Raw genomic sequence first — 52,786 nt, 5'->3', positions numbered from 1 at the left:
TTCCCATAACACCTCCATGATTGAAGGTGTTGCGACGACCGGTTGAATCCGCCCAATACGTCAGCATCCGGTACACCGAACGACTGGGCGAGGCTGGCATTGAGCCGTCGGTGGGCAGCAAAGGCGACTCCTATGACAACGCTCTGGCCGAGACGATCAACGGCCTCTACAAGGCCGAGTTGATCCATCGCCGTGCACCGTGGAAGACCAAGGAGGAGGTGGAGTTCGCAACGCTCGAATGGGTGTCCTGGTTCAACCACCATCGCCTGCTCGAACCCATCGGGTACATCCCGCCTGCAGAAGCTGAGGCAAACTATTACCGGCAACTCGCCAGTCAGGCCGCCACGGCGGCGGCATGACTTAAACCAACCGGCCTCCACGAAAGCCGGGGCGATTCACTTTGGCCATGCCGGTGCTCTTATAGCGAACGACGAGCAACTCGATACCGGCCGCTGATGAGAAGGCTGCGCAAGCCAGATGTGCCATCGCACCCTACCCCGGCACCGCTTGCAGGTCCTTGGCCTTAGTGGCCGCGCCGATCATGATGAAGAGTGGGTAATCCGCAACTCGTCGACTGGCTTGAAGTCCTCGACAACCTGGCCATGGCCATTCTTGTCTTCAGAATTGACATCCACTAGATGTCAAAGCCGTTCGCTCGATCACCGTCGGGTAGCATTTGAAACTACATCAACATCAGGGATGTCATCGGGTGGCCGACTTCGGCGGCCTGCGCGTAGCGGCACGGTTATCGACCGGCTGGGCGGCGCTTCATTGGCGCTGTTGGAATTGATTACTGGCTGCTTCAGGCTGTCTTGCATGCTCCTGGCCAGTACCCGCGCAACCACGTCGGAAGTGCCGCCTGCCGCCATCGGGACCACGAGCGTTATCGGACCCGCGGGGTAAGCATGCAACAGGCGACCAATCACGTCTGGATCAACCGTGGCACGGCGGTACCGTGCCGAATTGCATTTGTACTGATGGATTCCGCAGAACCGTGATGGAAGCGGTGATCACCTACAGGCATCGCAAGGACGACACTGCCATCTGATGTAGCGCTCTTCTCTCCGACAGACTCGCAGCCGTCGACAGCGCGGTACTCGGCCCCAAGCCCTGTAGTACGAAACGCGACGATCACTACGAAGAACTACAGGAGACCCATTGAAACGAATCGCGATATCAGTGTCCATGCTGACAGGTTGCCTGCCTGCACTTTCTCAATCATCCGTCACCATTTTCGGCATCGTTGACCTGAATATCACGCACGCGAAGGCCGGTGATGCCACGACTACTCAGATGGACCAGGGCGGCAAGCTACCCAGCCGACTGGGTTTTCGAGGCACGGAAGACCTCGGCGGCGGCCTCGCGGCGAGCTTCTGGCTGGAGTCCGCGTTGGTCCCCGATACCGGAGGCATTTCCGGCGCGTACTTCGGCCGCCGTTCGACCCTTAGCTTGTCCAGCACAAATTGGGGCGAGATAAGACTCGGGCGCGACTATGTACCGACGTTCTGGAACATTTCCAACTTCACGCCGTTTGGCACGGTCGGTGTAGCAGGATCCAGCAACATCATTCTGGGGTGGCCTTCTGGATATGCCAATGCAACGACTGCAGTGCGGGCGAGTAATTCAATCGCCTATCACCTGCCGCAGACTGCCTCCGGCATCTATGGCCAAGCCACCTATGCGTTCGGCGAGGGGGTTGACGGCGCGCGCCATACTGGGGCTCGCATCGGTTGGGCCTCAGGTCCGGTGAACGTCGCCGTCGCCTATGGCAGCACGTCGACACAAGGAGCCAAATACAAGACTTGGGCAGCTGGTGGAACCTATGTGCTGAATCCCGTCAAGCTCTTCGTCAATTATCACAAGCAACAACGCTTGGGCGACAGTCAGGCGAATATCACTCTGGGCGTCTCTGTCGCGGCAGGCGCCGGCCAGTTGCTGGCGTCCGTTGCTCAGTCGAATCGCAGCGGCACCAGCGTGTCGAACGACGATGCACGGCAGTACGGGATCGGCTACGTGTACCCACTCAGCAAGCGCACGGACATCTATGGCACCTACTCGATGATCAAGAACGAAGGGGCTGCCGGCTTCGCGACCGCAGGTTCGCCAGGCGGGGTTGCCGGCCGGTCCTCCAGCGGCCTGCAAATGGGCATCACTCACCGCTTCTAGACCCCCACAAGCGATTGCTTGGCACCCATCCCGTACATGGTCGGAACAGCCAACTGCCCAAATCGCTGAGCTTCGAAAAACTCGACAGTTCCCCCGGCACAGCAAAGCCGCCTTATCTCAACGATAGATCGGCGCCTCAAATCGACTGAAGATCTCGACCAGCGACCCATGGATTGGCGTTCCTCAACACGCGAGAGCTTCACTTCATCGGCGAGAACTTTGTGGGCGTCAGGATCACTGACTCCTGAGCCTGCAAAGCGTCGGAGGTGTTCTTGCTTGGATCTGTCCATTCGGGATCGGCCCACAGCGCAGCCCGACGGTCGGCTCGATCTTGATAGTCCTTGTAGGCCCAGATCTGAACCAACTGATTGAGCTTCCCGGTGTCGGGGGTGAAAGCGCCGACCAAGTTTCCTAAATGCTTCAATAACAGTGGCAACCGCTGGGCTTCGAACACAGGGAGCCACGAGCCGAGCTTTCCTGGATGCGCGGTGTAGGTGCGAATTTCGTAGATCATTCTTGACTCCTCAAACAGTGGCTTCAGAAGGGAAAACGCTGATTGCAGGCGGGCTTTCGCAACCGCTTGGTTCGTACGGCCAATCCAAAACCCCGGACAGCGCGCCCCCGAGTTCGCTCATGGCATGGTCCACGTTGCCGGCTGCCGTGAAGTGCCGCCACGCAACGAAGCCATCGGGCCGGACGAGCAAGGCGCCCGCCTCTTCGATTTCTCGTAGAGCGTGCCAACTGCAATAAGAGTCCTGCGCTCCTGGCGTACCGATCACCACAGTTCTCAAAAATGGAAGGTCGAGTTTTTCCGCAGCCTCCGCCCAGACTTGGCCCGCCAATCCGGTGACCAAGGAAAATTTACCCTTGCCGACAAGATCAAGCGTCGACACCCGCCGACCGTCCCGTCCGACCAACCAGGTGTGAGGCAGCTTGGCACCCGGTCTGGTGGTGGCTTGCAGAAACAACTGCGGATCCTTATTCCAAACCTCCAGTGGGACGTCGACTTCCGTGCGGACAGCCTTGGAAACATAGCGCTGATTCAACTCAACACCTTGGGCATTGAATTCATAGCTTTTTCCTTTCAGGCCTTCAGCCATCGCCGCACGCCGAGCTACGCCCTCGGCTCCTGGTTCGGCAAGCTTCCGCAATCCAGCCGCGACGGGGTCCGAGGCGCTTGTGTCTCGAAAGCACCTGTTCAGCGGACCATAGTCAAGGCGGGATTGGTTCGCGCGCGCGACGATCTGGGCACCGACTGGTGCGCGCTCAACCGAATACGAGTCAAGAAGGCGCTCACCGGCATACCCTTTGATGACGAAGGCCAGTTTCCAGGCGAGATTGAAGGCGTCTTGAATGCAGGTGTTTGAGCCGAGGCCGCTGGTTGGGGGATGCCGATGCACGGCGTCACCTCCGCAGAAAACTCGGCCAGACGAATAGGTTGGAGCGTATGCCTGGTTGACATACCAGATCGATTTATTCGTTACTTCGAACTCAAGGTCGGGGTCACCAACCATCACGCGGATCTTTCGTCGAATCTCAGCATCGGACAGATCAGGCTCGCCATTGCTGACGTCGAGCCCCCACCCTGCTATCCACTCAGTCCAAGGCTCAACAGCTCGCAATAGCCCCATGCCGATCTCACCGAAAGCGGCATCCGAAGTGATGATCCAGTAGAGCACGCTCGGTCGGTGCGCCACGTGTCGAGTCAGGTCTGCCTTGAAGCTGATATAGGCTGTTGCGGCTCTCGCCAGATGCCCCTCTAGCTTCAAGCCAGCGTCCTCCATGACCTTGGAGCGAGCGCCGTCAGCCCCCACCAGGTAGCGGGCCCTGACGGTGTACGTTCGACCTTCCAGACGATCGCGCAATTCGACGGTTACCCCCGTGCCGTCCTGCTGGTGACCCAAGTACTCCGTATTAAAGGAAAACACCGCGCCACGCGCAGATGCGTTTTTCACCAGCAACGGTTCCATCTTGCTTTGCGTCAGATCAAGCAACGCGCAGGGGCTTCCTTGAAGATAGTCGCTCTTCCGATCGTCTCCTGTGCCCCACGTCCTTAGCCGAGCGATCTCTGGCCCCGCGAGACTCGTTGTGAACAGCATGTCTCCCATCCACTCCCAGGGAGTGCCATCGCGTCGAGCCTCCTGCTCCATCCCAAGATCTCGAAGAACCTCCATTGCACGTTGGTTGGTTATGTGCGCCCGAGGTGTATTTGCCGTCCAGTTGTACCGATTGACCACATGCACGCGTATGCCGTATGTGGCCAACGCAAGTGCAGTAGTGGCTCCCATGGGACCGCTGCCTACGACCAGAACATCGGTCTGGAATTCTTCCCGCATCATTTCGTTCTCCAAATTTCTCTTTACTGACTGATTCGATCGCAAATGCCGCCTTGCTGACATGTTCTGGTTGATCGTCGGCGAGTCCCAAGAGGAATATCTCGCCGAGTACTCTGACTACTCGCTCTTCACATCGCCGCTCAGTCGACGGAGATCTGATTGGCCGTGATCGCCGCGCCCCATCGCGCGGATTCAGCCTTCATGAAAGCGCCGAATTTTTCGGAGCTCATCGGGATGATGTCGTACCCCTGATCTTTGAAACGGGCAGCGACCTTCGGCGCTGCCAGCGCATCGACGAAATCCTTGTTGAGTCGCAGGATCGTCTCTTTCGGCAGGCCGTTGCGTGCGACGATGCCGAACCAGACATCCATGGCCAACTCGGGCGCATTCACTTCGGCCACGGTGGGCACGTTTGGTAAAAACTCCGATCGTTTCTGCGACGTGATGGCAAGGGCTTTCAGCCGACCATCCTTGACATGCTGAAGGCCCGCAGGAAGACCATCGAAGAGCATCGAAACCTGTCCCCCGAGGAGATCTTGCATGGCGGGACCCGAGCCTTTGTAGGGGACATGCTGCATGTCGATTTGAGATTGGCGTTGCAGCATCGCGCCTAGAAGATGCCCGGCGGTCCCAGGACCTTGCGACGCGTAGGTGAGCCCTTTTGTCTTGCTCTGCGCGAGCAAGTCCTTGAGCGAGTTTGCTGGATTGGTGGCGGAGACGTAGAGAACCATCGGAAACGAAAGCAGCGACGTCACTGGCTGGAACTCAGCGATTGGATCGTATGAGAGCTTCTTGTAGAACGTCGTATTGCTGCCGAGCATTGCCCAGTCTCCAATCAACAAGCTCACTGCGTCACCGCGGACCTGCTTGGCAGCGGACGCAGCCAGTTGCCCGCCGGCGCCTGGCTTGTTCTCCACGATCACCGGTTGTCCCTCACGCTCACCAACCACCTCTCCCAAAACTCGAGCCATGACATCAGTTGGCCCTCCCGCTGCGAAAGGCACGTAGATCGTGATGACTCCATTCTTGGACGCGACCTGCGAGATCGCCGATCCGCAAATCATGGCACCCGTGGCCAGTGCGACAAAGTTACGACGGTTCATTTATGTCTCTCTTGATTTATTGATTACGGTCGTCAAGGCGTCTGACTCATCGCCTCATATAAGAACTGCGTCCAGGATTCGTATGGCATGCGGTCATTGCTGTCGTTTCGGGAGGGTGTGGTTCCCGGATAGAACGTGAACTGGCGCACGGATCCCGTCGTCAGCAGCCTTCAGCCGCATCCGCAAGGCCTCTTTGCGCCCTTCTGGCGGAAGCCAGGAACGCTCGTGCCCCCAAATGCTGGGACCTTCCACCAGCTCGCGGGTTTCCCAGGTTTCGTCGTCGAGATTGAGGCCTCCCCAGCCGTACTCCAATAAGAACTTGGACGGGGTGTTCAGGTAGAAAGATGTGATGAGGTCGTTCGAATGCCTGCCGAGCGTCACCGAAAGCAGGCCCGGCTCCAATAGCGCACGGTCGTAGCCTTGACCCACATCGTCCAGCTGAAAGAGTTCCAGCATCAGATGGTGAACGCCGTTGACCCCGGTGCCGACCATCGCAAAGCTGTGGTGTCGAGCGTTGACATGAAAGAAGTGCACCGGGAATGGATGCACCACCCAATCGGAAAGACGGAACTGCAGAACGTCCCTGTAGAACACAAGCATCGGCTCGAGGTCACTGACGGTGAGGGCGATATGGCCCAAGCCCAAGTTGCCAGTTACGAATCCAGAGATCGATCGTCCAGGGACAAAGGGCGTCGAAGCTGAAAGGGCTCCCCAATAGGCCTCCAGTCGATTTCCGCACGGGTCCGCAAAACTGATCAGTTCCGTCACACCGCGCAGATGCTTCAGTTCGCTGGTCTCGAATTGCCATGAGACGCCTGCTTGCTCAAGTGCCACACAGAGTCTGGTGAGCGCCTCGGCGTCCTCGACCTCCCATCCAAGGAACGCCACTCCGCCTTCGCTGCCGGGCACAACTGTCAGCCGCTGAACACGCTCGTCCATTCGAAAGGTTGCGTACTCGTCACAGCAAGCAGTAACCTGAAGGCCAAGGAGTTTCGTCCCCATTTTCAGCCAATCGCTCGGACGTGGAGCTCGAACGCCCACATACCCCAGCGCAGTGATTGGTGACATTTCAGTTGACCCTTTCATTCACGCTGCAGCCTTGACTGCAGGGGCGCCAAACGCCGCATTCCAAGTTGGCGAGAGGACAATTTCGTTGATGCAGGCTCTGGCTGGCGCGTCGACGACGAACGCGACCGCGGCAGCGACATCCTCGGGCTGGAGCATTCGATCCAGTACCGGTTGCGGGACTGGGGGATCACGCCTTGCCATGGCGGGTGTGGCAACCTCTCCCGGCGAGATCGCGCATGCACGGATGCCGTTCATGTATTCCGACATGTTGAGGCTCGCTGTCAGCGCCACGATCGCCGTTTTCGCCGACGTATACGCCGGACCAGGCTTGGCGCTCGCAAACTTTCCGGCCCACGACGCGATGTTGATAATCTGACCTCCTCCGTGCTTTCGCATCCCAGGCAGAACTGCATCGATGCAGTAGTAGACGCCGCTCAGGTTCACTTGAATCAACCTGTCGAAGTCCGCGATCGACACAACGCCCCAGGCCCGACTTCCAACGTTGAGTCCTGCATTGGCGACCAAAACGTCGATGCGCCCATGGATAGAGAGGATTTGCTCTGCAGCTTTGCAGATCTCTTCGTGTTGAGTGACATCGGCTACCACGGCCTCTGCAATGCCACCGGCTTCCCGTATTTCAGCCGCCAGGGCTTCCAACGCGGGACGTCCACGTGCCGACAGAATGACGGTGTGACCTTGAAGCGCCAGCGCCTTGGCAACCGTGGCGCCAATGCCGCTGGAGGCTCCGGTGATCCAGCACACCTTACGAGTTGCGGTCATGGACATCCCTCAGTGCACGATGACGACATTGGTAAATCCACCGCCGCGCTGCTCCACGGCGGTAATAGCCTCGTTTACCTGTTCGAGTGTGAACACCTCGTGTTCGAAGACGGCAAGATTCAAAGTGCCTGCGTCCGCCATCGCGGCCATGTCTTCACCTTCGGCGGGGGTGAACCAATTCGACCCGATCAGCGATTTTTGTAGGCACATCAGCGGAAACGGGTCCAGGGGAATCTTGTCGGAGACCCCACTCACATTGACTGCCTTTCCACCGCGTCTCAGCGCATTGAAGGAGTCGACAACTGTCTCGACCGGTGCGTTCGGGCCCAGTGTCTCGATCAAAACGTCGACGCCGTGGCCGGAAGTTCCGTCCATGACCACTTCCGACGTTGCACGTGTGCCAAGTGCGATCGGGACGATGCGCTTCGAATCCAACGCGTGCAGCTTTTGGAGAAGCTCCTTGTTGCGACCTGTGGCGAAGACCTTTGAAGCACCCATAGCCAAGGCAAGGATGACGGCGCCGAGGCCGAGGGTTCCGGTCGCCCCATCGATAAGCACTGTCTGGCCAGGCGAAAACTGCGCCTTGCGCAGCGCCGAGTAGGCTGTTCCCAAATAGCCGAATCTTGCCGCCTGCTCAAAGGTGATGGACTCGGGCAGCTTGACCAGATTCGCGGCGGGCGCCATCAGGAATTGTCCAAATCCCCCATAGGGGTAGTCCTCATAGAGCTCTTGAGCTCCGGGACCAAACCCGAAGTAGCCCATGAACGTGTAGTCGGAACAATGGATGCGGTCGCCCCGTCGGCAGGCAACGCAGGTTCCACATGAAAGACCGGGATTCACATAAACCCGATCGCCGACCTTGATCCCCGATCGCACCTGGCTTCCAACCTCGGAAACGATACCTGCGGCGTCAAGGCCGTAGATGGCAGGCAGCTTCGGCAGCGGCAGGAAGGGAAACCATTCGGGCCAGTGCGTCACCACATTTCGCAAGTTCGGGACTACGCCGGCGGCCTTTACTTCGACGAGCACATCCGTGGGCCGCACCTGTGGGATGTCAACGTCATCAATCTTGAAAGTGCCTCCGACCTCGTGAAGGCGGGCTGCGCGCATCTTTCTTGCCATGTTGTCTCCTGGAATCGTTGGAAAAGGTTCGGCGTTGTGACCACCGAACTCGATAAAGCCGCAGGTGGCGGACACGTCTATCTAAAATGTTAGTTTGGCTTCAGCACGCCGAGGAGGCATCAGTGTTTACCCGATAATTTAGGAAACCCACAGGATCTAGCTAGTCTTTTTCTCCGTCACTTACATGTTAGTTGGCATAATCCAGACAGCGCTAGGCTGTGGTTCGCGGCTTTCGGTGGGCAGCGCCCCCAAGATCAGACCCGGCAGCCAAACCCAAGAGAGAACACCTAAATGACGACGCAAGAGCCTGTTGAAGTTCCGACAAGCGCGCCTTCGGGCCGAGAGATCAACACGCGCGGCCGCCTGACCGAAGCCGCCTACGACTTCCTCAAGGAAGGGTTGCTTGAGGGGCGCTATGCCCCTGGGCAACGAATCGCCCTGGACTCCGTTGCCGACGCCATTGGCGCGAGTCGTCAACCCGTCATGGACGCGATGCGACGCTTGTCGTCGGAGGGCTTCCTCTCCGTTGTCCCGCAGGTGGGGTGCCTCGTGGTACAGCCGGACAAACGCGAGATTGCTGACTTTCTAAGGATGCTTGCCTCAATCGAAGGCACATGCGCCGAACTCGCCGCAGAGCGGGCGACAGATGCGGAGCTCGAACTGCTGCAACTGAAAGTCAAACAGTTTTCAGATCAGATGAGAGACGGTCTGCTTCTTGAGGAGCACGCACATGCCTTCAGGCTTCACAACCGCGACTTTCATCACCTTCTCTACTCCTTCGCCCACTCGGAAATGGTGTCAACGTTCGCAGCCAGCATGAGCGACCGGGCGGACTTCTACATTGCAGCGGCGATCGGTACCAAGCCTTTCGGCGAGAGATTCTGGGAAGCCGTGGAGGAGCATCGCAGGATTGCCGAGGTGTTGACCTGGCGTGACGGACCCGCCGTCCGTCGCGTGATCGAAACCCACGTTCTGCTGTTCATCGACAACCTTCATTCTTGAAGGCACCGCTTGACAGCCGCGACTACCTCGGTCGCCAAAAAAAACCTACCTTAGGAGAAACAGATCTCATGCCTGCGCGTTTGAATATTGAACTCAAAGATCACCGTCTTCTTCGCCAGCAGGCCTTCATCGCCGGCGATTGGTGTGATGCCGACAGCCGCGAGACCGTTGCGGTGCTCAACCCTGCCAACGGATACCAGGTCGGAACAGTACCGATGTGCGGAACCGAAGAGACCGCACGCGCCATTGCTGCCGCCGCAACCGCTCAGCGGGAATGGGCGCGCCAACCAGCGAAGGCTCGATCATCGATCCTTCGCAAGCTCAACGACCTCATGCTCGCCAATGTCGATGACCTTGCGCTGATCATGACCACCGAACAAGGCAAGCCACTCGCCGAAAGCAAGGGCGAGATTGTCTACGCGGCCTCATTCATTGAATGGTTCGCCGAGGAGGCCCGCCGTGTGTATGGCGAAACCATCCCCGCCTCGCAGGCCGATCGCCGAATTCTCGCGATCAAGCAGCCGATTGGAGTGACCGCAGCTATCACCCCATGGAACTTTCCGACAGCAATGCTTACCCGCAAGGCCGGTCCCGCACTGGCAGCGGGCTGCTCGATGGTCGTCAAGCCGGCAACGCAAACGCCTTTCTCTGCACTCGCCTTCGCAGAATTGGCCGATCGCGCGGGAGTGCCGAAGGGTCTCTTGTCCGTACTCACCGGATCCGCGTCGAAGATCGGCGGGGAGATGACGCGCAATCCTCTTGTGAGGAAGCTGACGTTCACTGGCTCGACCGAGGTTGGCCGCACTTTGATGAAGCAGTCGGCTGACACCATCAAGAAGCTTTCGCTAGAGCTTGGTGGAAATGCTCCTTTTATTGTCTTCGACGACGCGAACATCGACGCCGCCGTCGACGGTGCAATGCTCTCCAAATATCGAAACACCGGACAGACCTGCGTGTGCGCGAATCGCATTTACGTTCAACGTGGAGTGCTCTCGGAATTCACTAAAAAACTCGTCGAAAAGGTCAATGCGTTAAAGGTCGGCGACGGCATGGACCCCGGAACCACGCAGGGTCCGCTCATCGATGCCAAGGCTGTATCCAAGATCGAGGAGCATGTCGCCGACGCGCTCGTCAAGGGAGCCACCCTGCTCGCCGGCGGCAAGCGCCACTCGCTAGGCGGCAACTTCTTTGAACCAACGGTCATCGGCAATGCGACGTCCCACATGCTGGTGGCGCACGAGGAAAGCTTTGGGCCGTTGGCGCCGGTCTTCTCGTTTGACACTGAAGACGAGGTCCTTGCGCTCGCGAACGATACTGAGTTCGGCCTAGCTGCGTATTTCTACAGTCGCGATTTGGGTCGTGCCATTCGCGTTGCTGAAGGACTCGAATGCGGCATCGTCGGCGTGAACACCGGCCTGGTATCCACAGCCGAGGCACCATTTGGCGGCATTAAGCAGTCTGGCCTTGGCCGCGAGGGCTCGAAATATGGTCTTGATGACTATCTCGAGATCAAGTATGTCTGTCTCGCTGGCTTGGAAGAGAGTAGCCAGCGTTAACGCTGGTACGTGCGTGCGTGCGTGCGTGCGTGCATGCGCTCGCCGAGGCAGGCGAGCGGGGTTGTAGACACACCGGATGGACAGCCTAGAGTTGCGATCGCAGCCTTTGGCGCATCAAGCTAACGTATAGGCAGTCTTTACCGTGGTGAAGAACTCCTGCGCGTACTTGCCCTGCTCGCGCGGGCCGTAGCTCGAACCCTTGCGGCCGCCGAACGGCACGTGATAGTCCACACCAGCCGTCGGCAGGTTGACCATCACCATGCCAGCCTGGCTGTGGCGCTTGAAGTGCGTCGCGTACTTGAGCGAAGTCGTCGCGATGCCGGCGGAGAGGCCGAACTCGGTGTCGTTGGCCGTGACCAGCGCTTCTTCGTAGTTCTTCACGCGGATCACGCTCGCGACCGGACCGAAGATTTCTTCCTTGTTGATGCGCATGCCGGCCGCCGATTCGCTGAAGAGCGCGGGCGACATGTAGTAACCGTCGGTCTCCAGCTTCAAGAGTTCGCCGCCGGCTGCCAGCGTGGCGCCTTCGCCCTTGCCGATGGCGATGTATTCCATGTCCTGGTTGAGCTGCGACTTCGACGAGACCGGGCCCACGTCGGTGCCCTGCGCGAGTGCGTCGCCGACCTTGATCTTGGCCATGCGCACCTTCATCGCCTCGATGAACTTCGGGTAGATGCCTTCGGTCACGATGAGGCGGCTCGATGCGGTGCAGCGCTGGCCGGTCGAATAGAACGCGCTCTGCACGCTGAGCTCCACGGCCTGCGCGAGGTCGGCGTCGTCGAGGACGATTTGCGGGTTCTTGCCGCCCATTTCGAGCTGCACCTTCTTGTGGTTGGTAACGCACTGGATCGCGATGTTGCGGCCCACGCCCACCGAGCCGGTGAAGCTGATCGCGTGGATGCCGGGGTGGCTGACCAGCGCCTCGCCGATCACGCTGCCGCGGCCCATCACGAGGTTGAACACGCCCGCCGGAATGCCCGAGCGGCTGATGATTTCACTCAGCGCCCAGGCGCTGCCCGGCACGAGGTCCGCGGGCTTGAGCACCACGCAGTTGCCGAAGGCGAGCGCGGGCGCGATCTTCCAGGCGGGAATGGCGATGGGAAAGTTCCACGGCGTGATGAGGCCGACCACGCCGACCGGCTCGCGCGTGATTTCCACGCCGATGTTCGGGCGCACCGAGGGGAGCAACTCGCCCGAAAGACGCAGGCACTCGCCCGCGAAGAACTTGAAGATCTGGCCCGCGCGCGTGGCCTCGCCGATGCCTTCGGCCTTGGTCTTGCCCTCTTCGCGTGCGAGCAGCGTGCCGAGCTCTTCCTTGCGCGCCAGGATTTCGGTGCCGATCTTGTCGAGCGCGTCCGAGCGTGCCTGGATGCTGCCCGTGGCCCATGCGGGGAAGGCGGCGGTGGCGGCTGCCACGGCGGCATCGACATGCGCCGCATCGCCCTGCGTGTACTGGCCCAGCACGTCGGCCAGGTTGCTGGGGTTGACGTTGGGGCTGTAGCTCTTGCCAGCCAGCCATTCGCCATTGATGAGGTTGTCGTGTTCTTGCATGCTTTGATCTTGTTAAGGAGCGAATCGGTCAGCCGCAAGGTCAGTCGACCGTGATTCGTGCGTCCTTGATCACCTTCGACCAAACGGGAAGGTCTGTCCTGATAACGCTTTCGAACGCGGCGGGCAGGCTCCCAACTGGTTTCAGCCCCATGCCTTCCAACTTAGCCGTGACGTCAGCCTGAGCGACGATCTGCGAGAGGTTGTTACCAAGGAACTCGATCAAGGCTCCAGATGTTCGCGCGGGCGCTAATACACCGAAAAAGCCGTAAGGTTCAAAATACTTGAAACCCAGCTCCGTGAATGTCGGAACGTCGGGCGCCTGTTTCACACGCTCAGCGCCTGTCACGGCAAGAACCTTCACCTTCCCGGCGCGCAGATACGGGAGCAAAGAAGCCACGTCAACAAAACCGCCTTCGATCTGGCCTCCGATGATGTCCGTGATCAACGCGGGGGCGCCTTTGTAGGGGGTGTGAACCAGATCGGTCTTCGCCTGCTGATTCAGCATCTCTCCATGAATATGCGACGAGGTGGCGTTGCCATACGAACCGAAATTGTGTTTGCTTGGCTCCTCCTTTACCTGCTTCAGATACTCTCCAAGACTCGTGGCCTTGATGCGATTGCCAACAACGAGGAAGTCGGAGACGGCCGATATCTGGGATATGGCCGCAAAGCTCTGTGGCACTTCATAAGGAAGTGAGGGATAAAGTGCAGGAGCCTGAATCAAGCTTGTGATTGCGAGGAGCAGCGTGTATCCGTCGGGAGGCGATTTCGCGACGAAATCGTTTCCGATCAGTCCGCCGGCTCCCGCCTTATTTTCGACGATTACCGGTTGACCGACGCGTTCGCTGAGGCGGGTTGCGACAATACGAGCCAAGGCATCAGTTGTCCCGCCCGCCGGGAAAGGGACTACCAACTTGATCGGACGAGTGGGGAAGCCATTCGGGCGTACGGTTTGCGCGCTGACCGGTAGCACTGCGCTGAATGCAGCGCTGGAGAATATGCGTCTATTGATCATTTTTGAGAGCTCCCTGTGAACTTTCAGATCGAGTCCAGGGTGGTTACCCTGTCAGCAGGCTGGCCGCTGAACAGGCTCAACGGCGGATAAGCGTTCTCGTCCGTCTTGATTTCCAGGACAGAGCACACGTTCGACGCCAGCGCCGCGACCAATGCCGGCTCAAATTGCTCCGGACCCTCTACAACAACCCCGTTGCAGCCGCATGCCCTGGCGATAGCAGCGTGATCCACACCAGCGAATCGTGTGGCCGAGGTGTGCCGGCCGTAGTGAACGTTCTCGGCGTGGTACTGGAAACCCAGGATCCCATTGTTGAGAACGATGACCGTCACTGGAAGCTGCATGCGAACCGCAGTCTCAAGTTCCTGCCAGCAGTGCCCGAAGCCACCGTCACCCACGACCGCTATCACCCGCTGACCTGGGTGGGCAACCTTAGAGCCAAGCGCCAATGGAAGCCCCCAACCCAGCCCAGCAAGTCCGCGAGGCGTCAGAAACCGCTGACCGCCTTCATTCGCCGTTAGATACGTCGTCACCCAACTCGTGGCGTAACTCGCGTCTGTGCAGACAATATCGTCAGGCCTCAAATGCTTTTGCAGTACCTGCATCAGATATTCCGGCCGCACTGCGCCCGGGCTTCCTTGGGCAATCTGCTTGAGATGCAGCTGCATGCCATCCCTCGCTTGGGTAGTGGATGCCGTTAGCGCAGCGATCGCTCGCGGCGCTGACTTGGCGAGGGCTTCAGTCAATGCCTGAAGTGCAGATCTCGCGTCCGCAGTGAGCCGGACGGATTCATAATTTCTCCCGATCTCGGACGGATCGATGTCGATATGGATGAAAGTGGCGTTGCGTGGATAGAGTCGCCACGCATCCGTTCCGTTCTCGTTCGTTCTTGTTCCCACCAGGATGACCAAATCGGCATCCTGGATGTAGGACTTCAGAAAATGGCCCCGCGTTCCTACGCCCATGCAGTTGCTGAAAACCCCGAGTGCTTGCGGATGGACCTCGGGGAAAGTGCCCTTTCCCATGTTGGTGGTCGCGACCGGAATTCCAGAAACCTCTGCGAACTCGAGCAGCGCCTCAGTAGCGCCGGACAGGTGTACGCCTCCACCAGCGATGATGATCGGCCTCGCCGCAGCGGCGATGGCCTTTGCTGCGTCAACGATCAGCTCGGGCGCTGGAGCGTACCTGTCCAGTGGAAAGGCACCGAGATTCTTGGACCGCGTGACTTTGCGTTCGTACGGCTGGCGCAAGAAGTCCATCGGAAACATCAATGCCACAGGGCCTGGACGCCCCGAGTTCGCCGCAGTGAAAGCCATGTCGACGTAGTCATCGATCCGTTCCGCTTTGTCCACGCGCCTGGCGAACTTGGTGCAGCTTTGAAACAACGTGATGTGGTCGTATTCTTGAAACGCGTTCTTGTCAACGCTGCCACTTGGCACATCCTGCACGATGGCCAAGATCGGTACAGACGCTTTCATGGCCTCAGCCAAAGGCGGAACTAGCAACGTGGCAGCGGGTCCGTTTTGGGCGGTGACAACGCCAGTCTTGCCCGTGATCCGCGCATAGGCGTCGGCCATGGTGCCTCCCGCGTTTTCGGTTCGATAACCGATTTGCCTTATCTGCTGGGACGGGAGTTCCATGAAGAGAGCCGATGGAATGCTTTGGCCAAAGACGACTTCCACCCCGTGCCGCTTCAGTGCGACAGCAAGGGCGCCGGCGACAGTTTGCGACGCATCTGGCTGCGGATGAGGTTCTGTGGAATCGGTCGTGATGAGATTCGCTGTGGTCATGTTGTCTCCTTGAATGCCTTTGATCATCGGATCGCAACCTGAATTTGGCAAATTGATACGGTAAACTCACGGTATTGATATGAGTGATTCCTTAAGCGGAAGATGGACCTCAATACATTCGACCTCAACCTGCTGACGACGTTCGAGGCGATCTTTGACGAGCGGAGCGTCACTAAGGCCGCCGCCAGGCTCTGCCTCACGCAGTCCGCCACAAGCAACTCGCTGAATCGACTGAGAGTCGCCTTTTCCGACAAGCTTTTTGTTCCGGGGGCAAAAGGGATGATGCCGACACCGCTGGCTTCGGAGTTGATCGGCAACGTTCGCGCGTCCTTGTCGCTGATTCGCGATTCGCTTACGCCCCCGACGGATTTCGATGCAGCCAAGACCGAGAGAGCATTCAACCTTCGCCTGACCGATATGGGCGAGATCCTTTTCCTGCCTCGATTTCTACGTCACTTACAAGAGATTGCGCCCAAGGTTCGGATTCGCTCAGTCCGGGTGACACTAGATGAACTGCAGGACCAGATGGCCGATGGGGAGATTGATGTCGCCATTGGGTTTCTGCCCGGCATTGGCCAAGGAATCAGGCAGCAGCGATTGTTCGACGACAGGTACGTATGTGCCGTCCGAAAGAACCATCCCTGCGCTTCGAGGCCATTGACACTCGCGGCCTTCAGGTCGATGACGCACGTCCTTGTGCGCCCGCAAGGCTCCGGCAACTTGACCGTCGAGCGCGCGTACTCGAGACACGGAATCTCGATCTCCGGAGCGAATATCGTCAGCCACCTCGTGTCGGTCCCCTACATCATTTCAACGACCGACCTGATCGTGACGATTCCGAAGCGACTCGGCATAGCCTTCAGCGAAAGCGCTCAATTGCAGCTCATGGATCCACCCATCCACATTCCAGACTTTGTCGTGCGCCAGCATTGGCACGAGCGCTTCCAGAACGATCCGGCAAGTATGTGGCTACGCAGGTGCATTGAAACGGTTGGTTCCACAGTCGAGCCGAAGTCGAACCTTGACGTTCGAAATGCTGGTCGAACAAGAAAAGTCTGACCAAAAATGCAGCATAGGTCGTGGATAGTTAAAGCGCACCGAACTTGATCGGTGCTATTCCTTCTCACCCCCGACTCGTTGGAGCGACTGAACACTTTCTCGGCTGGCACGTTAACTGGATGTAGACCTTCTGGCCGTCGTCGAAGGCGCGCGACGGCTTCCACAGCGGGGCTGTCGCCGCTGAGCCAATGCACTCCAACGGTCAGAAGCGCACACAAGCCCCACCTTGCCGGCTCACAGGAGCCGCGTCTCAAATGATTTTCGCCGGCCCACTTGAGCAGCGATTGGGAGAATGACGCCATTCTTGACTGCAACATCTCCGCCATGACACTCACCGCGATCTCCGGCGACGTCTTGCTGCCGATGTAGATGTCAATCGGTCCGCGCAGCCGGGCGAGCGACTCCTCGGTCTGTTCGCAATGCTCCATCATGCGCTGGCGCCGGGCTTGTGCATTGCGGTGAGAACCGATGGCGCCGACATAGAAGGCCGGCGTATCCAAAGCCGCCAGCAACGCCAAGTCATCCAGTTTGGGATCGTGCGTGAGCGCCACGATACAAGTGCGCGTCGGGGCGAAAAGTGCGCATCATGTCGTCGAGCATCTCGGTAGAGATGCTCACGCCCGGTACCTGCCAGTGACCACTGGTACCCCTCGCGAGGGTCGCACACCGTGGTGGAGAAGCCGCAGAAATGAGCCATCGTCGCGACGTACTCAGTCAGTTGGCCTGCGCCGATAGGCAACATGCTGTATTCGGGACCGAAAGTGTTGATCTGCGTCTTTCCATCGATCACCAGCTCGGCTGGAGCATCCGTCGGCGCGAGCGTCACGACACCGTCAACCAAACGCACGACCCGCTCCATTTAGCAGCCGGCCTCCAGAGCAGCGAGCAGTTCTGTCAGCAATTCGGCGTCGGTCTCAAACTCCAGTAGCAGTTCAATCGTGCCGCCGCAAGGCAGACCGAAACGATGCTCCTCGTCGGTGGTGACGCCACACTTCACGAGAATCGGGGCGCCGCGCGGCATCTCGACTCGGCCCACGCGGCTGTAACGCGCAATGAGGTCGTCCTCGATGCAGCCCCCCCCGAGACGGAACCAACCACCGTACCGTCTTCTGCAAGCGCCATGATTGAGCCGATGGGCTGCAGCGAAGAGCCCCAAGTGCGCACTACTGTCGCGAGCACAACTCGACGTTCTTCCAATCGCCAATAGCGCAGTTAGCGCAGCATCATGACGTCGAGGTTCTCCATGCTCAGCCCCTCAAGCGCAAGGGTTCATTTCTTACTGCGCAGGAAGAGTGACATGATCTCGCCCATGATGCCGCGGCGGAAGGCCAGCACGCAGATCACGAAGATCAGGCCCGTGACCATAGTCACCGACTCGCCCAGCGTGTTGAACCAATCCACCGTCGTGATGCGTGCGAGGAAGTTGCCGAGTTCGCCGATCTTGTTTTCCAGCAGCACCACCACCGCCGAACCCACGATCGGACCCGAGAGCGTGCCGAGGCCACCCACCAGCGTCATCAGGATGACCTGGCCCGAGGCGGTCCAGTGCACGTCCGACAGCGTGGCGAAGCCCAGCACCAGCGTCTTGAGCGAGCCGGCCAGGCCCGAGAGCGCGGCCGAGATCACGAAGGCCAGCAGCTTGAAGCGGCTCACGTCGTAACCCAGCGAGAGCGCGCGCGGTTCGTTCTCCTTGATGCCCTTGAGCACCTGCCCGAACGGCGAGTGGATGGTGCGCACGATCAAGAGGAAGGCCAGTACCACCACGACCAGCGCGACGTAGTACATCGTGAGGTCGTTCGACAGGTCGATCACGCCGAAGAGCTTGCCGCGCGGCACGCCCTGCAGGCCGTCCTCGCCGCCGGTGAACTTGGCCTGCAGCGCGACGAAGAACATCATCTGCGCGAGCGCCAGCGTGATCATCGCGAAGTAGATGCCCTGTCGGCGAATGGCCAGGATGCCGAAGATCCAGCCGAGGAAGGCGCCGCTCAAAGTGCCGGCGATAAGGCCGAGTTCCGGGGTGAGCCCCCAGACCTTGATGGCATGGCCCGCCACATACGCGGAGCCGCCCAGGAAGGCCGCGTGCCCGAAGGACAGCAGACCCGTGAAGCCCAGGAGCAGGTTGAAGGCCGCGGCGAACAGCGCGAAGCACATGAGCTTCATCACGAACACCGGGTAGGCGCCGAAGAACGGCGCTGCGATGAGCGCGACCAGCAGCAGCGCGTAGACGACGGTGGATATCTTTTTCATGTTCATGCCGTCCGCCTTATTTCTCTTTGCCGAACAGGCCGGCGGGGCGGATGAGCAGCACGATGACCATGATCACGAACACAACCGTAGACGATGCTTCTGGATAGAAAACCTTGGTGAGCCCTTCGATCACGCCGAGGCCCAGGCCCGTGAGGATGGCACCCATGATCGACCCCATGCCGCCGATCACGACCACCGCGAACACCACGATGATGAGGTTCTGCCCCATCAGCGGCGACACCTGCATCACCGGCGCGGCCAGCACGCCCGCGAAGGCCGCGAGCGCGCAGCCGAAGGCGTAGGTCAGCGTGATCATCAGCGGCACGTTGACGCCGAAGGCCTCCACCAGGCGTGGGTTCTCGGTGCCGGCGCGCAGGTAGGCACCCAGTCGCGTCTTCTCGATCACGTACCAGGTGGCAAAGCAGATCACCAGCGAGGCAACGACCACCCAGGCGCGGTAGTTGGGCAGCACCATGAAGCCGAGGTCGGTGGCGCTGGAGAGCGCATCAGGTGCGTCGTAGGGCAGGCCCGAGACGCCGTAGACCGAGCGGAACACGCCTTCGATCAGCAGCGTGAGGCCCAGCGTCAGCAGGAGGCCGTAGAGGTGGTCCAGCTTGTAGATCCAGCGCAGCAGCAGCCGCTCGATCACCACGCCGAAAAGGCCGATGACGATGGGTGCCGCGATCAGCATCACCCAGTAGTTGATGCCGAAATACTCCATGGCCATCCAGGTGAGGACGGCTCCGAGCATGAACAGCGCGCCGTGCGCGAAGTTGATGACGTTGAGCAAACCGAAGATCACCGCCAGCCCGAGGCTCAGGATGGCGTAGAACGAGCCGTTGACCAGCCCCAGAAGGAGCTGGCTCAACAGGCCCGGCAATGAGATACCGAAGATTTCCATTTTTTTGAAAGATGCGAAGGGGGAGGGATCTGGTCAGAACGGCGGCGCCATCACTTCGAGAGTGGTGATTGTTATCACCCGTGGTGGTGAACGCCTGGTGGCCGGGCAGGCACCGGACGACCTAACCTGGACCAGGTACATGTCGTGCACGCAGCTTCCAGAACGGGCCACTGCGTTGACGTAGAAATCTAGGGGCGGCCCTTCATGCTTCTTTCCGTAGTCTTGTCGACGCCTGCGGCCCAGTGCCGGGATCTTGAATTCGTATCGCATCGTTGTCTCCTTATCGAATAGGAAGTGTTTGAACGAAGAAATCTGTTCGCTCAAACACCCAACAGTTCGGTGAGCACGGGCATCTTCGCGTCAAGCTCGGCAGCACCGAACTTCTCCACGATGCGCCCATGCTCCATCACGTAGAAGCGATCGGCCAGCGGCGCGGCGAAGCGGAAGTTTTGCTCCACCATGACAACCGTGTAGCCTTTCTCGCGCAGCATCGTGATCATTCGCGCCAGCACCTGCACGATGACCGGGGCCAGGCCTTCGGAGATTTCGTCAAGCAGTAGCAGCTTGGCGCCCGTGCGCAGGATGCGCGCGACGGCCAGCATCTGCTGCTCGCCCCCCGACAGGCGCGTGCCCTGGCTGTTCCTTCGCTCGGCCAAGTTGGGGAACATGGCGTAGATTTCGTCGATCGGCATGCCGGGCGTGCCGGTATTGAGCACGGGTGGCAGCAGCAGGTTCTCCTCACACGACAGGCTCGAGAAGATGCCTCGCTCCTCGGGGCAGTAGCCCACGCCCAGGTGCGCGATGCGGTGCGTGGGCAGGTTCACCGTCTCGGTACCGTTGACCTTGATGGAACCCTTGCGCGCACCGGTCAGGCCCATGATGGCGCGCATTGTGGAGGTGCGGCCCGCGCCATTGCGGCCCAGCAGCGTGACCACTTCGCCGGGCTGCACGATGATGTCCACGCCGTGCAGCACGTGCGATTCACCGTACCAGGCCTCGAGGTTCTTTATTTCCAGTGCTGGGGCAGCCATGTTTCAGTGCGCTCCCTGCAGTTGACCGTCGGTCGTGCCCATGTAGGCCTCCACTACTTGCGGGTTGTTCGATACTTCCTCATAGAGGCCTTCGGCCAACACAGCGCCGCGCTGCAGCACGGTGATGCGGTCGGCGATGGTGGAGATTACCTTCATGTTGTGCTCCACCATCAGGATGGTGCGGCCTGCCGAGACCTTCTTGATGAGTTGCGTGACACGGTCCACGTCCTCGTGACCCATGCCTTGGGTGGGTTCATCCAGCAGCATGAGTTCGGGCTCCATGGCCAGCGTGGTGGCGATCTCCAGCGCGCGCTTGCGGCCGTAGGGCAGGTTGACCGTCACCTCTTCGGCCATGTCTTCCAGGCCCACTTCGGCCAAAAGCTCCAAGGCACGTTCATCGAGTTGGCGCAGGCTGCTCTCGCTGCGCCAAAAATGGAACGAGGTGCCCAGCTTGCGCTGCAGGCCCAAGCGCACGTTCTCCAGCAGGGTGAGGTGCGGAAACACGGCCGATATCTGGAACGAACGGATGACGCCCCGGCGAGCGATCTGCGCGGGCTGCTCGCGCGTGATGTCGTGCCCGTTGAACCGGATGGTGCCCGAAGTGGGCTTGAGAAACTTGGTCAGCAGATTGAAGCAGGTGGTCTTGCCTGCACCATTAGGACCGATCAGCGCATGAATGGAGCCACGGCGCACGGCCAGGTTCACATCGCTGACAGCGGTGAAGCCCTTGAACTCTTTGGTCAGGCTGCGGGTTTCGAGAATAACGTCGGTCATCGCGTAAATAAATCCGCCAATCGGCTTGCAGTGACAATTTCGCGTCACGGGTTTCAGTGAGCGCCATTTCCGAAATGGCTGCGCGAAATCCCCGGGGACAGCGCAGTGATCTCGCAAATAGCTGGTCAGGAGTTGACATAAGAGCCTGGGGACCGCATCGGTATGGTGCACATCATCGAGATGCCGTGATCCCAATTACCCAGTTTTTCGTTTTGCCCCCAAGCGCACCTGAGCGAAACACTGGAGCATCTACCCTGGAGGCAGCGGCATACTTTTGCTGCCATCCGTAGAACGTGCCGACGCTGACACCGTGCCGCCGACACACCTCGGTCACCGTCAGTCCAGACTTTCGGTCATCCAGAATTGCAGCAATCTGCGCAGGTGTGAATTTCGCTCCTCTCATCTGCTTGTCCTCCTAGTTCGACATCGGTTTTTCCCCCAACTTCCTCGCCAAGGCGTACCGCCTGTTTCAGCCCTCAGCAGGCGCCGCTCGGTCATCCACTTCTAGATAGCTCCGCACGATGGGCACCACTTCCGTATTGAGAACACTGGTGGAAAAATCCACGAGCCCGTGAGCACACGCCACCTTCATTTCATCTAACCAGAGCGAGAATCCCAACAAGGCGTCGTTGCGGCTCACCTTGGTCAAATCAATGGACATGCAGAGCTTGGCAATCTCCTCTGTATCCAGTCCGACCTGAAGAAGCCCGTTGGCCAGCGCCTCCAGGCTTGCATTTCTTGAAATTTCTGTCGGCATATTGCGCTCCAATTGAATCGTCAATGAGGGACGTCGTCGGTCATGAGATACCGCCCATGCACAGGTACTTGAGTTCAAGATAGTCATCCATTCCGTACTTGGATCCTTCCCGGCCCAGTCCGCTCTGCTTGACACCACCGAACGGCGCTACCTCGGTAGAAATCAATCCTTCGTTGATTCCGACCATTCCATATTCAAGAGCCTCCGCCACACGCCAGATGCGGCCGATGTCACGTCCATAGAAATAAGAAGCCAGACCGAATTCGGTGTCGTTTGCCAGAGCAATGGCCTCTGCCTCCGAGCTGAACCGGAAGAGCGGCGCGACCGGGCCGAACGTCTCCTCACGGAAGATCAGCATGTCTGGCGTCGCGTTCGCCAGCACCGTGGGCTCGAAGAAGTTGGCGCCGAGGTGATGAGCCTTCCCACCCAGAAGAACCTTCGCTCCCTTGCTGACCGCGTCCGTCACATGCTCCTGCACCTTGGCGATCGCCTTGCCGTCAATGAGGGGGCCGATCTTGCTGTTCGGATTGCTGCCCGGGCCAACCTCCAATGCGGCGGTCGCTGCAGTCAGCTTGGCAGCGAACTCGTCATAGACCGCGTCTTGCACGAACAACCGATTCGCGCAGACGCAGGTCTGGCCTGCGTTCCGGAACTTGGAAATGATCGCGCCTTTCACCGCGGCGTCGATGTCCGCATCGTCGAATACGATGAAAGGCGCATTGCCGCCAAGTTCCATAGATGTCTTCTTGACGGTGCCCGCACACTGCGCAAGCAGCACCTTTCCGATCTCTGTTGATCCTGTGAAGCTGAGTTTGCGAACCAGCGGGTTCGAGCTCAGCTCCCCGCCGATGGCACCGGCATCACCCGTGACACAGGAGAGCACGCCGGCTGGAATGCCGGCCTGCTCAGCCAGCACACACATGGCCAATGCCGTGAATGGCGTCTGGCTCGCCGGCTTAATGACCATGGTGCATCCCGCCGCGAGGGCAGGACCGGCCTTGCGGGTGATCATCGCTGCGGGGAAGTTCCAAGGGGTGATCGCCGCGCACACGCCAATAGGCTGCTTGATGACGACAATCCGCTTGTCGGGCGCATGGCCAGGGATCGTGTCTCCATAGACGCGCTTTGCTTCTTCCGAGAACCACTCGATGAACGACGCGGCATAGGCGACCTCACCTCGGCTTTCTGCCAGCGGCTTGCCTTGCTCGGCGGTCATCAGAACAGCCAAGTCTTCCTGATGCGCCATGAGCAGCGTGAACCAGCGGTGCAATATGGTCGCACGCTCCTTACCGGAACGCTGACGCCAGGCCATGCCTGCTGCATAAGCTGCGTCGATCGCTTGCCGAGTTTCCCGAGTACCCAGGCGGGGCACCGTGCCGAGCACCTCACCCGTCGCCGGGTTGCGCACAGGAATAGTGTTGTCGCCATCGGCCTCGATCCAGGCCCCGCCGATAAAGGCTTGCTGCCGCCAAAGAGACGGGTCTTTGAGTTCAATGTTGTTCATCATCATTCGGCCAAAGGCCGCGGTTTCATATCAGACGGTGGGAGATGAAGAAGTCGCAGCAGCATCAAGGGCCTCTCGCAACTTGAAGCGCATGATCTTTCCCGATCCGGTCCGTGGAATCGCCTTCACGAACTCGACCGACTGGGGGACCTTGTAGGCTGAGAGCAGTTGCCCGCAGTGCTGGCGGATGGATTCGCCATCGGCGCTCTGGGCTTCCCTGAGCACAACACAAACCACAGGGACTTCGCCCAGATGGGGGTGCGCCATGCCGAGCGCTGCGCAGTCGAGAACTGCCGGATGAGACAGAACTGCATCCTCGACTTCGGCGGGAGCGATGTTTTGCCCGCCTCTGATGATCAGTTCCTTCAACCTCCCGGTAATGGTCAGAAAACCATTCCGGTCACTACGGGCGAGGTCGCCGGTGTGATACCAGCCTCCCCTGAGCGCCTCGGCCGTTTCCGTTGGCTTATTCAGGTAACCCTGCATCACGTTCGGCCCGCGTACGATCAACTCCCCTTCCGCATCAAAAGGAACGTCGCCGCCCGAGGCGTCAACGATTCGCACCGCCAGACCGGGAATAGGCAGTCCGCAAGAGCCCGGGACCCGCGATGCATCGGGCCAGTTCAGGGTGACCATCGTCGACGTCTCCGTGATCCCGTACCCGTCTAGTAGCGGAACACCGAAGAACGCCTCGAATTCCTTGTTGAGGACCATCGGCAGGATGGCTCCCGCGGAAAGAAAGCAACGGACGCCCTCGGCAGCCCTCTTTCCACCGGAGCGGGCGTTCTCCAGCAGATAGTGGAACATTGTGGGTACGCCAGGGACAACCGTGTACCGCCCGCTCTCCAGTTGCCTCGTCACTTCCTGTGTCGAGAACTTCTCCACAAAATACTCCGTCGCTCCCACGGCCAGCACGCCGAGCACACACAGATTGAGCGCATAGGAGTGAAAGAGCGGCAACGCGGAAAGCAGCACATCCTTCTCGTTCAACCCCGCAATGGGAGCCCAAGAGGCGGCTACGACCCAGAGCATGCTGTGCTGCGACAGCATGACGCCCTTTGCGCGCCCTGTAGTTCCAGAGGTGTAGACCAGGAACGCCGTGGCATGCATGTCTTCAGGATCCCGAGGGCTCGAGCGCGGCACACTCTGGGCCATCAGCGCCAAGGAAAGCTGATCGGTCGGGTCATCGCTGCCCGCGACGATCACCTGGATCGTCCCCGGCAATTTTTCGCGCAACCGTTCGATCATCGCAAGGTTGCGGGTCGAGACAATGGCGACCTTGCAGCGCGCGTCCTCCAGACGGTAGCAAACCTCCGCCTCGGTGGCATCATGACTGATCGGAACGCTCACGCCGCCAGCGCGCACGACGGACACGCAGGACAACGCCCAGTCGACGCAGTTCGGCAGCATGATGGCCACCGCATCTCCCGCCTCTATTCCCCGGTCCTGGAGATGGCCCGCAATCGCGGCACTTTGGCTATCGAGCTGACCATAAGTGAGCTTTGCGCCCGTCCAATCCTCGAACGCAAGTTTGGCCCCCCGCTGCTCGGCATGCCGGCGTACCAGTACACCGAGTGGCGCGATCAATTCGGTTTGAATCACGGATGTCCCCTCCTTTGTTGGTTTGTTGGTTTGTTGTCCTAGCGCTGCCTAAGGCATGCCTCAAACCATGCTGAAACCACCGCTGACGCTGATGACCTGCCCAGTGATCCAGCCGCCTTCGTCAGAGGCCAGAAGCACCGCCAGCGGCGCAACATCGCTCGGCTTGCCCAGGCGACGCAGCGGGTAGAGTTTGGTCAGCTTCTCGCGGTTCGCCGTGATGAACTCGGGGTCATGCGCGGTTTCAATCAGCCCCAATGCCAAGGTGTTGGCGGTCAACGCGGTTCGGGTTTCACGTGCCACCGACTTCATCAGTGCGATGTTCCCAGCACGCGCCGCGGCGCCGATCGCCAGACCGGACTCCCCTACGCGCGAGGAATCCCCTACGATCGTGATGATCCGGCCTGCACCTTTCTGTGCCTCCAGGTGCGGGAGGGCCGCGTGGGTGCAGTGGATCGTGCCGTAGAGGCACACATCGATCTGCCGCCGCCACTCCTCGGGGGTCGTGTCGGCAAAGCGCTTGCGGATCACCAGACCTGCGTTGTTCACCAGGATGTTGAGCCCGCCAAATTCAGCAACCGTCTGCGCCACCATGGCCTGAACGGCATCCAGCTTGGAGATATCGCAGCCAATCGCAAGCGCCCGGCCTCCGTGTTCACGGATCTCGGAGACAACCGCCTCCGCGCCGGCCTTGGAACCGTGGTAGTTCACGACCACGGCCGCGCCTTCGGCGGCCAGCCCTAGCGCAATCTCTCTTCCAACATCACGCGCGCCACCGGTGACGAGCGCCACCTTGCCTTGTAGACTCAGTTTCACTTTTATTCCTTTGTTGAAGTTGCAGACGAATTCGAATGGACGAGCCGGAAAATCCGCTCGGGAGTGATAGGCAGTTCAGCAATGCCGATGCCCAGGTGAGACAGAGCATCAGAGACAGCGTTGGCAATCGCGGCCGGTGCCCCGATCGTTCCGCCTTCCCCCATGCCACGAAAGCCACCCAACGTGTTCGGCGCGACGGTTGGCAAGTGAACCAGCTCGATGGACGGAACCTCCGGCGCCGAGGGCAGCAGGTAGTCCACAAGGCTCGCCGTCAGCAACTGCCCGTCGGCGTCATAGACCACCTCTTCCAAGAGCGCGGCACCGATCCCCTGAGCAACTGCCCCGCGCGTCTGTCCCGTCACGATCATCGGATTGATGACGCGGCCGCAGTCCTCCGCGATCACATACCGTTGGATGTGAACTGCGTAGGTCTCAGGATCGATCTCGACCTGCACCATGTGGGTTGAGGAGCTCGTCGTTCCGGTCACTGGGTCGTACATGCGTATGACGCACAGTTCTTCGCGCGCTTCGACGGGCAGTCGCCCCATTTGCGAATAGAGGGCCCGAGCGAGTTCCTTGAAGGTCAAAGACGCATCCCCAAGCCGGGCATGGATAACTCCGTCTGAGATTTCGAGGTCCTCCGGCGCGGCATCTAGCAGAGCCGCAGACACCTTTAGCATTCGCTGACGCAACTCCCTTGCTGCCAAGATGGCGGCACCACCACTGATCACGGCCGTCCGGCTTGCATAGCTTCCAGTTCCGTGAGGCACGGTGGCGCTATTGCCAGTGATCACGCGAATATCTTCGAATCGCGCTCCAAGCTCATCGGCGAGGACCTGGGCAAGTGTCGTTTCGTGTCCCTGACCATGGGAAGCGCATCCAAAAGAGGCAGTAATCGAACCCGTCGAATCCAGTTGGATCGCGCATCTGTCTGTCCCCGTATTGATCGGCATGCCGGGCGACGCCGAGATGCGTGAACCGATACCAGACAGTTCGGCATAGCTGGCCACTCCAATGCCCACCCAGCGCCCGGCGGCCCGGGCCTTGGCCTGCTCCTCCCTCGCTCGCTCGTACCCGAACTCCCGAGTGGCCTCTTCGAGGCCCATGATGAATGCCGATTGATCCCACACGATCCCGACTGCCGTCTTGTACGGGAACTCGTGCGGCTGCACCAGGTTGCGCCGCCGCATTTCGACAGGGTCGATCCCCAGCTTGACGGCCGCCATATCCATCAGGCGCTCCATCACGAAGGTGGATGTCGGGCGGCCCACACCCCGGTACGGTCCAGTGGGCGATTTGGGTGTCGTAACGCCTCGGACATGACCGAAGTAGCATGGGAGCCGATAGGGCCCAGGCAAGAAGCTGATCACCTGCACTGCTTCGATACCCGCGGTCCACGGATAGATCGAATAGGCGCCCACATCGCTGATAACTTCCGCGCGCAAGCCAAGGACATGCCCCTCTTCATCGAAGGCAAGCTCCGCGACCACGCGCTGATCAAAGGCTTGGCTCGTGGAAAGCAGATCCTCCAAGCGATCGCCCGTCCACTTCACCGTCTTGCCCACATGCCTGGCCAGCGCGCAGACCAGCATTTCCTCCTGATAGAGGGAGGTCTTTCCTCCGAACCCTCCGCCTACGTCCGGCGCAACAACAGTGAGGCGGTTACCCGGCATGTCCAGTAATTCCGCCAACGCATCCCGCACGATCCCCGGAACCTGACTGGAGGTATAGAACATCAGCGCATCGCGCCCCGCGTCGTACTGCGCCATATAGGTGCGCGGCTCCATCGCCATCGGCGCCTTGCGATGAAAGCGAAAGCGCCCGGACACGGTCAGTGGAGCATCCGCAAAGACCGAATCAACCTCGCCCCTGCTGAATGTGCGCTCGACCAGCACATTGCTGATCAGGCTCGGGTGCAGGAGGGGGGCATCCGGTGCGCAAGCGGCCTCCGGATCCGTGCAGACGGGTAGCTGCTCGTACTCGACTTCGATTACGTCGCACGCATCCTCCGCTAGGTAGCGGCTTTCCGCCAACACGGCCACTACTGGCTCCCCCACGAAATGCACGACGCCGTTGGCCAGCGCATGGATCGGGGTGGGCTGATAGCCTGCCATCCGGGAGGTCGCCAATGCAGGCTTGATGATTCCCGCGATGTCCGCCCAGACATAGACACCGCGCACGCCCGGCATGGCTCTCGCCGCATCCAGATTGATTGCCAAGATCCGCGCATGCGCTTGATCGCTGCGAAGCACAGCGAGGTGCAGCGCGTGCGCATGAGGCAGGTCATCGACGTAGCGGCCATTACCCGTCAGCAGCCGTGCGTCCTCCACGCGCCGCACGGGCTGGCCGACGTGCTTAGCGCCCACCCCCGGCCGCAATCCTGCGTCCGCCTGATCCGAGCCCGAAGTCCTACTCATAGCTTTCCGGGCCCTTGCGCAGGGAGTCCCACTGCTGGGCGTCGTGTCCAAAGACAACCGTGGCGCCAGAAGACTGGATCCTCTTGATCTCCCGTAACGAGTGGCTTGCCAGATCAGGGTTCCAGGTATTGCGGGGCATCACCTCTTCGTCCAGGTTGGCGCGCAGCGCCACGGCATCGGCCGTCAGCAGGAAGCTCCCATCGCGATCCAATCCGACGAGCGCCCCCAGGGTGCCAGGCGTGTGCCCCGGCAAAGGCAGCAGAACGAGCTTTCCGTCTCCGAAGACATCGTGCTCCTCCTCAATCGCTTCCGTGGGCATGGGATGCAACCAATCTGCGGGAATGTAGCCCCGCTGAACCGCATCCGCGCCCTGCGCGGCTTCCAGTTCCTTGGCATGGCATATCACGGTGGCACGCTTGAAGAATTCGTTGCATCCGCAGTGGTCTGAATGAAAATGCGAGTTCACCACCACGTCCACGTCATCGGACGTCAGGCCCAACTGCGCCAAGCCGCTGACCACGTTCTCGTCGGGCGCTCCGATAGGCACCATTGCCTTGGCCATCGTTCCCCATCGCGAAGTTGCATCCACCGCGGTGCTCGGATGGCATCCGGTGTCAAACAGAACATTGCCCTGACTGTGACGGAGCAGCACGCAGGAAACCGGTAGATCGATGGTCTCTGCTCGATCCGCGTCGGGTAGGTACACGCTCTTGCGCATGCGCAAGCGGCCGCCGCTCAGGAAGTGCATCTTCATCGCTTCATCTCCTCTTTGTTCGCTCCGACATCCGAAGCCGCTTGCAACGCGTTTCTTGCTGCCACGCAGACCTTGACTGCTTCGACGATGCCCTGGTAGCCGGTGCATCGGCACAGGTTTCCCGACAGGACGTCGCGAATCTTCTCTTCGGTATCGAGGGGATACTTCTGCAGGGCATCGGTGCAGGTGGCCAGCATCCCCGGCGTGCAGAAGCCGCACTGAAGGCCATGACGTTCGCGGAAAGCCTCCTGCAGAGGACTCAAGGCCTCGACGCAGCCCATGCTCTCGACGGTCTGGATCTCTGCGCCATTCGCTCGCACTGCGAGCATGAGACACGAGCGCACGCTGTCGCCGTCCACCATGATCGTGCAGGCACCACAGACGCCGTGCTCACACCCTACGTGCGTTCCAGTCAGGCCCAGTCGTTCGCGCAGGAAGTCAGAAAGCAGCATGCGGGGCTCCACCTCGTGCTCCTCTACCTTTCCATTGACGAGCATCCATACGGGATGAAGAACAGTTTGTTTTTCGCTCATCTCGATACCCTCAGTGATTAACCGACAGAGCCCGCTCTCGCGCCCTTCGGATACATCGGCGCACCAACACAGCCGACAGATGACGCCGGAACTCTGGCGAAGCGTGCAAGTCCTGGCGTGGCTCCAGCCCTTCACAAGCGGCCTGCACTGCTCTTTCGATGACGGCGTCGGAGAGAACTTCGCCTTTGAGAGCCGCCTCCGCCTCACTGCGCCTTAAGGGCGTGTCCCCCACACCCATCATGGCGACACGTACATCCCGAACGCAGTCCTCCTCCAAGCGGACGAGAACACCGCAGGCCGACAAGGCGAAATCGCCTGCCCGACGCGCAAACTCCTCGAAAGCCCAGCCGTTGTGCCGCATACCTGGCAATTCGATGCGCACCACGAGTTCGTCGTCTTCCAGAACCGTGGACAAAGGCCCGACGAAGAAGTCGTGGGCACTGACCGTTCTTTCCCCTTGTGTGGAACGCGCCACGATTTCGGCATCCAGGAGCCGTACCAGCATGGGCAGTTCGGCGGCCGGGTCCGCGTGGGAAAGGCTTCCTCCGATGGTTCCTCGGTTGCGGATGGCCAGATGCGCCACGTGTTGCATGATGTCGGGAATGATCGGAAAGCAGCGCGCCACGAGCCGCGATGTCTCCAGTACACGGTGACGGGTGAGCGCCCCCACCGATAACCCTCCGTCCTTCCGCTCACGCACGAAATCCAGTTCCAGAATCCGGCTCACATCCACGACGAGGCCCGGCCGTACTACGCGGAAGTTCAGCATGGGCCCGAGGCTCTGCCCTCCGGCCATGATCTTCGCTTCGCCCACGTTGGCCGCGAGCAATTGCACCGCCTCCTCCACGGAATCGGGGCAGCAGTAGTCAAAGGGAGCAGGCTTCATCGGATTCCCTGTTTACTGGCCCTGGAATTGCGGCGCGCGCTTCTCGGCGAAGGCTTTTCTTCCCTCGCGATAGTCCTCGCTGGCAGACGCGGCCTCGATCAATTTTTCCGCGCGTTGAAGATTCAGCGCCCCCGCGCCCATTGCCATGCCGTTGAGCAAGGACTTCGCGCCCGCGATACTCAAAGGTGCATTGCCAGCCATGGACTTGGCGAATTCCCGAGCATCGACCATCGGATCACCCGGCTCGATGGTGGGCGCGCTGCCTCGCAGCCGTGACCACCATCCGCCCGAGCTTGCTGCCTTGACGGCCACATGGTCGACGAAGCCAATCCTCAGCGCTTCGTCGGCGGGGAAGCGTTGAGCGCCATAAAGAATCTTCTTGGCCATAGGCAGGCCAACCAATGAGAGCAGCTTCCTGGTGCCACGTACCCCATAGATGATGGACAGTTTGGCCGCAGGAATGCCGAACACGGCATCGGTTGCCGCGTACCTGAAGTCGCACGACATCGCCAGATGCGCACCGCCTCCGAGGCAATAGCCCCGGAGCACTGCGATAGTGGGCTTGCTCACATTGGCAATGGCGTCGCAACAAGCATCCACCGCCACTTCGTAAGCCGTGGACTGTGCTGCATCGCACCGAACCCTCTCGAACTCCGGTATGTCTGCGCCGGAGCAAAAATCCGTCCCGGCACCAGTCAGGATGATGGCGCGCACCTGCTGGTTGCGCTCCATGGCCCCCATGATTGCCGGGAATGCCCTCCACATGGCATAGGTCATCGCATTGCGATTGGCAGGACGGTTCAGTGTTACGACCGCAATGCCATCCGAGATCCAGATCTTGACTTGTTCCGACGTTAGGACATCCATGACCTCGTCGGCCGTCCCCACACCAACGACCGCTACGTCGGCGCTCGCCGACGGTAAGGATGCTTCGACCGCCTGGCCGGCTCGGGACGGCACCGTCTCCTGAGCGACCGCGGCGGGCGCTGAAGACGCAATGGCCGCAGCCAACAACTTCGCGGCCTCCTGACCTGCATTTCCACCCGCGCTTGCACCCTCCACATTCCGGCCTTCAACTTGCTTGCCGAATAGTTCGAAAAAGTCGTCCGCCGATTTCCTCGCAGCCGAATCGATCATTCGCGACCCGAGTTGCGCCAGCTTTCCGCCCACGTTGGCCTTCACCGTATAGCGCAGGAGCGTCAGTTGTGGCTCGAGCGCTTCCAAAGCAACCCCGATGTCTGCCTTGGCGAAACCAGCGGCTCCACCCGAACCCTCGCCCGTCAGCGTGTAGCTGCGGGGCGGCTGGATATCAGAGAGAGTTACCTTACCGGTGAATCTCGCCTTGATCGGCCCCACCTTGCTAACAACTGTCGCGGTGAAAGCGTTGTCGGCAGTCCGCTCCAATGCCTCGCAGCCCGGGATGCTCGCCTGCAGAATCGCTGGGTCGTTAAGGGCATCCCACACGCTTTCTCTGGATGCCTTGACTCGAGCTTCGCCTACCATTTCCATATACTTCTTCCTCTCGTCTATAGAAGGTCAGTAGGTTCAAACCGTAATTTCGGCCAAAGCGGCGCGAACAGCAGCGGGAATTTCGGTGGGCCGGTTGCTCTGCCGGTTCACATACACGTGCACAAACTGCCCGACGGCCGACGCTTCCTGCGCGTCGTTACGGAACAGTGCAATCTCGTATCTGACACTGCTGCGCCCAAGGTGCACGACCTTCATCCCCACGGCTACGTCATCTGGGAATCCGATCGACGAGAAGAACGTGCATTGCGTCTCAATAACCAGGCCCACAACCTCGCTCCTTGCAACGTCCAGCACACCGTTCTCGATCAGGTGCTTGTTCACCACGCTGTCGAAGAATGAGTAATACACGACATTGTTCATGTGGCCGTAGGAGTCGTTGTCCCCCCAACGCGTCGGCATGACAACGATGCGCGGATAGTCCACCTTTGCGCTCGGCGATTTCTTCTGCATCACAAGACCTCCGCATAGATCGCCGCAGCATCGCTCTCAGCGAGTTCCCGTCGATTGTTGACAAGGAGCCGCGTCTGCTTCATCGCATCAGAAGCGAGCATCGGAATGTCCTTAGCGCCGATACCAACCTCCCGCAGCGTCGTCGGCAGTCCCACCGAAGGCGCCAAACCTGCGAGGTATTCGACAAAGGCTCCGGCTTTGTCTGCCTCTTCACCCTGGTGACCTGGATTCACGATGTCCAGGAGTTCCGCATATTCCTTGCGAGCCGCCGGCAGGTTGAACCTTGCCACGGCCGCGAGCACGAGAGAATTCGACAGTCCATGTGGCACATGAAACTGCGCACCGATAGGGTACGCCAGCGCATGTACTGCCGCAACGGGCGCATTGGCAAATGCGATTCCGGCCAAGCAAGCCCCCAGCAACATGTCTTCGCGCGCCTGAACGTCACTGCCATTCCGGCACGCTCGGAGCAATGACCCCGACAGCAGCCTGAGCGCATCCCGAGCCAGGCAATCAGAGATCGGATTCTTCAATCGCTTGCTGGTAAATGCCTCAATCGCATGCACCATGGCGTCGATGCCTGTGGCTGCCGTCACGTGAGAAGGAAGCCCCAGTGTGAGTTCGGCATCAAGCAAAGCGAGATCGGGCAGCAGAATGGGTGAGACGACCCCCTTCTTTTGCCCTTCGCCCGTGGTCACGATGGAAATGGGCGTTACCTCAGAGCCAGTGCCGGCGGTCGTGGGGACCAGGATGAGCTTAAGCCGCGGCCCCTTCACCAGCCCGACGCCGTAAACGTCGCCAAGCACCTCATCGCCGCCCGCCAGCAATGCCGCGAGCTTTGCAGCATCCATCGAACTGCCACCGCCAAAGCCGATGACGCAATCTGCAGCAACCTCTCTTGCAGCTGCTGCGGCCTCGTGAATCACGAACTCCGGAGGATCCGCTTGCACACCGGAGAACACAGAAAACGGAATTCCGGCCGCCTTCAGTCCATCCATCGCAGACTGAAGAGCACCCGAACGCAGCAACCCCTCGTCCGTCACGACGAGAACGGATTTGCACTTCATCGCGGACACCTTGCCCGCCAGTCTGGCAGCGCCTCCGCGCTCCACGCTAAGCGTTCCGCATGTAGAGAAATCAAAGTTTTGCATAGCCGCCTTCTTTTCCATGACTTGCATTATTAGACTATGTAGCTCATTCGGCAAGTGCTTTTTGAAGAGATCCGCCTCAAGTCAACAAGATAGACTGCATGAATCTTCTCGCTTGCTTGCTTGCAGGACATAGATTTCATGACCCCAGAAACCTCACGAACTCATGCTGAGCGCGGCTCGGCCCCTTCCATGCAACCACCGCTTACACCGAACGCCGAAATTCAAGAAAGAAACTGCTCTGTCGGCCGCACGATCGACGTCATCGGTGACGGATGGAGCTTCATGATCCTCAGGGAGTGCTACTTCGGCGTGAGACGCTTCGAGCAGTTCAAGGAAATTCTCGGACTGCCCCGAACGACACTCGCAGACAGGCTTCGCACGTTGACGGCCAAGGGTTTGTTACGACAGGTCCTCTATTCAGAGCGGCCACCCCGGTTTGAGTACCAACTTACACGCCTAGGTATTGACCTCTATCCAGTCATGATGGCGCTCATGAGTTTTGGCGATAAGTGGCTAGCTGGCCGCAGGCGCAAACCCCTGCAACTCATCCATCACAACTGCGGGCAGCCTTGTAGCGCCATCGTCATCTGCTCGAAGTGCCGAGCCGAAATTCTTCCCAGCAACGTCAGCTACCGCGACGGACCAGGAGCAGGGACCAGCGTCATCCATACGAAGCGCAAGAGTCGCCGCTCCGCCGATCCCACCGCCCTAGAACACCGCCGCCCCAGTTCAGTCGCGCGTGCCCTACAGGTCATCGGCGACCGCTGGAGCTTTATGATCATCCGCGAAGCATTCTTTCGGGTGCGCCGATTCGACCATCTCCAGAACAACCTGGGCATCGCTCCCAACATCCTCATCGACCGGCTCAATCGCCTGGTCGACAACGGCGTGTTTCGAAAAGTGCTGTATCAGTCCGGACCCAACAGGTATGAGTACCGATTCACCGACAAAGGTCGGGACTTGTTCGGATCGATGATCGCCATGCTTCGCTGGGGAGACAAATGGCTATCGGATGGCGCCCCCCCCCTCATCCTCACCCATAACGACTGCGGCAAGGACTTCGAGCCCACAGTTGCCTGCGACCAGTGCCGCGAGGCCCTGAACGCACACAGCATGCGCTTCACCATGAACTACCGCGACCCCAAACCGTCCGAATAAGGCACACAAGCCCCCAGTCGATGCAACTCGGGGGCAATGGCGACCAATCTACTTATTTTTTCGCCACTAAGGGGCAGGCACTGTCAGAGAGTGACCTGAAGGCCTTATTGGCCGGAATCGTGGCCACCAGCTTGTAGTAATCCCAGGGATACTTTGATTCAGAAGGGCTCTTCACCTGGTAGACGTACATGTCGTGAACCATGCGGCCGTCTTCCCGGATTCGCCCACCCGTGGCGAAGAAATCGTTGACCGGAGTCTCTTTCATCTTGGCCATGACGGCGCCTGCCTCGTCCGTCCCAGCTGCCTGCACCGCCTTCAGATAGTGCATGGTGGACGAATAATCCCCGGCATCACCCATGTTCGGCATACGTTTCATTCGTTCGTTAAATCGCTTGGCGAACGCCCGTGTCTTGTCATCGTGATCCCAGTAGAACGCCGTCGTAAGCAGCATTCCCTGAGCCGTTTTCAGTCCCAGCGAATGCACGTCGGTGATCCAGACCAGAAGGCCTGCGACCGTCTGCCCACCACCAGCAAGATCAAACTCGCGAGCGGATTTGACGGCATTGATGAACGTTGCTCCCGATCCTGCGATCGCAACCACTTTCGCCTTGGAGTTTCGAGCTCTCAGCAAGAAAGAGGAATGGTCATTGGAGTCCGGCGGATAGCGCACGCTGCCTACAACCGTCCCGTTACTGCTTTTGACGACTGCTGAAGCGTCGGCTTCCAGTGCATGTCCGAAGGCATAGTCCGCGGTAAGGAAATACCAGCTGTCCGCGCCCTTGTCTATCAAGGCACCAGCGGTTCCCTTCGCCAGGGCATAGGTGTCATATGCGTAGTGGATGCTGTTGGGCGTGCAAGCGTCGTTCGTGAGCCGTGACGAGCCAGATCCATTGATGATCGCGATGCGGTTGCGCTCCTTGGCCACACCAGCGACTCCCAAGGCGATGGCCGAATTGATCAGATTGGTGACCATGTCGACCTTTTGAGTATCGAACCATTCCCTAGCCTTGGACATCCCAACGTCCGGCTTGTTCAAGTGGTCCGCGAAGATTACCTCGACAGGCTTGCCCAGCACATTGCCGCCAAAATCCTCCACGGCCATCTGAACCGCCGTTACGGAGCCCTTTCCTCCTTCGTGAGAAAACTGGCCAGACATGTCGGTCAGCACGCCAATGCGCACGACATCATCCGACACCTTGCTCTGCGCCTGCGCGCCGCTGAAAAATAGCCCGCCTATCGCGGCAAGACTCCATGCCAGGAGATTTGAAACTTTCATAAGGGACCTTTCGATATGAGTTGACCCGTGGATGCAGATTGCCGGATAGTCAATCCAGTAATGCAAGTATGCAAGTCCATTTGTGCAAGTAATATCCGAGCTTTCCCGAATTATTCAGCGACAGAGGGCGAAGCCAGATCGGCCGTGAACCAGCAGTAACCTCTACGGACCAGCAGGCCCATCCATTGCCCGCGGGGCCGGCCGAGTTCAACCCTTGTGTGCAAGCCACGGCAGGGGCGAGCACAGGTGACGAACCTTCTCCCAGTGGTACGAGCCGTCGTGGATGAGCGAAGACAGACCGAACCGGGCAAGCATCAGCTTCTGCGCCGCGAGCTCCCTATCCTCCAGATCCCGGGCGGCGGTGGCGATGCGACACCAGGCCCATGCCATCAAGGTGTAGCCCACACCCATTAGGAAGTCATCGGCAACAGGCAACATCGCCTCGCCCCCCTCTTCTCCGGCCTGCAGCACAACCGCTAGCCCCTTCTGGGCTTGGGCATATGCGCGTCCAAGCGCCATCCCCAATGGAGCCAGTTCACCCTCGCACTGGCTCGCCGATGCCTCGAACTCGCTGAGCAATTCCTGCAGCGCCCCGCCGCGGTCGGGCAGCACCTTGCGCATGAGGAAATCGACCGCCTGAATCTCATTGGTGCCTTCATAAATCATCGTGATCCGGGCGTCCCGCAAATGCTGCTCGATGCCGTATTCGCGTACATAGCCGTATCCGCCCAGGACCTGCAGGGCCGCGCTCGTCCCGTGAAAGCCATGGTGCGTCAGGAAGGCCTTTAACACCGGGGTCAGCAACGCGCTGCGGCGACTGGCCCCATCACGGCGCTCTATATCGGGGTGAGGGCCGTCCTCCATCAACGAATGCCTGATACGCAGCAGCGAAGCCTGCGGGCGTGTGAACATCCCCATCCTGCAGGGTGCAGCCTTCGCGATCACCAACTGCATTGGTGGAGGCCAGAACCTCCGCAGCGAAGCGCCCTGCCTGATTCACAATCTGCCATGCCGTCTCTTCGTCGAGGTCGGCATAAGCTGGCAGATTCCTCCACTGCTTTGGCGCCTCTAGAACATGGTGGATCACGAAGTGAATGTCACGAAGCGGAGGTAGGTAAATGGTCATCGAAAGGCCGGATCCCAAGCAATAGGTTGCAAGTTCTCGGAGTGCTCAAGCGCATCAACAGGCGCTTCCGAAGTCCATCCGGCATCACCCATCTGATCGAAAGCTGCGTCCAGATCGATCGAGAGTGTCGGTGCACCCTCGGCCCTCGCGCGGGAGGCTTCCAGGGCGCGCAGTTCAAGCAGACAACGTCGAAGCAGTGCCATGGCCAACGCACTTCAAGCAGCCGCGCCCAGATAGCTTTCAATCACGCGTGGATCGTCAGCCAACGAGGAGGCTGTTCCGCTGAGGGCGACGTCGCCCGTCTCCAGTACGTAGCCGTACTGCGATATGGCGAGTGCCGCTCGGGCGTTCTGCTCAACAAGCAGAACTGACACGCCGGAGGCCCGGAGGCCATCGATGGTTTGAAGAATCTCGCCCACGATGCGCGGCGCCAAGCCCAGACTCGGTTCGTCGAGCATCAACAGCTTCGGCTGGCTCATCATCGCCCGGCCAATCGCCAGCATTTGGCGCTCGCCGCCGGAGAGCGTTCCGGCCAATTGCGACTGGCGCTCATGCAGCCTGGGGAACAGGGCATAGATCTGATCCAGCGTGTCGCGCCAGCGCCCGTTGCCTTGGCTCCTGGGACGCCAGCCGCCAAGCAAAAGGTTGTCAGCCACCGTCATGGAGCCGAACAATTCGCGCTTCTCGGGGACGAGCGAAATGCCGCGCAGAACACGTTGCTCCAGTGACAGGCCCGTGATGTCCTCCCCTTCGAAGAGGATCTCTCCGCGTGCAGGCAACAATCCCATCAAAGCCCCGAGCAGGGTAGATTTTCCAGCTCCGTTCGGACCGATAACGGAGCACACTGATGCGCAGTCCACTTCGATGCCGATCCCCCGCAGCACCTCAGCGCGTCCATAGCCAGCATGCAGTCCGGTGACCTTGAGAACTGTAGTCATGGCTCAATGCTCCGTTCCGAGGTAGGCAGCTCGCACAGCCGGGCTGACTCGGACCTCATGCGGCAGCCCTTCGATCAGCTTGGTGCCGAACTCCATCACCACAATGCGATCGGTGAGTTTCATCACGAAATCCATATCGTGTTCGACCAAGAGCAGGCTCAGCCCCTCGGCCTTGAGTTGCCTGAGGATCTCAGTCAGGGCCCGCTTCTCCAGATGCCGCAGCCCCGCGGCAGGCTCATCCAACAGCAGCAGGCACGGATCGCTGACGAGTGCCCGCGCGATTTCCACGAGCCGCTGCTGTCCCAAGGCCAGATTGCCCGCCAGATCGTCGAGGTGCGCGCCCAGCCCGATGCGATGCAATTGCCGCTCGGCCTCGCGCAGAACCCTGCGCTCTTCCGCCCTATCCAGCCGCAGCATGCCGCGCAGCGTCCCAGCGCGCGAGCGCACGTAGCCGCCGATCGCGACGTTCTCGAGCACCGTCATGTCCGGGACCAGCTTCACGTGCTGGAACGTCCGCGACAAACCCAGGCGCGCCAAGGCACGTGAACCCAGTTGATCGACGCGCTCGCCTCGGAACACGACCTCGCCCGCGGTCAGCGTCAGAACGCCCGAAACTAGATTGAAGGTGGTCGACTTGCCCGCCCCGTTGGGACCGATCAACCCTACGATCTCACCCGCCCGTACCAAGAAGCTCACATCGTTTACGGCGACGAGCCCGCCAAATTGCTTGCGGATGCCCCGGATGTCCAGCAGTTCCTCGCCTCTGCCGGGCTTCTTCCGGTCCTCCAGTGCAACCGCCTCGGACCAATCCCTGCGGCGCGCCACGGGCTTCACCCAACGGCCGAAGACCGACCACAGTCCCTTGGGTGCCAGTTGGAGCACCAGCACCAGAACGATGCCGAACACGACGAGTTCATAGTTGCCACCGCTGCCCAGCAGCCTGGGCAACAGAACCTGCAACTGGTCCTCGGCCAACTTCACGACCACAGCGCCAATGAATGCACCATAGACGCTTCCCAGGCCGCCCACGACAGCCATGAGCAGGTACTCGATGCCCATCTTGATCCCGAATGGCGACGGATTGACCATGCGCTGCATATGGGCGAAGAGCCAGCCCGAAACGCAAGCCAACAGGGCCGCGACCATGAACATGGCCACCTTGTAGCGGAACGTAGACGCCCCCATCGCTTCCGGCATCGTCACGCCGCCGCCATTGCTGCTGTTGATGGCGCGCATGACGCGCCCCGGCCGGGAGTCAAGGAGAAAGGAAAGCCCTAAAGCCGCGAGGATGGCACAGCCCCAGATGAGGTAGTAGATCCGCCCGACTGGCTGCAAGCTCAGTCCCCCAATCGACAAAGGCGGCACGCCAGCCAATCCGTCAAACTTGCCGAGGACCTCCAGGTTGCCCATGGTGTAGTACAGCGCAAGACACCAGCAGATCGTGGCCAGCGGCAAATAGTGCCCCGACATCCTCAAGGTCACGAGTGCCAGGATCAGAGCTACAGCGCTCGTGATGAGCAAGCCTGCAAAGAGCCCGGACCAGGGAGACCATCCAAGTTGCGTCGTGACATATCCCGTGGCGTAGGCACCAATGCCCACGAAGGCCGCTTGGCCAAAGGAGATCAGCCCCCCCACCCCGGTCAACAGCACGACACCGAGTGCGACCAGCGCGTAAAGACCGATGTAGTTGAGCTGCGTGATCCAGAACTCTGGTATCGGCAGTTGGGGCAGCACGAGAAGCATCAGGCAAACTGCCGTGACGCCCGTGCCGCGATGCCAACCCTTGGCCAGAAAGCGCTTCGCAGTACCCTTGTGCTCGAAACTCACATGCGTCATGTCAGTGTTCCTCCCCGTGCGGGTCGGTGAATGATCGCCATAGCAGCACCGGCAAGATGATGGTGAAGACGATGACCTCCTTGTATGCGCTCGCCCAAAATGAGCCGAATGCCTCGATGCCCCCCAACAGGAGCGCTCCGAGCAATGCCAGCGGAAAGCTGGTCAATCCGGCAAACACAGCTGCCACGAAGCCCTTGAGCCCCACCAGGAACCCGGAGTCGTAGAACACCGTGGTGGTCGGTCCGATCAGCACGCCAGACAACGCGCCGACGAAGGCCGCGAGCAGGAAGCTCAGTTGGGCTGCGCCATCGGCCGAAATCCCCAGCAGCCGTGCACCGGTGCGGTTGACCGCCGTGGCGCGCAACGCCTTGCCGCGCAGGGATCGATCAAAGAACAGGAACAGCCCCGCAATCAGCGACGTGGCGGTGGCAAAGATCACCACGGCTTGGCCGGACACGGATACCGACCCGAGGCTGAATTGCTCGTTCCAGAAAGATGGCGTGCGCGACCCCTCTGCACCGAAGAACAGCAGCCCGAGGCCCGTCAGCGTAAAGTGAACGCCGACGGAGACGATAAGCAGTGCCAGCACACTCGCGTCGGCTAGAGGTCGGTAGGCTAGTTGGTAGATCAGCGGCCCCATCGGCGTGACCAGGGCCAGCGTCAGCGCGACCTGCAAAGTCAGAGGCGTCTGCATCCCGGCGAACCACCATCCGGCCGCGCAAATTAGCAACGGCAAGGCCAGCCGAGTCAATGCATGGCCCAGAATCCGGGTCCACCGCTCACGGCGGCGCCATGCTTGGATGGACTCCACGACTTGCGCCGTAATCGCCAGTGCCAGCAGCAGCCAAACCGTTCCTGGTACCTGCTGTGCCTGGAACGAAGCGACCGTCAACGCCGCAAAGGCGACGTACTCGCCCTGCGGAATGAAAATAACGCGGGTCACCGTGAAAACCAGCACAAGGGCCAGCGCCACCAAGGCGTAGATGGCTCCGTTAGTAAGTCCATCGAGCATCAGGATGCTCGCAATCGAAAAGTCCATAGCGGATGTTCCTCGTGCTGGGTTACCCGATCAGGGCTCGACCTTCCAGTCGCCGTTCACGACCTTCAGCACCACGCCGCCGGAGCGCTGAAATCCCCAGTGATCGGTCGCGCTGAACGTCACCCATCCCTGAGGGACAAATACCGAGCCCGTCGACTCGACGGCTGTCTTGAGCGCGGCCCGGAATTCGGGCGTGCCCGGCTTTCCCTTCTTCAGGGCCTCGGGCACGGCCTTTTCGAGAATGAGGGTGATGCCGAAGTTGTCCGCGGCAAACAGATTGCGGGAGTTCGGGCCATATTGCTTCTCATAAGCTTGGACAAAGCTGGTGGCCACGGCCTTGGAAGGATGGGTGTCCGGCAATTGCTCGGGCGCCACGGCGGGCCCCGAAACCACGAACGTCCCCTCGACGGCCTTGCCGCCGACGCGCATCAGGTCGCGCGTGGCCGCCGACTGACTCTGGTAGATCTTGCCCTTGTAGCCACGATCCACAATTGCAAGCTGTGGCATGGCCGCACCGCTGCCGGAGGCGACGATAAATATGGCATCGGGGTTGCCCGCCGTAACGCGCAGCGCCTGCGCAGTGACGCTGGTGTCCGCACGCGCAAAGCGCTCCACGGCCGTGATGGTGATACCCGCCGTCGGCGTGGCTGCTCGCAGTTCCTTCAGCCAACTCTCACCATAGGTGTCGCTGTAGCCGATGAACGCGAGTGTCTTGATGCCCTGCTTCTTCATGTGCGCAATTGCGATGCCCGCCATGACGGCATTGGAATTGGTCAGACGGAAGGTCCATGCATCCTTGCCCGTCGGCAACTCTGCCGGCGAGAGCGCAAACTGTGGTGTCTGCGTCTCGGAAGCCACGTCGGCAATGGCCACCGCAACCGGCGTGGCGACCGAGCCCACGATCAGATCGACCTTGTCCTCGCTGACCAGCCGCCGAGCATTCTTCACCCCGGTGCTCGGATCGGAAGCGTCATCCAGAATGACCAGCTTGACGGGTTCGCCCGCAATCACCTTCGGCCACAGGGCCATCGCGTTTTTTGAGGGAATGCCCAAACCGGACGCGGGGCCACTCAACGGCAGGATCGCCCCGATCGTGATCTCGGCCTGCGACGCTCCGGCCAGGATCAGGCAGGCGCTCACCACTATGGTCTTCAACATCTTCATCACTTGTCTCCTTTTCTTATGATTGCCCGGCGGGGCCGGACGGTCCAACGTCCCGGACGCCATGTCCACGACGAAGCAGGACTCCCCGGCCAACGCGATCGCGGTTTTGGCGCCAGGGGAGAAATTCGCACCGCCCACTCAGTTGCGAAGCGGCTTGCCGGTTTGGAGCATGTGCTCCATGCGCGCCAGCGATTTCGGTGTCTTTGCCAGAGCGACCATGCGGTCGACCTCCAAGGCAAGGATGTCCATGTCCGTGACGGCTGTTCCCGCAGCGACATCACCGCCACTGAGGACTTCCGCAATCGCACGCACAACAACCATGTCGTGCTCACTGAACCCAAGGTTCGTGCGCTGCTCATCCACGCGGGCATACAGCTCCGCGGCGCCATCGGCGCCCAGTACAGACCAGTGCAGCACGGAGGCCGGCCGGTAGTCGCCATCGGCCAGCTCGAGCGCCAATTGCCGGGCGTCTTCCAACAGGCGATCCCGGTTCATCGTGATCCTGTCGGTGCGACGCAGCAGGCCACGGTCGACCGCGACGAGCGCCGAGCCGCTGGGTGTCCCGTCGATCAGTACCTCCAGAACTTTGGACGCGGCAAGATGCGCATCGCCTCCTGAACGCTCGATCCATCGCTCCAGGAGACGGGTGCAGCCGCCCCAGCCAGGCAAGATGCCGACCTTGAGTTCTGGAAGACCGGCATTGAGCTCTGCATGCGCCACGCTGGCATCGCAGCAAAGCTGGAGCTCACACCCCCCGCCCAGCGCCAGTCCGAACGGTGCGCCCACCACGGGGAAATGCGCCATACGCAATGCCCGAAGCGCCGATTGCCCACGCTCGACAAAACGCACAAGCCCTGCCCAATCTCGCCCTTTCACGTATGTGACGAAACTTCCAATGTCGGCGCCTACTGAGAACGCACGCGGGTGGTCATTGGCGATCACGAGCGCGCGAAAGCCCTGACTCACATGGCCCGGAGCCGCTTCGATCAGATCAACCACCTGCTCGTTGCAGGCATTCATCTTCGTATGCACTTCGAGCGCCAGAACACCCTCACCGATGTCCCACAGCGAAGCGCTGTCGTTGCCGGCGACGCGAGGGGCGAGCCGCCGGATCGCTGAGAACGCGAGTGCCCCAGACCCCGCCACGGCCCCCATCCACTGTCCCGTGGTACTGAGCCAGCGCTCGCCGCTGTAAAAACCTCCCTGTTCGACGGCCTTCTTCAACAGCGCAGGCACGGGACGGCTTTCAGCCGACAGCCGCTCGGCCAACCAGGCGACCCCGACGCGGTCCGCCAGTTCAAAGGGGCCGAAGCTCCAGTTGTATCCCAGCCTCAGAGCCACGTCGATCGAGGCCACATCGCCGGCGATCTCAGGGCCAATCTCCGAGGTGTAGGAAACCAGGTGCGAGAGAACGTTCCAGGCATACCTGCCACCACGATCCGGCTGCTCGCAAAGCGAACGGAGGTCTCTTCCCGCCGCATCCAGGCTCGCCAATTGGACAGCCCGAACAGCCCGGTATTCACCAGACGAGAGATCCAGCGCTTCCCGTATCTTCTTCCCACCCTTTTCGGTAGTGCGATAGAAGCCGGAGCCGACGGCCCGGCCCGTTCGCCCCAACTCCAGCATCCGTGTGATGAAGGGGTCACGCGTTACGTCGTGTTGGCGGTGCGCGTCGTCTGCGGACAGCGACTTCATGAAACTGCCCCAGACGAGCGGCACCAGGTTCACGCCCACATAGTCGAACAAGCCGAAGATGCCCGTGCGCGGAATGCCGAACGGTGCGCCCATCACAGCATCCGCTTCCTCGACCGTCAGCCCCAACGACTTGGCCTCCAGGGCTGCGACCGACATCCAGTAGTTGCCGATGCGATTGGCGATGAAGCCAGGCGTATCGCGGCAATGAATTACCGTCTTGCCCAGCAGACGGTCGCACCAAGAAGCCACGCGTTCGATCACATCCGGGGACGTCTTCTTGCCACCCACGAGTTCCAGCAATTTCATCACCCGCGGCGGGTTGAAAAAGTGCGTGACGACAAAATCCCGTGCGAAGGCATCTCCCAAGCCTTCAGTCAGGTGTGCCAGAGGAATCGTCGAGGTGTTTGAAGAAACCACCGACCCCGGCTTGCGCAAGCGCTCCAGCTTCGCATAGAGCTCCCGCTTGATCTCCAGGTCCTCGAACACGGCCTCGACGATCCAGTCGGCTTCGGACACGCGTGCCAGATCATCTTCAACATTGCCCGACTCAACCAGCTGGGCACGGTCGGGGTGCATGAAACCAGCGCCACGCAACTGTCGTTCGACGGCCTGTTCGGCCAGTTCATTTCTCGAACGCGCATCCACCATGGGGCGGTCCAGAAGTAGAACGCTGATACCGGCGTTGGCAAGGTGTGCTGCGATACCAGCGCCCATATTGCCTGCGCCGATGACAATGGCGCGAGAGAGTTCGACATGCATAGTGTGCTTACTCACTGGGCCAAGTTCTCGATCACCAGCGCAATGCCCTGACCGCCACCAATGCACATCGTGACGATGCCGTATCGGCCCTTGATCCGCTGCAGCTCATATAGGCATTTGATGGTCAGGATCGCGCCCGTCGCGCCCAACGGATGACCAAGCGCCACAGCGCCTCCGTTGGGGTTGACCTTGGCGGGGTCGAGCCCAAGCCCATCGATCACCGAAAGTGCCTGCACGGCGAATGCTTCGTTGGACTCGATGACGTCGATGTCGTCGAGGGCAAGCCCGGCGCGCTGGAGTGCCACCGGGACGGCATGCACGGGGCCAATGCCCATGATCTCCGGCGGGACGCCTGCCAGCCCCCACGCGATCAGACGTCCGATCGGCTGCAAGCGACGGCGATCCACTTCCTGGCCGCTTGCCAGGATCACCGCGGCGGCACCATCGTTGATGCCAGACGAATTCCCCGCAGTCACAGTGCCACCCTCGCGAAAGACTGGCTTGAGCTTGGCAAGGTCGGCAGTGGTCGTTCCGGGACGCACATGCTCGTCGGTATCGAAGACCTGGACGCCCTTGCGGCTCTTGATCTCGACCCCAATGATCTGGCTTTTGAACCGGCCTTGCTCAATCGCCTCTGCGGCACGCCGGTGGCTTTCCACGGCATACGCATCTTGGCGCTCCCGGTCGATGCCGTACTTGGTCGCCACATTCTCCGCCGTGCATCCCATCGCACCATGGCCGAACGGATCCGCGAGCGTGTTCGACAGCCAATCATAGAGAACGCCGTCTCCCATGCGCTGTCCATAGCGCATGCCCTGCACCGAGTACGGCGAGCGGCTCATCGCTTCGGCGCCGCCAGCCACCGCGATATTCGACTCTCCCAAGCGGATCATCTGGGCCGCGTTGACGATCGCTTGCGCACCCGATCCACACAGTCGGTTGACGGTCAATCCGAGCGATTCGACAGGCATTCCCGCCTCGATGGCCACGGTTCGACCCAAGAAAAGATCGGCAGCCTCGGTCGGAATAACAGTGCCGAACACGGAGTGATCAACATCTTTCGGCAGCAGTCCGGCGCGCGAGATTGCCTCGCGCACAGCTACCGTGCCGAGCTTGGTAGGCGAAAGGTCCTTCAGCGTTCCGCCAAACGTGCCGATTGCTGTACGGGCTCCGCCCAGAATGAAGATATCAGTACTCATGCAGTTGTTCCTTGTTCGTCAATAGGAAATGATTCGAGTAGCTCACGCCACTACACGGTGTCTGCGGCCAGGATCACGTCAGGATGCAGAGGCTCGGCATAGAGCCGCTCCACGTCTTGTGCACGGCGTTGGAGCGCCGCGCGCTGATTGAGATAGCCTTTGTCAGTCATCTCGCCGGACTCCATGGACGGCGCGCTGGCCAGGAGCAAGGCGCGGCGCACTTGCATGGAAGAGCCGCCAGCACCACAAAGCTGCTGAAGGGCCTTCCGTACGGCATCACGGACCACGGGCAACTTGACGAGATTCGGCAGCGTCTCCACGTCACCCTGAGCCAGAGCTCGACAGGCCATCAGGCTCGGAAACACCAGCAGACCCACTTCATCCCGGTCGTGGCCCGTCACGACCACCTCGTCGAACAATGGGGCGGCAGCATTGATGGCGGCCAGCCGCAGCGCTCCCACACTGACCCAGGTGCCACTGAGCAGCTTGAAGTTCTCGGCAACCCGCCCATCAAACAGGATGCCGTCCTGCTCCCAGCGGTCGGGGTCCAACTTGCCGGCGTCGCCGATCGCGTAGTACCCGTCATCATCAAAAGCTGCCGCGGAAAGGTCAGGCCGGCGCCAATACCCCGGCATCACCATAGGACCCTTAACCCGCAACTCGAGCTTGTCCTGGTTGGGCACCAGCTTGATGGCAGCCCCAGGCAGCGGCAATCCAATGGAGTCATGGCGGTCAGCATTCGGACGCGTGATGCTCACCACTGGAGCTGTTTCCGTCGAACCCCATCCGATGAAGAGATTGAGTCTCCTGCCGTTGACGCGCCTATAGCCGTCGTGCAGGGCATCCCAGGTTGCACGTGGCAACGAGGCGCCCGCAGAGAAGATGACCCGAATATTGGCGAAGAACGCACGCTCCAGTGCCGGATCAGAGACGAACGCCTTCACCAACTCGTTCAAGGCCTTGGGCACCCCCAGGTAGACCGTCGGGGGATGCGAGCGCAAATTCTCAAGAGAGCGCTGAATGTGACCAGGAAGTGGCCGGCCATCGTCGATCACCATCATCCCGCCGTTGCGCAGGACAAGGTTGAAATTTAGGCAGCCACCAAAGGTGTGATTCCATGGCAGCCAGTCAACCATCACTGGCGGCTCGCTTTCCAGAAAGCGCCAGACTTGCGCCATTCCAGACTGATCGCTGCACATCATGCGCTGAGTCACGAGAACACCCTTGGGTGTGCCCGTCGAACCAGAGGTGAACAGGATCTTGGCAACTGTATCGGCCGTCACGGCTCGTCGAAGAGCATCGCAGTCCAGTCCAGAGCCGTTTTTCATCAGAAAGGACAACTCAATGCTATTCAACGCCCGCGGAGGGGCTGCTCCAACCGCGATTTGGGCGCCCAACTCCGCGGAGAGGCTCAACGCTCGCTCGAAGGCCGCACCGTCACCCGCGAAAACAAGGCCCGGACTGAGTAATTCCAGGATGCCGCGCAGCCTGGACAGGTCTTGAAACTGCGAATACGCCACCGAGATCGGCGCCACCGGAATGCCGACCGACATCGCCGCCAGCGACAGCAGTGCGTGGTCGATAGAGTTGCCCGACAGAATCGCCAGCGGCCGATCAATGCCGAGCCCAAGCGATACCAAGGATGCCGCCAGACGGCGCGTTAGCAGGGACGCCTCGCCATAGCGAAGGTCACGCCAGCCAGTCGGAGTCGGCTCACGCAGGAAGACTTTCTCTGCGGAGTCAATCGCATGCCGATCCAGCATCTGCGTCAAGGTGGCGTAGCGCTCGGCGAGAGGCGTCGTCGCCGCAATCACGTCACCTTCCGGCGACGTGGAGCGCCTCACCTCTATGCGGCCAAAGTCATCTTGCCAAGTGTTCACTGTTACCTCTGAAAGTTTATACTTGCTCTATTAGACTGACTATAGATAACATTGTTATCTATTTAACGTGGGGTTTACCCTTGAGCCGCCCTCGCGCATCACACTCTCACGCCACAGGAAGCCGCGCACCGCGCAGCCATCACATGCATGCAAGCACCTAGACAACCCCGGGCAGGCAACACCCGAGTCATCGACATGAGCTACCTCGAGAGCACGATCGGATACTCGATTCGTCGCGCGCAGATCGCGGTGTTCCAAAGCATCTACGGATCCTTCGATGACAAGGCGGTGACGCTCGTGCAGTTCTCGGTGATGGCGGTCGTCGCAGACAACCCGCAGATCACACAGGCAGAACTCGCCGAAGTGCTGGCCGTCGAACGGCCTCGCATCGTCCCTCTCCTCAACAAGCTCGAAGAGATGGACCTCGTCCAGCGCCTCGTCTGCGACACCGACAAGCGCAACCGTCGGATCGTTCTAACCACCGAGGGAGGCAAGGTCCTTGCGGACCTCAAGCGTCGCTTCGACGTGCATGAGCAGCAACTAGACAAGCTCATGGGGAAAGAAAAGGAAGTTTTACTTTCGATGCTTCATAGGGTCAGCAAGCTCGCTGACTGATTCACGGTATTGATTGGAGTGAACCCCTGCGGCTGGACCACCGGGCTCATGCGAACTAAGCCGCCTTCCGAGCAAGTTGGGATTCGAATTCGTTGGGTGGAAGATAGCCGAGCGCCGAGTGAAGCCGCTTTGCGTTGTAGACCTCTTCAATGAACCGTGGAAGCCGGCTGGCGACATCACCGAAGGTCTCGTAGCCGCCGATGTAGACGTCCTCGACCTTGAGCGTCTTCATGAAGCTCTCGGCCTGCGCATTGTGGTACGGGTTGCCGGGCGAGCTCATCGACCCGCGCAGCCCCGCGTCCTGCAGGGCTCTGCGATAGGTTTCACTTGCATAGTCGGCGACCCAGACCACGTTCGGCCGCGTCGGGATGACGTTGCGATAAAGGTTCGAGAAGATCGGCGAGTCGTGCTTGCTGTCGGTCGTTCGAACGAATCGCCTGCGAAGCTTGATGCCCAGGCCTTGTGCCCTCATCACGCGTGCGACCCGCTTGTGATTGACCACGTGGCCGCGGCGGCGCAATTCATGAGTCACGCGCCGGTAGCCGTAGCCTGGCACCTCGTCCTGGATGGACCCAATCAACTCGGCGAGCCGGGCGTCTCAGATCTTCGCCCACTGCCGTCGACCGGTAGTAGAACGTGCTGCGCGGAAGATCGATCACTTGGCACCCCCGTCGAATGGAGCAGGCTTCGGGCCAGTGACGATTGATAAGTTCTCGTTGTCGCTCACGAGGCGAAGGCGTGGAGTTTTTTTAACAAGGTCGAGCTCCATGGTGAGCTGGCCGACCTTGCGTTCGAGCGCCGCGATCTTGGCCTCGTATTCCGTGATGACCGATGCCTCGGCCTCTTCAGCGCTCAGCTCTCCTGCTCATACCCGTGTCATCTCTCCAGCGGGTTCTGAGACCGGCTTACATTTCCGAGCACCACCCTGCGTCTGCAGTCCTACCGCGACGCTGGGCGTATGAGCCGGGGTCAGCTGCGTGAAGGCACGGCACGACACGCCCAGCACCGAATGAAGCGCGAGTCTTCACGCCTTTTGGGGCGGGCATTCACCATAGCTTCCACCAATGCCTCTGTCGCTGCCGATGCTCAAGGGGCCGCAGATCGAGCACCCCGTAGTCGGGGCGCAGAGCGCCCGCGCGCCGCCGCAGTTCCGCTTCCAGTTGGTGAGCGATGCCGCGAGCGTGCAGATCACCCCGCAGCGCGCGTTGGCGCCATTCGGATGCCAGCGCTCCCAAGTCTCCGTCGGGCAGTGTCTCTGTATCGATCATGGTCTAGATTGTGGCGGGCGTGGGCCGCTGATATTTGCCGTGAGGGGCTCTCACGAAGCCCGTCGAAGTTTCATCACTCCAAACGCAACCGGACCTGACTGAAGGATACGGGCTTACACCAAGCGCTATCGCGCGAACGTGGGATTCCGAGAACGTAGTTATCTGCAGCAAAGTGCCTTACCCGGTCTAACAATTGCCCGCCTCATGTGTGGCGAACGACTCGCCAGGAAGGCGAACTTCCGGGGATTTGCAATGGGCATCGGAATCGGCGCGAAACAGTTAGAACCGACGGATGAAGGAAACACGAATCACTGACCATTTGGGGGAAAGGCAACGCTTCATCGCGCCCCTACGAGCCTCGGCGAGGGTTGTGTCCATCGGGCGGATTTTGCAACTTTGAGCGCAGCATGTCTTTTGGGTTCTGACTGTCACTTTCCAGCTCCAATGCGCCGAAGTCGGTGGAAGCGAACTCCGGAGGGACGTGGACCCCACCAGCCTCGTCGCGCCGAACGAGGCCGCGATTCTCAAGTTCTCGCATTGCTTTGTTCACTCCCTCGCGTGAGAGCCCCACATACGAAGCAATCACCGCTTGGGTGATTCGTTTGTCGTAGCCGCTGGGGCCTGCCGGCGCCAGATGAGTAAGCTCATGAAGCACCCGGCCCACCAGCTCGATGGGTGAAAGCGAAGATATCCGTCTCAGCTGACCATGAACCATGGAAATGCGCTTGACCGCCAATTCCAGCAGCCCCACCGCGACATGTGGGTAGAGCGTGCAAAGACGGTGGAGCACGCCGATCGGAATGAGATAAATGGAGGATGGAAGCGCTGCGATCAACGTCGCTTGCGCGATATAGCTTTCCTTGTTCAAGGAGGGGCTAAAGAAGAAATCGTCCTTACTGACGAAATCGGTCGTCACGCCCTCGCTGTCGCTATCGCTGCCGTGCACCACAACACGCAGCAATCCGGTGCCGACGCAGTAGACATGCTCGGATTTCTGGTCCACCGCAAGCACTACGTCGTTGCGGCGGAAGCTTTTGAGCTCACTGCTTTGAACAAGCAACGCACGCTCGCTGTCGGGCAGCTTGGTGATAAGAGGATGCAGGTACATGCTGGAACTAATGCGGTCTCCTCCTTCGTACGCCTGCGCGTCCCCAAGGGGCTGGCATCGCTGGCTTTCAGGGTCCCGGATTTTCCGTGGTTGAAGAAATGAAGTCGGTCAAAGCGAAGCCTGCTCTTTCTCTTTGCGGTATTTGAGTGCGACCGGAAAGGGTGACGAGTTGGTATGACAATGAATCGCCCCGGATTCCCTAGACACTTTTGAGCCGTTGGAAATGGCGTCGCTCGAACTCTACGGGCGACAAGTCGCCAGCGGTGTTGTGGCGACGCCTGGGGTTATAGAACATCTCGATGTAGTTGAAGACATCGGCTCTGGCTGACCTTGCCCCTGGAATCCGTACCCCATAGCCAAGCTCATGAGTTGACTTGCCTCGGCTGATTGGCAAGCCAGTCCTGCTCGAACTGCATCGGGCTGACGTAGGCCAGCGTCGAGTGCAACCGAGCGCGGTTGTACCAGAGCACCCAGTCGATGATCTCGTCCTTCGCCTGGCGCCTGGTCTTGAAGCGTTGCCCATGCAGTCGCTCCACCTTCAATGAGCCGAACAGCGTCTCGTTGCACGCGTTGTCCCAGCAGTTGCCTTTGCGGCTCATCGAACTGGTGATGCTGTACTCGGCGAGCACGGCCCTGAAGTCGTGGCTGGCGTATTGACTTCCCCTGTCGCTGTGGAAGATCAGACCGACCTGCTTGCCCGGATGCCGCTTGAACCACGCCATGCGCAGTGCGTCGATCACGATGTCGCGCGTCATGTCGCCCCGCAGCGACCAGCCCACCACCTGGCGGCTGAACAGGTCGACCACCACCGCCAGGAACACCCAGCCCTCGTCCGTCGCGATGTAGGTGATGTCGCCCACCCAGACCTTGTCAGGCTCACCCACGGTGAACTCGCGGTTGAGCACGTTGGGCGAGATCGGCAGGTCGTGGCGGCTGTCGGTGGTGACCTTGAAGCGGCGCTTGCCTCGGGCGCGGATGCCGTGCCGCTGCATGAGCTTTTGAACCCGCTCCTTGCCCACGCGCACGCCTCGGGCCAGCAGCTCCTTCCAGATGCGTGGCCAGCCGTAGCAGCCGTGTGTCTCGGCATGGATGGCCTTGATATGCACCAGCAAGGCATCGTCACTCAGGTGGCGCCGCTGAGCGCCGCAGGCCCTGCGAACGAAGTGCTCGTGGTACCCCGCCATGCTGATTCGCAGCACCCGGCATTGCACCGAGATCGGCCACACCCGGCAGTGGCGTCGGACGAAGGCGTACTTCACCGCTGCGCTTTCGCGAAGTACGCCGTCGCTTTTTCCAGGATGTCGCGCTCCATCTTCACCCGGGCCAGCTCGGCGCGCAGCCGGCTGATCTCCATCTGTTCGGCACTCACCGCCTTGCCGTCAGCGCCGCTGAGCTTGCCTTCGCGTTGCGCCTTCACCCAGTTGAACAAGGTCTGCTCGACCACACCCAATGTGCGCGCCGCCGCAGCGATGCTCTGGCCGCCCTCGACCAACCGCACCGCCTCCTGCTTGAATTCGAGCGTGTAGCGCGCCCTCGTTGTCTTCGTCATTTCCGTTCTCCTTGCTTGAATTGAAACACTCAGCAAGGGGTACGTTTTTCGGGGGCAAGGTCAGGCCTCATCGCGCGTCGAATAGATTTGTCGGCGAATGCGCTCTCGCTTGAGCAACTGGAAGAAGCTCTCTGCGACTGCGTTGTCATGGCAGTTGCCGCGCCGGCTCATGCTGCTCACCAGGTTGTGGTCGCGCAGGAAACCTTGCCAGTCATGGCTGGTGAACTGGGCGGATTCAACCGGTCGTCGCAACACCTTCAATCATGGAGGTGTTATGGGAA

The 52,786-nt window shown here is 60.3% G+C and carries 44 protein-coding genes and 4 pseudogenes; 7 read left to right on the top strand and 41 right to left on the bottom strand.

Annotation, left to right across the window (positions count from 1 at the left end):
- Window positions 1-50: 50 nt before the first annotated feature.
- A pseudogene (locus QRN67_RS32190) lies at window positions 51-359 on the top strand (integrase core domain-containing protein); the annotation flags it as partial.
- A 799-nt stretch (window positions 360-1,158) separates the two neighbouring features.
- Window positions 1,159-2,166: a porin gene (locus QRN67_RS32180; protein ID WP_285415060.1), complete on the top strand. Its 1,008-nt coding sequence runs from the start codon at window positions 1,159-1,161 to the stop codon at window positions 2,164-2,166.
- A 199-nt stretch (window positions 2,167-2,365) separates the two neighbouring features.
- Here the strand turns inward: QRN67_RS32180 and QRN67_RS32175 are convergent, their stop codons facing one another.
- From QRN67_RS32175 to QRN67_RS32150, 6 genes are all read right to left on the bottom strand, one after another.
- Window positions 2,366-2,680 carry an NIPSNAP family protein gene (locus QRN67_RS32175; protein ID WP_285415059.1) on the bottom strand — a complete coding sequence of 105 codons (315 nt, stop codon included), beginning with the start codon at window positions 2,678-2,680 and terminating at the stop codon, window positions 2,366-2,368.
- Window positions 2,681-2,690: 10 nt separating this feature from the next.
- Window positions 2,691-4,502: an FAD-dependent oxidoreductase gene (locus tag QRN67_RS32170; RefSeq protein ID WP_285415066.1), complete on the bottom strand. Its 1,812-nt coding sequence runs from the start codon at window positions 4,500-4,502 to the stop codon at window positions 2,691-2,693.
- Between the two features lie 140 nt (window positions 4,503-4,642).
- Window positions 4,643-5,605, bottom strand: a complete 963-nt coding sequence (locus QRN67_RS32165) for a Bug family tripartite tricarboxylate transporter substrate binding protein (RefSeq protein WP_285415058.1) — start codon at window positions 5,603-5,605, stop codon at window positions 4,643-4,645.
- Between the two features lie 93 nt (window positions 5,606-5,698).
- Window positions 5,699-6,673, bottom strand: a complete 975-nt coding sequence (locus QRN67_RS32160; RefSeq protein WP_350226990.1) for a VOC family protein — start codon at window positions 6,671-6,673, stop codon at window positions 5,699-5,701.
- Window positions 6,674-6,691: 18 nt separating this feature from the next.
- Entirely contained in the window at window positions 6,692-7,453 is a 762-nt protein-coding gene (locus QRN67_RS32155) for an SDR family oxidoreductase (RefSeq protein ID WP_285415056.1), read from the bottom strand.
- Window positions 7,454-7,462: 9 nt separating this feature from the next.
- A complete protein-coding gene (locus tag QRN67_RS32150; RefSeq protein ID WP_350226989.1) occupies window positions 7,463-8,650 on the bottom strand; it encodes an alcohol dehydrogenase catalytic domain-containing protein in 1,188 nt (395 codons plus the stop codon).
- Window positions 8,651-8,866: 216 nt separating this feature from the next.
- Here QRN67_RS32150 and QRN67_RS32145 point away from each other — a divergent pair, with 216 nt between their 5' ends.
- Window positions 8,867-9,577, top strand: coding sequence for a GntR family transcriptional regulator (locus tag QRN67_RS32145; RefSeq protein ID WP_285415055.1), 711 nt, complete (start codon window positions 8,867-8,869; stop codon window positions 9,575-9,577).
- Window positions 9,578-9,645: 68 nt separating this feature from the next.
- Complete coding sequence (locus QRN67_RS32140; protein WP_285415064.1) at window positions 9,646-11,133, top strand: NAD-dependent succinate-semialdehyde dehydrogenase; 1,488 nt, start codon at window positions 9,646-9,648, stop codon at window positions 11,131-11,133.
- Window positions 11,134-11,247: 114 nt separating this feature from the next.
- On the opposite strand, the gene QRN67_RS32135 is transcribed toward QRN67_RS32140, so the two are convergent.
- Genes QRN67_RS32135 through QRN67_RS32125 form a run of 3 tightly spaced genes read right to left on the bottom strand, consistent with a single transcriptional unit; the run spans window position 11,248 to window position 15,486 of the window.
- Entirely contained in the window at window positions 11,248-12,684 is a 1,437-nt protein-coding gene (locus QRN67_RS32135; RefSeq protein ID WP_285415054.1) for an aldehyde dehydrogenase family protein, read from the bottom strand.
- Between the two features lie 40 nt (window positions 12,685-12,724).
- Window positions 12,725-13,699, bottom strand: coding sequence for a Bug family tripartite tricarboxylate transporter substrate binding protein (locus QRN67_RS32130; RefSeq protein ID WP_285415053.1), 975 nt, complete (start codon window positions 13,697-13,699; stop codon window positions 12,725-12,727).
- A gap of 23 nt (window positions 13,700-13,722) precedes the next feature.
- A complete protein-coding gene (locus tag QRN67_RS32125; RefSeq protein ID WP_285415052.1) occupies window positions 13,723-15,486 on the bottom strand; it encodes an acetolactate synthase catalytic subunit in 1,764 nt (587 codons plus the stop codon).
- A gap of 102 nt (window positions 15,487-15,588) precedes the next feature.
- On the opposite strand from QRN67_RS32125, the gene QRN67_RS32120 reads away from it, so the two are divergent.
- Window positions 15,589-16,545 (top strand): LysR family transcriptional regulator, encoded by a 957-nt coding sequence (locus tag QRN67_RS32120; protein WP_285415051.1) that lies wholly within the window; start codon window positions 15,589-15,591, stop codon window positions 16,543-16,545.
- A gap of 234 nt (window positions 16,546-16,779) precedes the next feature.
- On the opposite strand, the pseudogene QRN67_RS32115 reads toward QRN67_RS32120, so the two are convergent.
- From QRN67_RS32115 to QRN67_RS32040, 17 genes and pseudogenes are all read right to left on the bottom strand, one after another.
- Window positions 16,780-17,757 (bottom strand): annotated as a pseudogene (locus QRN67_RS32115) (XdhC family protein).
- A gap of 57 nt (window positions 17,758-17,814) precedes the next feature.
- Window positions 17,815-18,798 (bottom strand): branched-chain amino acid ABC transporter permease, encoded by a 984-nt coding sequence (locus QRN67_RS32110; protein WP_285415050.1) that lies wholly within the window; start codon window positions 18,796-18,798, stop codon window positions 17,815-17,817.
- A gap of 10 nt (window positions 18,799-18,808) precedes the next feature.
- A complete protein-coding gene (locus tag QRN67_RS32105) occupies window positions 18,809-19,693 on the bottom strand; it encodes a branched-chain amino acid ABC transporter permease (protein ID WP_285415049.1) in 885 nt (294 codons plus the stop codon).
- 320 nt (window positions 19,694-20,013) lie between these two features.
- A complete protein-coding gene (locus QRN67_RS32100) occupies window positions 20,014-20,724 on the bottom strand; it encodes an ABC transporter ATP-binding protein (protein ID WP_285415048.1) in 711 nt (236 codons plus the stop codon).
- A 3-nt stretch (window positions 20,725-20,727) separates the two neighbouring features.
- Complete coding sequence (locus QRN67_RS32095; RefSeq protein WP_285415047.1) at window positions 20,728-21,498, bottom strand: ABC transporter ATP-binding protein; 771 nt, start codon at window positions 21,496-21,498, stop codon at window positions 20,728-20,730.
- Window positions 21,499-21,670: 172 nt separating this feature from the next.
- Window positions 21,671-21,901: an IS66 family insertion sequence element accessory protein TnpA gene (gene tnpA, locus QRN67_RS33270; RefSeq protein WP_350226987.1), complete on the bottom strand. Its 231-nt coding sequence runs from the start codon at window positions 21,899-21,901 to the stop codon at window positions 21,671-21,673.
- Between the two features lie 66 nt (window positions 21,902-21,967).
- On the bottom strand, window positions 21,968-22,279 hold the full coding sequence (locus tag QRN67_RS32090) for a hypothetical protein (RefSeq protein ID WP_285415046.1): 312 nt from the start codon (window positions 22,277-22,279) through the stop codon (window positions 21,968-21,970).
- A gap of 16 nt (window positions 22,280-22,295) precedes the next feature.
- Window positions 22,296-23,762 (bottom strand): NADP-dependent succinate-semialdehyde dehydrogenase, encoded by a 1,467-nt coding sequence (gene gabD, locus QRN67_RS32085; protein WP_285415063.1) that lies wholly within the window; start codon window positions 23,760-23,762, stop codon window positions 22,296-22,298.
- A 27-nt stretch (window positions 23,763-23,789) separates the two neighbouring features.
- A complete protein-coding gene (locus tag QRN67_RS32080; RefSeq protein WP_285415045.1) occupies window positions 23,790-25,361 on the bottom strand; it encodes a class I adenylate-forming enzyme family protein in 1,572 nt (523 codons plus the stop codon).
- Window positions 25,362-25,421: 60 nt separating this feature from the next.
- Entirely contained in the window at window positions 25,422-26,174 is a 753-nt protein-coding gene (locus QRN67_RS32075) for an SDR family NAD(P)-dependent oxidoreductase (protein WP_285415044.1), read from the bottom strand.
- Window positions 26,175-26,176: 2 nt separating this feature from the next.
- Window positions 26,177-28,591, bottom strand: coding sequence for a xanthine dehydrogenase family protein molybdopterin-binding subunit (locus QRN67_RS32070; protein ID WP_285415043.1), 2,415 nt, complete (start codon window positions 28,589-28,591; stop codon window positions 26,177-26,179).
- Window positions 28,584-29,345, bottom strand: a complete 762-nt coding sequence (locus QRN67_RS32065) for an N-acyl homoserine lactonase family protein (RefSeq protein WP_285415042.1) — start codon at window positions 29,343-29,345, stop codon at window positions 28,584-28,586. Before QRN67_RS32065 ends, QRN67_RS32070 begins: the two co-directional genes overlap by 8 nt.
- Window positions 29,342-29,878: a (2Fe-2S)-binding protein gene (locus QRN67_RS32060; RefSeq protein ID WP_503010963.1), complete on the bottom strand. Its 537-nt coding sequence runs from the start codon at window positions 29,876-29,878 to the stop codon at window positions 29,342-29,344. The genes QRN67_RS32065 and QRN67_RS32060 overlap by 4 nt, the downstream gene beginning before the upstream one ends.
- Window positions 29,879-29,888: 10 nt before the next feature.
- On the bottom strand, window positions 29,889-30,764 hold the full coding sequence (locus QRN67_RS32055; protein WP_285415041.1) for an FAD binding domain-containing protein: 876 nt from the start codon (window positions 30,762-30,764) through the stop codon (window positions 29,889-29,891).
- Window positions 30,765-30,776: 12 nt separating this feature from the next.
- On the bottom strand, window positions 30,777-32,273 hold the full coding sequence (locus QRN67_RS32050; RefSeq protein ID WP_285415040.1) for an enoyl-CoA hydratase-related protein: 1,497 nt from the start codon (window positions 32,271-32,273) through the stop codon (window positions 30,777-30,779).
- Window positions 32,274-32,309: 36 nt separating this feature from the next.
- Window positions 32,310-32,744, bottom strand: a complete 435-nt coding sequence (locus QRN67_RS32045; protein WP_285415039.1) for an acyl-CoA thioesterase — start codon at window positions 32,742-32,744, stop codon at window positions 32,310-32,312.
- Window positions 32,744-33,895 (bottom strand): iron-containing alcohol dehydrogenase, encoded by a 1,152-nt coding sequence (locus QRN67_RS32040; RefSeq protein ID WP_503010964.1) that lies wholly within the window; start codon window positions 33,893-33,895, stop codon window positions 32,744-32,746. The genes QRN67_RS32045 and QRN67_RS32040 overlap by 1 nt, the downstream gene beginning before the upstream one ends.
- A gap of 138 nt (window positions 33,896-34,033) precedes the next feature.
- Here QRN67_RS32040 and QRN67_RS32035 point away from each other — a divergent pair, with 138 nt between their 5' ends.
- The gene (locus tag QRN67_RS32035; RefSeq protein ID WP_285415037.1) at window positions 34,034-35,053 is read left to right on the top strand and encodes a winged helix-turn-helix transcriptional regulator; all 1,020 of its coding nucleotides are present in this window, start codon (window positions 34,034-34,036) and stop codon (window positions 35,051-35,053) included.
- Between the two features lie 52 nt (window positions 35,054-35,105).
- On the opposite strand, the gene QRN67_RS32030 is transcribed toward QRN67_RS32035, so the two are convergent.
- The 9 genes from QRN67_RS32030 to QRN67_RS31990 form a co-directional block, all read right to left on the bottom strand.
- On the bottom strand, window positions 35,106-36,329 hold the full coding sequence (locus tag QRN67_RS32030) for an ABC transporter substrate-binding protein (protein ID WP_285415036.1): 1,224 nt from the start codon (window positions 36,327-36,329) through the stop codon (window positions 35,106-35,108).
- A 207-nt stretch (window positions 36,330-36,536) separates the two neighbouring features.
- On the bottom strand, window positions 36,537-37,283 hold the full coding sequence (locus QRN67_RS32025; protein WP_285415035.1) for an acyl-CoA dehydrogenase family protein: 747 nt from the start codon (window positions 37,281-37,283) through the stop codon (window positions 36,537-36,539).
- A 387-nt stretch (window positions 37,284-37,670) separates the two neighbouring features.
- Window positions 37,671-38,393 carry an ABC transporter ATP-binding protein gene (locus QRN67_RS32020; RefSeq protein ID WP_285415034.1) on the bottom strand — a complete coding sequence of 241 codons (723 nt, stop codon included), beginning with the start codon at window positions 38,391-38,393 and terminating at the stop codon, window positions 37,671-37,673.
- 3 nt (window positions 38,394-38,396) lie between these two features.
- Window positions 38,397-40,136 carry a branched-chain amino acid ABC transporter ATP-binding protein/permease gene (locus QRN67_RS32015; protein ID WP_285415061.1) on the bottom strand — a complete coding sequence of 580 codons (1,740 nt, stop codon included), beginning with the start codon at window positions 40,134-40,136 and terminating at the stop codon, window positions 38,397-38,399.
- 94 nt (window positions 40,137-40,230) lie between these two features.
- The gene (locus tag QRN67_RS32010) at window positions 40,231-41,268 is read right to left on the bottom strand and encodes a branched-chain amino acid ABC transporter permease (protein ID WP_285415033.1); all 1,038 of its coding nucleotides are present in this window, start codon (window positions 41,266-41,268) and stop codon (window positions 40,231-40,233) included.
- A gap of 30 nt (window positions 41,269-41,298) precedes the next feature.
- Window positions 41,299-42,432, bottom strand: a complete 1,134-nt coding sequence (locus QRN67_RS32005; protein ID WP_285415032.1) for an ABC transporter substrate-binding protein — start codon at window positions 42,430-42,432, stop codon at window positions 41,299-41,301.
- A gap of 138 nt (window positions 42,433-42,570) precedes the next feature.
- Window positions 42,571-44,886, bottom strand: coding sequence for a 3-hydroxyacyl-CoA dehydrogenase/enoyl-CoA hydratase family protein (locus QRN67_RS32000; RefSeq protein WP_285415031.1), 2,316 nt, complete (start codon window positions 44,884-44,886; stop codon window positions 42,571-42,573).
- Between the two features lie 11 nt (window positions 44,887-44,897).
- On the bottom strand, window positions 44,898-46,085 hold the full coding sequence (gene bktB, locus QRN67_RS31995) for a beta-ketothiolase BktB (RefSeq protein WP_285415030.1): 1,188 nt from the start codon (window positions 46,083-46,085) through the stop codon (window positions 44,898-44,900).
- Between the two features lie 50 nt (window positions 46,086-46,135).
- Entirely contained in the window at window positions 46,136-47,965 is a 1,830-nt protein-coding gene (locus tag QRN67_RS31990; protein WP_285415029.1) for an AMP-binding protein, read from the bottom strand.
- 195 nt (window positions 47,966-48,160) lie between these two features.
- On the opposite strand from QRN67_RS31990, the gene QRN67_RS31985 reads away from it, so the two are divergent.
- The gene (locus QRN67_RS31985; RefSeq protein WP_285415028.1) at window positions 48,161-48,580 is read left to right on the top strand and encodes a MarR family winged helix-turn-helix transcriptional regulator; all 420 of its coding nucleotides are present in this window, start codon (window positions 48,161-48,163) and stop codon (window positions 48,578-48,580) included.
- 55 nt (window positions 48,581-48,635) lie between these two features.
- Here the strand turns inward: QRN67_RS31985 and QRN67_RS31980 are convergent, their stop codons facing one another.
- From QRN67_RS31980 to QRN67_RS31955, 6 genes and pseudogenes are all read right to left on the bottom strand, one after another.
- Window positions 48,636-49,160 (bottom strand): IS3 family transposase, encoded by a 525-nt coding sequence (locus QRN67_RS31980; RefSeq protein ID WP_285415027.1) that lies wholly within the window; start codon window positions 49,158-49,160, stop codon window positions 48,636-48,638.
- Between the two features lie 466 nt (window positions 49,161-49,626).
- Window positions 49,627-49,848 (bottom strand): hypothetical protein, encoded by a 222-nt coding sequence (locus tag QRN67_RS31975; protein ID WP_285415026.1) that lies wholly within the window; start codon window positions 49,846-49,848, stop codon window positions 49,627-49,629.
- 349 nt (window positions 49,849-50,197) lie between these two features.
- Window positions 50,198-50,956 (bottom strand): Crp/Fnr family transcriptional regulator, encoded by a 759-nt coding sequence (locus tag QRN67_RS31970; protein ID WP_285415025.1) that lies wholly within the window; start codon window positions 50,954-50,956, stop codon window positions 50,198-50,200.
- 199 nt (window positions 50,957-51,155) lie between these two features.
- Window positions 51,156-51,281, bottom strand: a pseudogene (locus QRN67_RS33335) (IS3 family transposase); the annotation flags it as partial.
- Between the two features lie 37 nt (window positions 51,282-51,318).
- A protein-coding gene (locus tag QRN67_RS31960; RefSeq protein WP_285415023.1) for an IS3 family transposase occupies window positions 51,319-52,505 on the bottom strand; the annotation gives its coding sequence in 2 pieces (ribosomal slippage) (window positions 51,319-52,250 and window positions 52,250-52,505; 1,188 coding nt in all).
- Window positions 52,506-52,568: 63 nt separating this feature from the next.
- A pseudogene (locus QRN67_RS31955) lies at window positions 52,569-52,742 on the bottom strand (IS3 family transposase); the annotation flags it as partial.
- Window positions 52,743-52,786: the final 44 nt, after the last annotated feature.

The sequence above is a fragment of the Variovorax sp. efr-133-TYG-130 genome (assembly GCF_030208835.1).
Taxonomy (GTDB): Bacteria; Pseudomonadota; Gammaproteobacteria; order Burkholderiales; family Burkholderiaceae_C; genus Variovorax.
The sequence above is the reverse complement of the archived record's forward strand: the minus strand, read 5'-3'. Positions and strand labels throughout refer to the sequence as shown.

Bases quoted from the DNA above. Each gene is read 5' to 3' on its own strand.
- QRN67_RS32175 (WP_285415059.1), bottom strand. From the start codon at position 2,680: ATGATCTACGAAATTCGCACCTACACCGCGCATCCAGGAAAGCTCGGC.
- QRN67_RS32170 (WP_285415066.1), bottom strand. From the start codon at position 4,502: ATGCGGGAAGAATTCCAGACCGATGTTCTGGTCGTAGGCAGCGGTCCC.
- QRN67_RS32165 (WP_285415058.1), bottom strand. From the start codon at position 5,605: ATGAACCGTCGTAACTTTGTCGCACTGGCCACGGGTGCCATGATTTGC.
- QRN67_RS32160 (WP_350226990.1), bottom strand. From the start codon at position 6,673: ATGTCACCAATCACTGCGCTGGGGTATGTGGGCGTTCGAGCTCCACGT.
- QRN67_RS32155 (WP_285415056.1), bottom strand. From the start codon at position 7,453: ATGACCGCAACTCGTAAGGTGTGCTGGATCACCGGAGCCTCCAGCGGC.
- QRN67_RS32145 (WP_285415055.1), top strand. From the start codon at position 8,867: ATGACGACGCAAGAGCCTGTTGAAGTTCCGACAAGCGCGCCTTCGGGC.
- QRN67_RS32140 (WP_285415064.1), top strand. From the start codon at position 9,646: ATGCCTGCGCGTTTGAATATTGAACTCAAAGATCACCGTCTTCTTCGC.
- QRN67_RS32135 (WP_285415054.1), bottom strand. From the start codon at position 12,684: ATGCAAGAACACGACAACCTCATCAATGGCGAATGGCTGGCTGGCAAG.
- QRN67_RS32130 (WP_285415053.1), bottom strand. From the start codon at position 13,699: ATGATCAATAGACGCATATTCTCCAGCGCTGCATTCAGCGCAGTGCTA.
- QRN67_RS32125 (WP_285415052.1), bottom strand. From the start codon at position 15,486: ATGACCACAGCGAATCTCATCACGACCGATTCCACAGAACCTCATCCG.
- QRN67_RS32120 (WP_285415051.1), top strand. From the start codon at position 15,589: ATGGACCTCAATACATTCGACCTCAACCTGCTGACGACGTTCGAGGCG.
- QRN67_RS32110 (WP_285415050.1), bottom strand. From the start codon at position 18,798: ATGAACATGAAAAAGATATCCACCGTCGTCTACGCGCTGCTGCTGGTC.
- QRN67_RS32105 (WP_285415049.1), bottom strand. From the start codon at position 19,693: ATGGAAATCTTCGGTATCTCATTGCCGGGCCTGTTGAGCCAGCTCCTT.
- QRN67_RS32100 (WP_285415048.1), bottom strand. From the start codon at position 20,724: ATGGCTGCCCCAGCACTGGAAATAAAGAACCTCGAGGCCTGGTACGGT.
- QRN67_RS32095 (WP_285415047.1), bottom strand. From the start codon at position 21,498: ATGACCGACGTTATTCTCGAAACCCGCAGCCTGACCAAAGAGTTCAAG.
- tnpA (WP_350226987.1), bottom strand. From the start codon at position 21,901: ATGAGAGGAGCGAAATTCACACCTGCGCAGATTGCTGCAATTCTGGAT.
- gabD (WP_285415063.1), bottom strand. From the start codon at position 23,762: ATGATGAACAACATTGAACTCAAAGACCCGTCTCTTTGGCGGCAGCAA.
- QRN67_RS32070 (WP_285415043.1), bottom strand. From the start codon at position 28,591: ATGAGTAGGACTTCGGGCTCGGATCAGGCGGACGCAGGATTGCGGCCG.
- QRN67_RS32065 (WP_285415042.1), bottom strand. From the start codon at position 29,345: ATGAAGATGCACTTCCTGAGCGGCGGCCGCTTGCGCATGCGCAAGAGC.
- QRN67_RS32060 (WP_503010963.1), bottom strand. From the start codon at position 29,878: ATGAGCGAAAAACAAACTGTTCTTCATCCCGTATGGATGCTCGTCAAT.
- QRN67_RS32055 (WP_285415041.1), bottom strand. From the start codon at position 30,764: ATGAAGCCTGCTCCCTTTGACTACTGCTGCCCCGATTCCGTGGAGGAG.
- QRN67_RS32050 (WP_285415040.1), bottom strand. From the start codon at position 32,273: ATGGAAATGGTAGGCGAAGCTCGAGTCAAGGCATCCAGAGAAAGCGTG.
- QRN67_RS32045 (WP_285415039.1), bottom strand. From the start codon at position 32,744: ATGCAGAAGAAATCGCCGAGCGCAAAGGTGGACTATCCGCGCATCGTT.
- QRN67_RS32040 (WP_503010964.1), bottom strand. From the start codon at position 33,895: ATGCAAAACTTTGATTTCTCTACATGCGGAACGCTTAGCGTGGAGCGC.
- QRN67_RS32035 (WP_285415037.1), top strand. From the start codon at position 34,034: ATGACCCCAGAAACCTCACGAACTCATGCTGAGCGCGGCTCGGCCCCT.
- QRN67_RS32030 (WP_285415036.1), bottom strand. From the start codon at position 36,329: ATGAAAGTTTCAAATCTCCTGGCATGGAGTCTTGCCGCGATAGGCGGG.
- QRN67_RS32025 (WP_285415035.1), bottom strand. From the start codon at position 37,283: ATGCAGTTGGTGATCGCGAAGGCTGCACCCTGCAGGATGGGGATGTTC.
- QRN67_RS32020 (WP_285415034.1), bottom strand. From the start codon at position 38,393: ATGACTACAGTTCTCAAGGTCACCGGACTGCATGCTGGCTATGGACGC.
- QRN67_RS32015 (WP_285415061.1), bottom strand. From the start codon at position 40,136: ATGCTTCTCGTGCTGCCCCAACTGCCGATACCAGAGTTCTGGATCACG.
- QRN67_RS32010 (WP_285415033.1), bottom strand. From the start codon at position 41,268: ATGGACTTTTCGATTGCGAGCATCCTGATGCTCGATGGACTTACTAAC.
- QRN67_RS32005 (WP_285415032.1), bottom strand. From the start codon at position 42,432: ATGAAGATGTTGAAGACCATAGTGGTGAGCGCCTGCCTGATCCTGGCC.
- QRN67_RS32000 (WP_285415031.1), bottom strand. From the start codon at position 44,886: ATGCATGTCGAACTCTCTCGCGCCATTGTCATCGGCGCAGGCAATATG.
- bktB (WP_285415030.1), bottom strand. From the start codon at position 46,085: ATGAGTACTGATATCTTCATTCTGGGCGGAGCCCGTACAGCAATCGGC.
- QRN67_RS31985 (WP_285415028.1), top strand. From the start codon at position 48,161: ATGAGCTACCTCGAGAGCACGATCGGATACTCGATTCGTCGCGCGCAG.
- QRN67_RS31975 (WP_285415026.1), bottom strand. From the start codon at position 49,848: ATGATCGATACAGAGACACTGCCCGACGGAGACTTGGGAGCGCTGGCA.
- QRN67_RS31970 (WP_285415025.1), bottom strand. From the start codon at position 50,956: ATGTACCTGCATCCTCTTATCACCAAGCTGCCCGACAGCGAGCGTGCG.